Below are 43871 nucleotides of genomic sequence, written 5' to 3'. Positions count from 1 at the left end.
GCCGGCTCGTCGTGCGCCCGGCCCACCGCGTGCGCGCCCGGCTCGGCGACCCGCGGCACGCGCGGCCAGAACAGGGCCCGCGACCGCCGGCCCGCGACGAGCAGCAGCAGCGGCAGCAGCGTGAACGCCGCCAGGTACGCGGCGGCGATGCCGAGGGCGCCCACGGGGCCCAGCGACCGGTTGGACGCGAGGTCCGAGAGCAGCAGGCAGAGCAGCCCGGCGACCACGGTGCCCGCGCTGGCGGTGATCGGCTCCAGGCTGCGGCGCAGCGCGCGGCGCATGGCGGCGGCCGGCGCCTCCACCGTCCGCAGCTCCTCCCGGTACCGGGCCACGATCAGCAGCGCGTAGTCCACGGACGCGCCGACCACGAGGATCGACAGGATGCCCTGCGCCTGGCCGTTGAGCGTCAGCGCCCCGGCGTCGGCGAGGTGGTAGACGGCGAGCGCGGCGGCGCACAGCGCGAACACCGCCGTGAAGATCACGGCGAGCGGCAGGAACGGGGACCGGTAGACCAGCACGAGGATGACCAGCACGGCCCCGAGCGCGACGAGCAGCAGCACGCCGTCGATCCCGCCGAACGCGTTGGTCAGGTCCGCGACGAACCCGCCGGGCCCCGTGACCCAGGCGCGCAGGCCCGCCTCGCCCGAGGAGTCGGCGGTCGCGCCGAGCTCGTCGGCGAGGGTGTCCCGCACGGCCTGCACGGCCGCGCCGACGACGCTCTCGTCGTCGGCGAGCGAGGCGTCGGCCTGGTCGGCGTCCAGGGACAGCGGCACCAGCAGCGCCTCCCCGTCCTGGGACGGCACGACGACGGGGTCGCCCGTGAGCACGTCGCCGAGCGTCGCGGGGTCGCCCGCCGCCGGGTCCGCGCCCGGCAGCGCCACGTCCGCGAGCCCGTCGACGACCGGCTGGACCGTCGCGATCGCGGACGGGTCCAGCGGCCCGCCGTCCTCGGCCTCGAGCACCACCAGCACGGGCAGCGACTCGGACTCCGTGAACGCGGCCGACGCCTCCGCGGCGCGCGTCGACTCCGCCGACGAGGGCAGGAACGCCGCCGCGTCGTTCGTCTGCACCTGCGAGAGCTGCCCCTGGGCCATGCCCCCGAGCGAGCCCACTGCCAACCACCCCGCGGCGACCGCCAGCACAGCCAGTCCCCGCCCGATCCCCCGCGCCCGATCCCTCAGCATGCTGAGCACTATGCGGGATGCGCCGCGTTCCGGCAACATGAGCCCGGGGCAACCGCCCAGCAGGAGGAGAGGGAGCAGTGGAGCGCGACGCCGGAGGGCCGCAGGAGCACCCGCGGTGGCAGGCGATGGCAGCACCGGAGCCGAGCGGCTGGCCGGTCGGCCGGCTGCTCTCCGCCGCCGCGCGCCGGGTCGAGCGCGACTGGAACGCGCACCTCGCGTCCTGGGACCTCAACCACGCGAGCCAGCCCGTCCTGGTGATCCTGCTCCGCGGCCCCCGCACGCAGGCGGAGCTCGCGGCGATGTGCGACGTCACCGAGCAGACGATGAGCCGGGTGCTGGCGCGGCTGGAGCGGTCCGGCTACGTCACCCGGACAGCGCACGCCACCGACCGGCGCAAGCACCAGATCTCGGCCACCGACGCCGGGCGCGCGGCCGTCCTCGCGGCCTCCGACCCGGTCGCCGCCGAGGCGATGGTCACCGACGGGCTGACGCCGGAGCAGGTCGACCAGCTGCGGGCCCTGCTGCTCCTGGTCGCCCGGCGCTGACGACCCCTCAGCGCCCGGGCACCGTCCCGTCGCGCTCGAGTCGTCGCAGGTCCACCGCGACGCGGCCCGCCCAGGCGTCCACCTCGTCGAAGTCGCGGAAGTCGCCCGCCTCGGCCTCGATCATCGCGACCAGCGCCCGCTCGGCCAGCCCGAGCTCCTCGCGCGCCAGCCGCCCGCCGAACGACACGACGTCCCGCGCGGCCACCCGCCGGGCCACCACCCGCACGTCGTCGGGCTCGGCCGCGGGCAGCGGCGGCTCGCCGACCCGCCCGGACCAGAACAGCCACGTCGGCCGGTCCGCGAGCTGCGCGCCCTGCCGGTCGACCAGCTCCCGGAGCGCCGCCGCGAGCCGGCCCACGTACACCGCCGAGCCGAGCACCACCGCGTCGTACTCGTCGACGGAGCCGACGTCGTCGGGCTCGACCTCCGCCACGTCGTGTCCCGCGGCCCGGAGCACCTCCGCCACCTCGGCGCCGATCTCCCGCGTGCTGCCGTGCCGCGACGCCACCGTCACCAGGACCCGCATGGTCGCCTCCCCCGCGCCCCGTGGGGCGGCCCCGCGCCGCGCCCGTGCTCCCAGCGTCACCCGGACGGAGCAACGGTCACCAGGGACCTCGGTCCCGCGACGCCCCGCCGGGTCCTGGCCGGGCGCGGCACCGGGGTCCCGACCGGGCGACGGCGACGCCCCGCGCGCCGGTAGACTCCCGGGTCATGGCCCGTGAGAAGAACCCGACCGCCGGCGCGGCCGCGAAGCCCGCGAAGGTGAAGAAGACCCGGTGGTACCACCAGGTCTGGCAGGCGTACCAGATGACGCGGGAGCAGGACCCCGCGGTCACCTGGCTGATCCTCGGGGTGTTCGTCGGGATCATCGCGCTCGGCCAGGTGCTGGCGCTGTTCTTCCTCACCTGGTGGTACCTGCTGCTGCTGAGCATCCCGTTCGCGCTGCTCGCGGCCATGTTCACCCTGACCCGCCGCGCCGAGCGCGCCGCGTACGGTCGGATCGAGGGCCAGCCCGGCGCCGCGCTGTCGGCGCTCGGCACCATCCGCCGCGGCTGGACGTTCGCGCAGGAGCCCGTCGCGGTCGCCCCGCGCACCCAGGACCTCGTCTACCGCGGCGTCGGCCGCCCGGGCATCGTGCTGGTCGGCGAGGGCCCCGCGAACCGCATCGGCAAGCTGCTCGAGTCCGAGCGCAAGCGCACCGCCCGCGTGCTGCAGGGCGTGCCGATCACGCTGATCGAGGTCGGCCGCGAGGAGGGCCAGGTGCCCCTGCCGCAGCTCGCGCGCAAGGTCCAGCGCCTCAAGCCGCAGCTCACCAAGGCCGAGGTCGGCGAGGTCGTCAAGCGGCTCCAGGCGCTCGGTGCGGTCAAGATGCCGGTGCCGAAGGGCGTCGACCCGATGCGCGTCCGCCCCGACCGCAAGGGCATGCGCGGCCGCTGACCCGCACGCACGCACGCGCCCGCACCCCGTCCGGGGGTGCGGGCGCGTCCTGCTTCTCCTGCGGCGCCCCCGCCCACGCCCACCCACGCCCGCCTCGCCGAGATGGCAGCTCTCGGCTGTGCGCCGGCGTATCGGGACAGCCGAGAGCTGCCATCTCGGCGAACGCCGCCCGGAGGCGTGGGCAGGGGCGCGGCGTGGCGGGCAGTGGCGTGGAGCGGTCGCGCTGCCGGTCAGCGGCGGACGATCGCGGTGCCCGCGGAGCGGTCGTGCAGGCCGCGGCCGTCGGCGTCCCAGACCACCGCGGGGATGACCAGGCAGAGCAGCACCGTGCGCACGAGGGCCAGGAGCAGGTTCGGCGGCGCGTCCGGGCCCGCGTCGGCGGGGCGCGCGTCGGGCCGGGCCACGAGGGCCGGCGGCCGCACCCGCCGCACGCGGATGCCGAGCAGCCGGTGCCCGAGCGTGCCGCCGACCGTCCCGACGAGCAGCACGTTCTCGACGGCGAAGACCGCCAGCGTCCCGAGCTGCTGCGCGTCGGCGGGCAGGAAGACGTTCGCGATCGCGAGGCAGGCGAACCAGTCGATCAGCAGCGCGATCAGCCGGCGGCCCAGCGGCGCGAGCGACCCGCTGCCCGTGGCGGGCAGACCCAGCCGGGAGCCGCTCGGCGCGTTCCCGTCCCCCACGGGCGGCCCCTCGAGCCACGAACCGACGTCCTCGCGATCGACCATGCGTCAACGGTAACCGCCCGTCGTGCGGCCCCGGACCGGGGACGTCACGTGCCCGCAACACGGATCGGGGGTGACGTAACACGGCGGAAACAATCGGTACACCGGCGGGAAACTGGGCACCCCTAGCCTCGTCGGAGCCCGGTGAGGGCACGTCAACCCGAGGAGCAGCGGATGTTCAGCACGCCAGAGGAAGTCCTGGCCTTCATCAAGAACGAGGACGTCAAGTTCGTCGACGTCCGGTTCTGCGACCTGCCCGGCGTGATGCAGCACTTCAACGTGCCGGCCGCGACCGTGGACGAGAACTTCTTCGTCGAGGGCCAGATGTTCGACGGGTCGTCGATCCGCGGCTTCCAGGCGATCAACGAGTCGGACATGAAGCTGCTCCCGGACGTGACGACGGCGTTCGTCGACCCGTTCCGCACGGAGAAGACCCTCTGCCTGAACTTCCACATCGTCGACCCGTACACCGACGAGCCCTACACCCGCGACCCCCGCCAGGTCGCCGCCAAGGCCGAGGCGTACCTGCGCTCGACCGGCATCGCGGACACGGCGTTCTTCGCCCCCGAGGCCGAGTTCTACATCTTCGACGACGTGCGCTTCGAGACGAAGCAGAACGCGGCGTTCTACTCGATCGACTCCATCGAGGCCGCCTGGAACACGGGCCGCGTCGAGGAGGGTGGCAACCTCGGCCACAAGACCCCCTACAAGGGCGGCTACTTCCCCGTCCCGCCGGTCGACCACTTCGCCGACCTGCGCGACAAGATCTCGCTCCAGCTGGACGCCCTCGGCCTCAAGGTCGAGCGGGCGCACCACGAGGTCGGCACCGCCGGCCAGGCGGAGATCAACTACCGCTTCGACACGCTCGCCAAGTCGGCCGACAAGGTGCAGCTGTTCAAGTACGTCGTGAAGAACGTCGCGCACGCCGACGGCCGCACCGCGACCTTCATGCCGAAGCCGCTGTTCGGCGACAACGGCTCGGGCATGCACGTGCACCAGTCCCTGTGGAAGGACGGCAAGCCGCTGTTCTTCGACGAGAAGGGCTACGGCGGCCTGTCCGACCTCGCCCGCTGGTACATCGGCGGCCTGCTGAAGCACGCGCCGGCGCTGCTGGCGTTCACCAACCCGACGGTGAACTCCTACCACCGCCTCGTCCCGGGCTTCGAGGCCCCGGTCAACCTGGTGTACTCGGCCCGCAACCGCTCCGCGTGCATCCGCATCCCGGTGACCGGCTCGAACCCGAAGGCCAAGCGCATCGAGTTCCGCGTGCCGGACCCGTCGTCGAACCCGTACCTGTGCTTCGCGGCCATGCTGATGGCGGGCCTCGACGGCATCCAGAACCGGATCGAGCCGCCGGAGCCGGTCGACAAGGACCTGTACGAGCTGCCCCCGGAGGAGCACGCGCTCATCCAGCAGGTCCCGGGCTCGCTCGGCGAGGTGCTCGACAACCTCGAGGCCGACCACGACTGGCTGACCGCCGGCAACGTGTTCACCCCGGACCTGATCCAGACCTGGATCGACTACAAGCGGTCCGCGGAGATCGACCCGATCCGGCTGCGCCCGCACCCGCACGAGTTCGAGCTCTACTACGACGTGTAAGCGTCAGGGTTCGAGGCTGCTCCCTTGAGCGCCTGACCTGCACGAACGGCAGCCCCGTCACCCTCGTGGTGGCGGGGCTGCCACTTTTTCTGCCACAACCGCGTGCGCCAATTGCCGCGATGTCCCGGCTCCCAACCGTGCCCGGCATGCACACGCGCACCACGCCCCTGCCCCCGGTGGACCTGGCCGACCCGATCTGGACGGTCGAGCACGTCGCCCTGGCGTTCCGAGTCGGGATCCGAGCCCCCCCGCTCGCTGATCGCCCGCCCGGATTTCCCGGCCGCGTTCCGGCTCTCGGAGGGCCGCACGGCGCGGCTGTACTGGCGCCGGGAGCGGGTGCTCGACTTCGTCGACGCCGTCGCCACGGCCACCCCCCTGCAGGCGACCCCGGCGCCCGTGGCACCCCGACGGGCGGCCACCGCGGGCGAGCCGGCACCCGCCGCCGCGGCCGCCGACCCGGACCTCCCGCGGTACGCCGGAACCGACGACGACGCCCTGGCCGCCGGGTCGCGCGATGACGACCCATCGTCCATGGCGGGCAGCGCCGACCGGGACGCCCGGCCCAGCGCCGTCCGCAGGCGGCTCTCCTGGACGTCGACGACCACGGTGTGCGCCGCCGAGCCTGGTCGGGCCCGCGCTGAAGCTCGCGAGTTTCGTGTCGGGCCTCAGCTCGAGGCGGTTCACCGCGTGCCGGGCGTCGGCCATCGGCTCGTTGAGCGCGCTCGAACCCGCCTGCACCGCGGCGCTCGCTTCCCGCAGATCAGGCCCGCGAACGCCGATGAGGCGGGTGACGATCTACTGTCCCCGGTTCGCAGACGGCAGCCCAGGGGCGGGTGCGAAGGGAGCGATGCACCGTGTTCATGGTCGAGGTCGTGATCTGGATCGCCGGCCTGAGCCTCCTGCTGTACGGGGCGTTCCTCATCTACGCGACGGTCGTCCTGCACACGTCGCCCACGTGGGATGCCGTGCTGGCCGAGGCGGCGCGGGTGGCGGAGCGCTCGCTCGGGATCGCCGAGGGCGACTACTCCACGGGCGAGGCCTCGGCGGTCGCTGAGCTCCGCCGCTCGAACCGGGCTCCCGCCTTGCCGGCGCCCGAGCGGCCGGACGACCTCGACCTCATGTGCGCGGTGCTCAACGTGCCACGTACGGAGGAGCTCGAGGTCGAGATCGCCCAGGAGCGTGACGCTCAGCTGGACGCGGCCGTCGACCGTCATCTGCGCTACTTCGCTCGCGTGCGGCCGCTTCGCTGGCGCGTCCGGATGTGGCACCTCGCCGGTGCGGTCACCACCGCCCTGCGCACGATCCGGGCCGTGCGCTGGCTGGCACCCCGCGCCCGCTTCCTGGTCAGCGAGGGGAACCAGGCGATCGGCCGGCTCACCGCGGTCGCGTCGATCGGAGCCCTCGTCGTCATCCCGTTGCTGGCCGACCCGCTGTCCGGGTCGGGCGCCACCAGCATGCTCGCCGTGTTCGGGCTCGCCACCGCGATCGCCACCATGGCAGGCGTCTTCGTGCCGGTCGTCGCCTCCGTTCGCCGCCTGCAGGCGGTGCTGCGCAAGCCCGTGCGCTTCTGGGTCGCAAGCCTCGCCGTGCTCGCAGTGCCCGTCGTCCTGCTGCGCATCGTCAACTCCCCCATGTACACGCGCTGGCAGCAGGCACAGCTCTCAAGGCTCGACGGGATCGACTTCGAGACGGGCGCCCCGCGAGTTGTCGCGTGGGCCGCGTTCGTGGCAGCGCTGCTTTGGGCCGCGTGGCGCGCCGCGCGATGGGTGCGTGTGCGCTCGGTCCGGCGCAGCGAGCGAGTCGCTGCGGTCGCGTCAGCGTCAGCACTGGTCACCATGGCCGCCCTCGCTGTCTTCGCGTCGGTCGGCGCCACCGCCTACGCACAGGCGTCGGCCCTCATGCTCGCAGCCACCGTCACGCTGGGCTCCCTCGCGTGGTGCGTCGTCGCCACGCTTGAGTGGGCGGTCCGGCTGCGACGACTCACGCGCGCAGGCATCCGCGTGCGGCGCGGTTGGTTTCGGTGGTGGGCGCTGCCGGTGTGGGCCGCGGCCGCTCTTCTTCTCGGTCCGATCGTGACCGCGCTCGCCGAGATCGACGCATCAGGCACGCGGCCCGCGGTCCAAGCCGTCCTCGCCATCGCCACCGTGCTGGCGGCCGTGTGGCTCGTCCTGGGGCTGCCGGCCGCCACCGCGATCGGACTGACCGTGACCGCCCGGTACGTGCTCCGTGTTGATCGCGAGCACCGGGCCGCACAGGCGAACGCAGCCGTCGCCGACGACCGGGAGCTCGGGCACGAGAACGACTGCTAAGGCCTGACTTGTCCGCGAACGGACGTCCCACCCCGGCGCGGCTCTTCCTCCCCGGACTCGCTGTCCGTCGGCACCGACCCTGTGCCCGCCGTGACCGCCGGCGCCGACGACGCAGTGCGGCTGCGGTGCGCCACGGTCGGCTTCACGATCGACCCCGGTTCCGCCCGCAGGAACCAGGGTCTACCGCATCCAGCACGCGAGCCGCGACGTCCGGCGGGACGTCAACGAACCGCGACCCCGAAGGGAACCCGGCGTCAGCGAACGGCGCGAGCAGCGCCTCCACCTCAGATCTGGAACCCACCACACCCCCTGACCCCGCTCGAGTCATACCCAAGCATCGATCGCCAGACAAGACCCCCCTGACCGCCCGCCCCGTCGCCGAACGGGTGAGCGCACCCGCTTCCGGGTCAAGACGGCACGCACGAACGACAGACTGCGGCCGTGACACCCACACCACCTCCGACACGCTCTGGACTCGACCGGCTTCGCCTCTGGCTGCTCGTGCTCTGCGCTGTGGCGATCCTCGCCATGGCGGTACTGCTGACAACAGTCGTCCAGGACGTGTGGCAGCGGTCAGGCGCAATCGCCGGATGCCTCGTAGCCGCAGCCATCCTCACCAGTCTCTTCTTCCCAGCGCCCCTCGCGTGGCTGCGCGTCACCCGGTTGATCGCCGGGGCGGTCCTGACCGTATGCGGGGCGCTGCTCACGCTCATGCTGGGCTACGCCGTCGAACACCCGTCATCAGACGACCCGTTCCTCGGCGGGCTGATGATGGCCACCCTCCTGGCCTTCCTCGCAACGCTCGCGACCGACCTGAGGATGCACGTCTTGGAGAGTCGCGCTGCGAAGGACCTCGAACGCGACGCGGTCGAGCGGCACGATGCCCTGCTCGCCGTCCTTGCGGCACAGGACCGCACCCACGCGCGCGTCGCCCCAGCGCGCGCGATGAGCAGCGTGCTCATCACTGCCGCGGTCGGTGTGTTCGCCGGCATGGCGCTGGCCCGAAAGCGCAACTAGCGACCACTGCGGCAGGTCTGGCATCGCGTGTGGCCCGCCGATTCGGCGGCCTCCGTGGCCACGCACGATGCTGCGAGTCAGCACGCGGAGCACCCCCGACGCCGACCTCACCCTGTCGGAGGGCCGTGGTTCCCTGATCCCATGGCCGACAGCCCCGAAGTCACCATCCCGGCACCGGACGCCCCGGGGCTCACGCGCGAACTCACCGAAGCGCTCGCACGAGCCGCGCTCTCCGCGATTCCCGTCGTCGGCGGCGCCGCGGTGGAACTCCTCAACCTCGCCGTGACTCGCGGCAGGACGGCCCGCATGCAGCGCTGGGCCGAAGACATCACCGACGCGCTCAACCGCCACGGCCTCGCGCTCGAAGAGCTGTCCGACCGACCCGGCTTTCTCGACACGATCGGGCCAGCGACCCGCGCAGCCGTCGAGACAGCCAGCCCCCTCAAGATCGAGGCGCTTCGCAACGCCGTGCTCAACGCGACGATCTCCCCGGACCTCGAGGCCGACCGCCACGCCGTCCTCATGGACATCCTCGCAGCGTTGACCCCCACCCACATCAAGCTGCTGAAGCTGTTCGGCGACCCAGTCGCCTGGTTCACGAACGCCGGCCTCGAACCGCCGCGCCTGTACGCCGGAAGCCAGCACGCCGTCATCGAGATCGCCTACCCCGACCTCGCCCAAGACACCACCCTCCTGGACCGAGTCGTCGGCGACCTCGACCGCGAGGGCCTGTCTTCAATCGCGCTGCGCACGACCATGACCGGCGACGGCATCCTGTCCGCGCGCACCCGCCCCCTCGGAGCCGAGCTCCTCGCCTTCATCACCGAGCCACCGCACTGACCCGGTGACCGAGGTGCTGAACTCACGCGAGTGGGCGATCCTCACACTCCTCGCCGCATGTGCGGTCGTCGTCCTCGCCACCCCGAGCGCCCGCAAGGCGCTACTGCGAAGCGAGGTGCCCCGCGGGATGCGGGTGATCGTCGTCCCGGTCATCGCGCTCGCCGCCTGGGTGACCGCCCTCGTCGCTGGGGCATCGCGTCTTGGGCTCTGGAACTCCGGGCTCACCAAGGACACCATCGTCTGGTTCGTCGTCACGGCACTCGGCACGGTCTTCGCGCCACTGGACGCCGCGAAGACCGACCGCTACTTCCTCACCGCGGCACGGCAAGCAGTCGCCGCATCGGTGTTCCTCCAGTACGCGATGAACCTGTACACGTTCTCTTACCCGGCCGAAGTCGCGCTTCAGCTGGGACTCGTCGCTCTCGCCTGCCTGCTCGCCCTCGCCGAACGCGACCAGCGCCACAAGACAGCACACAAGCCCCTGCTCGCCATCAACGCCCTCCTCGGCATCGCACTCATCCTCCTGACCGCCCGCCAGCTCGCCGCAAACTGGAACACACTCGACGCACGCCAGATGCTGCTCGGACTCGCCCTGTCCATCTGGCTGCCCCTCGGCGTGCTGCCCTTCGTCTGGCTCCTGGCGCTGTACATGTCCTACGAGGCCCTCATCAAGTTCCTGCGCAAGCCGATCTTCGGGAACCCAGCGCCGCTCAAGACGCGAGTGCTGACGCTCGCCGCCCTCGGCCCAGACCTGCGGACCGCGCACGACCTGACCAAAGACCACGACACCATCCGCACCCTCGCCGAGACCCGCACCCGCCAGGAGACCTTCGAGGCCGTGCGCGTCTACCGCGCGAAGCGAGACCGGCGCCGCGCCCAGCCAGCTCTCGCCGCCCAACGCCTGCGACGCTTCGCCGGCGTCGCCGGCCACGACCTCAACGGCCGTCAGCTCGACCAGCGCGAGATGAAGGAGACCCGCGAGTCCCTACGCTGGCTCGCGACCTGCCACATGGGACATCACAGCAACCGAGGCCGCTACAGGGCGGACCTTCTCGACATCCTCGGCGACTTCGCAAGGAAGGGACTCCCCGAGGACCACGGCATCCAGATGACTGTCGCCCACGACGGGCAGTCCTGGCACGCCTGGCGCCGCACCCCGAGCGGACTCATCCTCGGCGTCGCCGCCCTCAACGAACCCGCCGACCACTGGTACTACGCAGGAACGCAACCACCAAACGCTCCCCCGCCACAAGACCCCGGCTGGGAACGCAGCGCTTCGAGCTCCCCCGACTGGCGACGTTAGCGAGGCCACTCCGAGCGCCAAGAGGAATCGAGACCGTCGTGTATCCCGACGTGGATGTTCCCGCGCGCTAGCCCCGCGAGCTCGGCCGACGGTGACCACATGGAACACGGATCATCAAGCCCGGCGAACTCCGACTCGCGACGCGGGCGAGGGTGTCGGGCCGTGGGAGGCGATGGATCATCGTCGACGGCGGGATGCCGCTGCCGCGCTTCTGCAATGACACAACGGAGGCCCAGGAGAACTCATGGCCCACCGTTCCGTCACCTCCCGACAACGGACGCGGAGACGCCGCCAGCCGGGTGAAATCGGGACCAATCACGTCGCGATGACACATCGATGCGGCCTCGTGCAGGAACCTTGCCTCAGGCACGAGCGCTCCCTCGACCGACGGGGCCGCACCCGTCGACCTCGGAGGACTCGTGGACATCGTCGTCGCACTGTCCGGCGCCATCGCCGTAGGTAAGAGCACCGTCGCATCGAAGCTCGTCGACCGGTGGGGTGGGACCGTCGTCAAGACCCGCGACGCCCTCGTCGACCTCGCGAGCAAGCGAGGCGTCGACCTGACCGACCGCCGCGCGATGCAGGCGTTCGGCGACGTTCTCGATCGGGAGACCGCGGGGCGCTGGGTCAGCGATGCCGCGCACGCACATGACGCTGACGACTCTCGTCTCCTCATCGTCGACGCCGTGCGGATCCGCGAGCAGATCGACGAGCTGAGGGTGTCGTTCGGGCGTCGGCTCGTTCACGTACACCTCGTTGCCGCCGACCGCTCGGTCCTGGCAGAGCGGTACCGGGAGCGACGTCGCGACTCTGTGGCTGAGCTGGCGTCGTACGAGATGCTCGCCGAGAACTCCACCCAGGCGAACATCGACGAGCTCGGCAAGATCGCTGACGTCGTACTGGACACCCACCGCAACACGATTGAGGACATCGTCATCCGGTGCGCGGCCCGGCTGGGTCTGCTTCCCGCCCTAACCGCCCCGCTGGTCGACGTCGTCGTCGGAGGCCAGTTCGGTTCCGAAGGCAAGGGGAACATCGCCTACCACCTCGCGCCCGAGTACGGCGTCCTCGTGCGAGTCGGCGGACCGAACGCGGGACACAAGGTCCGCCACGACGGCGCTGTCCTGACCCACCGGACCCTCCCATCAGGATCGCGCGCGAACCCACAAGCGCCGCTGGTGGTCGGACCCGGCGGAATCGTGAACCCGCTTGTCCTGCTCAACGAGATAGCCGAGACCGGAGTCGACCCCGCGCGCGTGAAGATCGACCCGCAAGTCATGGTGATCAACCAAGATGACATCGAGCGCGAGGCCGGGCTCGTCGGAGCGATCGCGTCAACCGGGCAAGGCGTCGGCGCTGCCGCAGCCAGGCGCATCCTCGGCCGCGACGGCTCGACGAAGCTCGCGCGCGACCACCCGGAGCTCCAGCCATTCCTCGCCGAGACCGGCGAACTCCTCAACGACGCCTTCGCGGCTGGTCACTACGTACTTGTCGAGGGCACCCAGGGCACCGGGCTGAGCGTCTTCCACGGCCAGTACCCCCACGTGACGAGCCGCGACACCACCATCGCGGGCACCCTTTCCGAAGCGGGCATCGGGCCTCGCCGCGTGCGCCGAGCCATCGTGACGATCCGCACCTACCCGATTCGCGTCGCTGGCAACTCGGGAGACATAGGACACGGCCGGGAGTTGCAGTGGTCCGAGATCGAGCAGCGCTCCAGGCACGAAGCCGGCGACATCCAGGACGTCAGCTCCGTGACCAAGAGAGTCCGCCGGGTTGCGGAGTTTGACTGGGAATTGCTCAGGCGTTCGGCCGAACTGAACTCGGCGACCGACATCGCACTGACATTTGCCGACTACCTCGACCGCAACAACAAGAATGCCTATCGCTACGAGCAGCTCACAGGCGCCACCATTGAGTTCGTCGAGGAAGTCGAAAGCGTCACGGGAGCCGCTGTGTCACTCATCGCTACGTCCTTCCTCGAGCGCGGCATCATCGACCGCCGCACCTGGCGCGGCGCTCGACCCACCCGGCTCCCGACCGCGGAGGCGTAGGACATGGACCGCGAGCACTTTATTGACCTGTACCCCCGGCTGTTCCACATGGCCGTCGACGGCGCCTGGCCTTCCATCCAGGACCGCGGCCTGCTCAGCACTGCCGCCCTCGTCGACCTCTACGACCCACCGCCGGCCGTCCGCGCACAGATCCTCAACGGCGTCCGTCGCACCAGCGTGGCACTACAGCACGACGGGCTGCCCGAGATCCTCGTCCGCGACCAGCGCCCCCTGAAGTTCATCGACCAGTGCCTGCTTCCTGGCACGACACTGCAGGAGTTCCTCGATGCGCTGAACGGAAGAGTCTTCTTCTGGGTCTCTTCGGAGCGATTGCGTCGCCTCATGGGCGCAACCGCCTACAAGAGGCACCCGCAGACCGTGCTGGAGGTCGACACCGCAAAGCTGCTGGCCGCGCACCCGCAGGTCGACCTGGCCCCGTACAACACCGGGTCCGTTCACGTGCCGAACATGCCAGCACGCGGACCCGAGACGTTCGTTCGCCTCGAGGGCTACCCCTACGAGCAGATGGCGAAGCGGCGCGGGCGCAGCGACGCGGTCGTCGAGCTGACCGTTCCCTACGCTTCCCCGAACGTCGTCGACGCTGTCATCACCGTCACGCGCTGGGTGCATGGCGAGCCGACGTCTCAGCTCTTCCCGCAGCGATGAGCCGTGCCCGTCAGGCGACATCTATCCGCTCACCGGCACCCTTGGCGGACGCCGTGGATCATGTGACAAGGTGACGACGTGGGGCACCAGGGCACGCGACGTCGACGGTCTGCAGTCATCCAGGACACCCTGCAGATCGATCTCCCGATCCACCGCGCGCGCACTTCGACGCGCACGCGCACGCGGCTTCCGCCGCTGTCGGACATCACCGATCTGGTCCTCGACTTTCACCGGGCCTTCGGCCTGCCACGCAATCCCGATCCCTCTCTCGACGTCAGTCCTGACATCGCGGCGCTGCGGCTGCGGTTGCTGGCCGAGGAGGTACAGGAACTCCGCGACGCACTCGACGACAGCGACCTCGTGGCGATCGCCGACGCACTCGCCGACATCACCTACGTGGTCTTCGGAACGGCCGTGACCTACGGCATCGACCTCGATGCCGTCGTACGGGAGGTACATCGCGCGAACATGAGCAAGCTCGACGACCGCGGCCGGCCGCTACTCCGCCACGACGGCAAGGTCCTGAAGTCCGCGCGCTATACACCACCGGACGTCTCCACCGTGCTCGCGGTACAGCCACGCCTCTTCTGACCGGCGCGCCCGCGTCTCGTGCTGCTCCGGCCTCCTATCGTGGGCCGCGCCGCCGTGTCGACGGCGGCCTCGGAGTCGGAGGGTGATGTGAAGCTCAAGCAAGAGGCGCGGGTACTCAAGCTCAAGGCGCTCTCCTCGCTCACGGTCGCCACGACGGCCTTCAACTCGCCCCGCAACGAGGGTCGAGTCACCCAAGTCCTCCTGAGCCTCCAGCACGCGTTCGAGATGCTGCTCAAGGCAGCGCTCGTCCAGCACAACGTTCCAGTCTTCGACCGCAAGCTCGGTCGCTCCATCGGATTCGAGAAGTGCCTCGGCCTCGCCGCCGCCGACACCCGGATCAAGCTGTCGGACAACGACGCCGGAACGCTTCGGGCCATCGACGCCATGCGCGACGACGAGCAGCACTGGTTCAACGAGGTCAGCGAACAGCTTCTCTACCTGCATGCCCGAGCAGCGGTCACCCTGTTTGACGAGCTCCTGACGCGTGTGTTCTCCGAGCGACTCGCCGACCATCTGCCGGTCCGCGTGCTACCCATCTCCGTGGCCCCTCCCCGGGACCTGGACGTCCTCATCGACGACGAGTTCACCCAGATCGCCGAGCTGCTCAAGCCCGGCCGGCGCGCCCGACACGACGCTCGCGCCCGCATCCGGACCTTGCTCGCGATGGAGGCGCACGTCGGCGCTGCGGCCCAGGTCTCCGCGAAGGACGTCGACCGCGTCGAACGAGGCATCAAGGCTGGGCGCGAACGCACCGAGGTGTTCCCCCGCCTGAGCGATGTCTCCGCGCAGATCGACGGCACCGGCGCCACGATCACGGTGCGCTTCAGCAAGACCGAGGGGGCCCCAGTGCGATACGTCGTCGACGAGAGCGTGCCCGCGGCCGCCATCCGCGAGGTGGACCTGGACCGGAAGTTCTACCTCTCGGCGACCGAACTCGCGAAGCGGGTTGGCATCTCGACCTCCCGCGCGACTGCGCTCCGTCGGCACCTGGGCATCGACGGCAACCCCCGAGCCCATTACGTCTTCGTGCTCGGATCGCAGCGCATCGGCCGCTACTCCGACGCCGCCGTCGACTCGATGCAGAAGGCCCTCACGACGCTGGACATGGACCGGGTTTGGGACGGACACAAGCCACGCGGCCAGAGCCAGAGCCCGCGGATCTGCAAGGTCGACGGGTGTGCCGGCACGTCCCCCGCGGCTGCCTGACCGCGCGACGCGTCACGCACGACCATCCAGCGCGAGCGCAGGGATTCCCTTGATTTTCCCTGATACCCCTGCGTTCCCTGCTGTTCCTTGCCGTTCCCCACGGCTCCCTGACCAGTTCGTTAGCAGTTCCCTGCACCCCTGACAAACACGCAGGCGGACACTCGACCTCTTCCCTGACACGGAAGAGGTCGCTGATTCGATGGGTCTGCTGCACGAGTAGGTGACAGGGTTTCTCAGGCGGCGAGTGCGCCCTGAGTGGTCATGATCGTCTCGTACTCGATGGGTGTCAGTCGTCCGAGGCGGGCCTGACGTCGTCGGCGGTGGTGGTAGGTCCGTTCGATCCAGGTGATGATCGCCAGACGCAGCTCTTCGCGGGTGGCCCAGCGCCGTCGGTCCAGGACGTTCTTCTGCAGCAGTGAGAAGAAGCTCTCCATCGCGGCGTTATCCCCGGCGGAGGCGACCTGACCCATCGACCCGGCGAGGTCGTGACGGGCCAGGACGCGGGCCACCTTCCTGCTTCGGAACTGGCTGCCCCGGTCGGAGTGCACCACGCACCCGGCCACCGCGCCACGTCGTTGCACGGCACTGACCAGTGCGTCCACCGCGATCTGGGACGTCATCCGGTCGCTGATCGAGTACCCGACGATCCGGTCGGAGAACATGTCCTTGATCGCGCAGAGATAGATCTTGCCCTCGGACGTGGGGTGCTCGGTGATGTCCCAGAGCCACAGCCGGCTCGGTTCGTCCGCCCGGAACTGGCGCAGCACGAGGTCCTCATGGGCCGGCGGACCGGCCTTCTTCCCGTTCTTCGAGCGCTTCTTGCCGAACACCGACCACCACTGGTCGTCCCGGCAGATCCGCCCGACCGTGCGGTCGCAGGCGACCAGACCGGCGCGGGCGGCCTCGTCGGCCAGCAGCCGGTGCCCGAACTCCGGGTCGTCGCGGTGGGCGTCGAACAACGCGTTCGCGAAGTGCGCCCGGGCGATCTCGCGCGCGCCGACGGGCTCAGCGAGCCACCGGTAGTAGGGCTGTCTGGCGAGCTTAAGAACCCGACACGTCGCCACGACGGGGATCCCGTCGACGGCGAGCTCACTCACGAGCGGGTAGAGCCTTTTCCCGGCAGGTGCGCCTGGGACAGATACGCGGCTGCGCGGCGCAGGACCTCGTTCTCCTGCTCCAGCAGACGGATGCGCCGGTTCGCCTCTCGCAGCTCGGCAGATTCGGTCCGGGTCACCCCGGGACGGTTGCCGTCCGCGACGTCGGCATCACGCAGCCAGTTCCGCAGACACGACTCGGCGATGCCGAAGTCGGCCGCGATCTGCTTGATCGGAGCGTCCCCGCGGCGAGCCACGGCCACGGCCACGGCCACGGCCACGGCCACGGCATCGTCGCGGAACTCCTTGGGATAGTGCCTGGGCACGGTGCACATCCTTCCAGCGGCGCCTACCGGCACCACACGTGGGTGTCACCTGCTCGTGCAGCAGACCCTTCCCAGCCGGGTGCTCTTGACGCCGCAGCACACCCCTCCCTCGGTGGTGGCTACCCGTCACTGAGCGGCGTACCGACGACCACCGGCCGACATCCGCGTGCTGGTCGGCCGAACTGCTCGCACGCCTAGGTCGCAGCCGTCAGGCCGACGTAGCCGGAGGCGACCCCTCGCTCTGCTCGCAGGTCACAGAGCCGACTCGGCGTACGCGGTCAGTCGACTGAACTCCGACCGTCGGCGCTTCCACCACCACGGAGCGCTCTCGGGTTCGCGCTGTCCGCAGACGGTCAGCACGAGGTGCTCACGAGGTCGTGAGATCGCCACGAAGAAGGTCTCGTCCACGTCCTCACCGAAGTACAGCTCCCGCTCCACACCCAGCACAACGACCGCGTCGTACTCGAGCCCCTTCGACTTGTGCACGGTGAGGATCCGAACAGCACCGGTGCCGACGAACTCCCGCAGCGCCGCGGCGACGTCGCCCGTGGCCTCAACGAGTTCCTCGAGGCTTGCGACTACCTGCTCGACGATCTCCTCCAGACGCTCCGCCTGCTGGTAGGCGGGAGCCATCGATGCCAACACTGACACCCCGACCACCTGCCTGAGCTCACCGACGAGATCACGCACCGACTGCTCGCCGATTAGCTGCAACTTCTCGCGGCTGCTCTCCACGCTCTCGCGCAACGCGAGAAAGCGTCCTTGCTCGTCAGCCTGGTTGGTCGCACCACTACGGGCGACGTCCATCAGCCGCGTGTAGGCGTCCGCTTCCTGGTCGCCGCACACCACGGCGAGGTAGTCGCAGATCAGGCCGGCAATGGGCTCCCCTGGCAGGTCCTGCGAGTCTGCCTCCAGCCGGAACGGAATCTGCAGTTCGCGCAACCGTTTGCACAGTTGGGGCGTGTACAGCGGGAGCGAGCTACGCACCAGCACGGCGATCTCCTCCGGGGAGATCCCGTCGTCGTCGATCCACTCCTGGATCTGGTCTGCCACCCACGCCGCTTCGTCGGTGTCGTCCACGAACCGCTGCACCTGGACGCTACCCGCGTCTCCTAGCAGCTGGTCGGCGCCGATCGCGGACTCGGGCTCCAGGTCGAGGATCATGGTGTTCTGCATCCGGCGCAGGCGCGGCTTGGCCCGGTAGTTCTGCAGCAGCGGGATAGGCGTCGCGTCGAACGTCTCCTTGTAGGCACTCATCACTCGCGGTAGAGCTCCCGCCCACATCATGATGCGCTGCTTCGCGTCCCCGACCGCGATCAGCCCGTCGGTCCGCGTGCCGAACGCAGCCAGGAGCAACGCGTACTGATCCTGGGTGCAGTCCTGGAACTCGTCGAGGAACACGAACTCGTAGGTCTGATCGATCGCGTTGCGCGCGATCACGCTGCCTTTCAGGATCTTGGTCGCCAGGGGGGCCATCTGAGCGAACGTGATCTGCGAGCCCGCGATGGCGGTGGTGCCGACGGTGTAGTCGGGATCGAGAGCGTCGGCGCCGGTCAACACGGGCCGGAACGTGTCGATCACGCGCTTGGCGAACGCATGGAAGGTGTGGCTGTCCAGGCGCGACGCCAGCGCCGGCGAGCACCGTCGGCGCACGCGCTGTTCAAGGTTGCGGGCCGCGTCCACCTTGAAGGAGATGGCCAGGATGCGCTTGGGGTACCGGCACACTTCGGTGGTCAGGAGGAAGTCAGCGCGCTGTGCCAGCAGCTCGGTCTTGCCCGATCCCGGCCCCGCGATGATCAGCAGGTTGCCTTCCTGGCTGGTGGCAGCCGTGCGCGCCCCGGGCTCGAGATCGATGCCTGCGGCCGGCTGCCAGTCGGCGGGGCTGGTCATGTCGCTCGTCCCTCGACGAGTTGCTTGACTCTCTGGCTCAGGCGCGCCAGCTCGGGCGGCATCGCCTCCTTGAGGCGGGTGCTACTCCCGAGGACGGCCAACGCCTCGAGGTGGTTCGCGGGCTTGCTGCCCACCTTGAACAGCCGGTTGTACGGGTGGAACAGCCCCCGCTCGTCCTCCGTGTACGCACCGGCATCGCCGTGAGTGCCGAGCACCGCGACTACGGTCTTCTTCTCCAGCAGCTCGGCTTCCCGCTGCTGCTCGTCGAAGTCCTCATCCGCTGCGTCGATGTCGGTGTGGCCCACGCTCTCGTCGACCTCTCCCTGGCCGTCCAACTCCTCGTCGCCGTCAGGTGCCTCTTCGTGCGCGTCCTCTTGCGAGGGCATGGGGTACGCCTCGGGCAGGGCCTGGAGCATGGAGAAGTCCAGGTCGAGCGGCGAGGAGAAGAACACGTCGTGGCCCTCGAGCATCTGGATCCACTTCAGACCGGTCGCGCACCGTGTCGTCCCCGAACGCGGCAGGGCCGCGACGTCAGCGCTGTTGAAGGCCAGGCCCTCACGCCTGTGCTCCAGGAGTTGGTTGGCGGCGTAGCGGATCTGCCCCCACCCGCCGTGGTAGCGGCCGAGGTCCAGGTCCAGCAGGGTCACGTGCGGGATGTTCAGGCCGTTCAGGAGGCTCCAGAAGTGGTTGACGTGCCGCCCACCCAGTGGGACCACGGAGACCGCAGCGGCGTCAGCACCCAAGTCTTGCGCCCGCAGGACAGCGGGCAGGACGATCTCCTCGCTGTCACCCTCGCCCAGCACGACGAGCTGGGAGAAGTACAGCTCGGGGTAGGCATGCAGCGCCTCGCGGACGAACTTGTGCGCCGTGTCCGCCTTGGCGGGCATGTGGACGTGCTCGACGTGCGTGCAACGCTCGTCGTCGAGGCGTAGGTAGCGCACCTGCTCTGGTTGGACTCGGCGCATCAGCGACGGCGAGTGGGTGGCCACGACGGCCTGTGCGTCGCTGCCCTTGACCACTTCCTGCAACTCGTCCAGCACCCGTCCGAGGTAGTGCGGCGACAGGCTGTTCTCCGGTTCTTCCACCGCGAACAGAGTGAACACCGCCGGCTGCAGGACGTTCGCGCGGAAGCCGATGTCCTTGCCAGCCAGTACCTCGCGGCCGACCGCGTGCACGGCCAGTGCGAGCGAGATGTAGAGCAGCGACTGCTGACCGTCGCTCAGACGTGTGAAGCTCACCTCCGGTTCACTCGGCCCCGGAGAGAACTCCAGGCTGACCTGGCTGAGGACGCGCTCGAGCTCCCCGCTCATGAACGACAGATTCGTGCTCGACAAGAACGCGTCCTTGTGCAGCTGAGTCCAGGCGTGCTTGAGCTTCGTGTTGACGGTCACGACCCCAGGGTTGTCGGCGAGTTCCTCGCTCAGCTTCCTGGCGTGATCGAGGGCGACCTCGCGCGACTTGTCCCATTCCGCGGAGCGCAGCAACCGGCCCAGCAGCGTGCTCGCAGCGTAGGAGACGTGATCGCCCGGGTCGCGGCGCGCCGGGACGTAGTGCACCTGGATGGCACGCCGGTCGTGCGGGTTCACCAACGACTTGTGCGTCGGATCTCCGTCCTGGTCGGCGGCCAGGACGTGGAACAGGTTGGCAGTCACCTCTCCCTCCTCGTCCAGGTCGGCCTCCAGCCGGATGCGCAGCTCGGGAGGACCATCTGGACTGGTCATTCGCATGACGCGTAGGAACGGGGGCACCGTGGAGTGCTTCGTCGCACCATCGGCAAGCTCGGGCAGAGTGAAGTGCGCCTCGATCCACAACTGGCGGGCCGCGCCGGCACCTGCAGCGTCCGAGGCGGGGACGTGGAAGTCGGAGGCCACGACCTTGCGTAGCGACGGGTCGATGGAGAACATGCGGGCAAGCCCGTGCAGGAATGCGGTCTTGCCGCTGCCGTTGGGTCCGATCAGGCAGGTCAGGTCGGTCAGTTCCAGTTCCACCGGGTCTGGACCCAGAGAACGGAACCCGCATGCCCGCACACGCTCAAGCTGCACCTTCGCCCCCCCCATTTTGCACCCCATGGGGACGCGAGCAGCGCCCCGGAGCCTTGGGCAACATTCAACAGGAGGGCCCCTCAAAATCGGACTTTCGACGCACTAGCGGGCGTGTGAGCATCACCCGAAAGGCTGGCATTCGCTCGACTGCGGCTCGCCGGGCCGTCCACCGGCGGGTCCGCGCTCGCCATCACTACTGTGTGGAGCGTGGTCGTCCCGGAGCCCCAGGTGTTCGACGTGCACCTCGCCGAGCACTCCGAGAGCCTCGTCGCCCAGCTCGCGTCCTGGCTCCACGCTGCGCCCGACGACCCGTTCGCTCCAGACCTGATCCTCGTGCCGACGCGGGGCGTGGAGCGCTGGCTGACCCAACGACTTGCCCATCATCTGGGCACGGGTGCCGGGCACGACGGTGTGTGCGCGAACGTGCAGTTCGACTCCCCTGCCGCCGTCACGGCGGGTGTCGTCGCCGCCGTCTCCGGGATCGCACCGCAGGACGACCCGTGGTCTCCCGGTCGCCTGACCTGGACAGTCCTCGACGTGCTCGACCGCACCGACGACCCCGTGCTGGATCCGGTGCGCAGGCACCTTGGTGAGCCCGGCGACGCACTACGGCAAGGGCGCCGAGTCCGAACCGCGCAACGGCTGTCTCGGCTGCTGCTCGACTACGACGCACAGCGACCTGCGATGACCGCGGCGTGGTCCGCGGGTGATGAGAGCGACGGTGTCGGGGCGCCGCTGTCGCCGGACCTTGCGTGGCAGGCGGCCTTGTGGCGGGAGGTGACCGGACGCAGCGAGGTTCCCCCGCCCTCACTGCGGCTCCAAGGCGCCGTCAACCGGCTGGTATCGGACCCGCATGCCGTGGACCTTCCCGCGCGGGTGTCGGTCTTCGGTGTGAGCAGGCTTCCCCTGGATCAGATGCATGCGCTGGCAGCGCTCGCCGCGAGCCGAAGCGTCCACTTGTGGTTGCCGGTCCCCTCGCTGACGCTGTGGCGAGCGGCAGCTGACCTGCCCGCCGCGGCGGGGCGCGCCGGCCTGCCGGACCTCGGCCGGGAGCGGCTGTTGTCGTCGATGGCGGGCGACTGCGTAGAGCTCGCCACCCAGATCGTCCCGCTGACCCGGACGCTGGACACCTCTCCGAAACCCCCACCGACGACACAGACCACGCTCGCCGCCCTGCAGGCGCACATCCGCTCCGACGCCACCACCCCCGTCTGGACTGCCGGAGCCGGCGACCGCAGCATCGAGGTGCATGCCTGCCACGGCGCAGCCCGCCAAGTCGAGGTCCTGCGCGAAGTCGTCGTGGGGCTCCTAGCCCAAGACGACACCCTGCGGCCCCGCGACGTCCTGGTGATGTGTCCGGACGTCGAGCGGTTCGCCCCACTGCTGTCCGCCGTGTTCGGTGCGGCGGACAGCGACGACGCCCACGCGTGGGTGCACCCGGGACGGCAGCTGCGGGTCCAGGTAGCGGACCGTGCACCGGGTGGTGCGAACGCACTGCTGGCCTTCGTCAGCTCCCTGCTCTCCCTTGCGGGAGGCCGTCAGACGGCGGCCGAAGTGCTGGACCTCCTCGAGCAGCAGCCAGTGAGCCGACGATTCGAGCTCAACCACGGCGACCTGCAGATCCTGCGTGGTTGGGTGCAGAATGCGGGCATCAGCTGGGGCGCGGACCTCACTGCCCGCAGCCGGTACGGAGTGCGGTTCGCCCAAGGGACGTGGCACGTCGGCCTCGACCGGCTCGCACTGGGTGTCGCCATGGCGGACGACGGCGCTCGCGCGATTCCCACACCCGCACGACGTCACGCGGCCACGGTTCCCGCCGACGGTCTCGTCGCCGCCTGCGACATCGCCAGCACAGAGATCGACCTGCTCGGCCGGTTCACTGAAGCGGTGCAGCGGATCCTGGACTGCGTCGCGGACCTCGACGGCAACCAGCCCGTCAGCGCCTGGATAGACGCGCTCGAGGGTGCGCTCGACGCGCTGACGTTCCTCGACCCAGAAGATCGATGGATGCAGCTCGAGGCCGCTCGTGTGCTGTCCACGATCCGGCAGGACAGTGCCGGGCCCGACCCCGCTGTTGCTCGTCACGACATCCAGGCGCTCCTCGGCCCGCACCTGTCCGGCCGGCCGACCCGGGCCGGATTCCGCACCGGTGCCCTGACGGTGTGCTCGCTGGAGCCGATGCGTCAGGTCCCGCACCGGGTCGTGGTCCTGCTCGGCATGGATGACCAGCAGTTCCCCCGCGCCCGGCACCTGGACGGCGACGACATCCTGCGCCGCGACCCTCAGGTCGGCGAACGCGACGACTACCGCGACGAACGCCGGCTCTTTCTCGATGCGGTCCTGTCCGCGTCCGACCACTTGGCCATTCTGTACACCGGGCGGCACGAGCGCACCGGTGCCGCGATGCCGCCCGCCGTGCCGGTCGCCGAGCTCCTGGACGCAATCGACGACGCCGTCCAGCTTCCCGAGGGTCCGGCCGCGACCAGCCTGGTCGTTCACCATCCGCTGCAGCCCACCGACGTCCGGAACTTCAACCCGGGCATGCTGGGACGGCCCGGCGCATTCAGCTTCGACCGGCTCGACCTGGCCGCGGCCCAGGCTGGACAGCAACCACGCCGCGCCGCCGCACCCTTCCTACCCGACCCGCTGCCAGCCACGGACCCGGTCCTCGACCTGGACCTGCTGATCCAGATCGTGACCCGACCCGTCGCCTCGTTCCTGCGGCGCCGGCTTGGACTGGTACTGCTCGGCGAGGATCCCGAGATCCCCGACTCTCTGCCCATCGAAGTCGACGGCCTCGCGCAGTGGAACATCGGGCAACGCCTGCTCGAGGCGGCCCTGGCCGGTGTGGACCCCGCCGTGGCGGCCGAGGTCGAACGCGCACGCGGGCATCTGCCTCCTGGACACCTCGCCGACGACGTCATGAGCGCCGTCACCCAGGGATACGCCCCGATCCTCGACGCGGCCCGCACTCAGTGGCGTCACGCGCCGGCGAGCTTGGCGATCCGGGTCGACCTGCCCGGTCGCGGAGTCCTGACCGGCTCGGTCGAGAACGTGCACGACGACCGGATCCTGACCGTTGTCTACTCCAGGTTGCGAGCCCGGCAGCGACTGACCGCATGGGTCAAGCTCCTGGCGGCCGCCGCCTCGACCCAGGACCCGATGGAGGCCGTCACGATCGGACGTCCGCTTCAGGGCTCAGGCGCCGCCGTGTCGACGCTGAACGCGCCCGACCCCGTGACAGCTGCTCGGCTGCTCGGCGAGCTGGTCGACCTGGCGGGCGCCGCCCTGCGCGAACCGCTGCCCCTAGCGGTCGAGACGTCCGCTGAGTATGCGCGACGACGTCTCGCCGGCGACGACGTGCCCGACGCGATGTCGGGTGCCAGCAGTCTCTGGTGGGACTTCGACGGCCGCACCGTGCGAGGCGAAGGACTGGAACCGGCGCACGAACTGGTATTCGGGGCCGGGTCGAAGCTGCGCGACATCGCCACCGAACGTGCCGAACCGGACGGTCTGGCCGCTGAGCACACCCGGTTTGGCGAGCTCGCGGTGCGCATCTGGCAGCCGCTGCAGACCGCCGAAACGAGTCGCCGTTCGCGGTCCGCACCGGCAGCGGGGGCACGCCCATGACACCCACCGAGGGCGTCGAGTCGTTCGACGTGTGCGGTCCGCTGCCCCAGGGCACGCTCGTGCTCGAGGCCAGCGCCGGGACCGGGAAGACCACAACCATCGCCTCGCTCACCGCCCGGTACATCGCCGAGGGTCTCGCGACGATGCCCGAGCTGATGCTGATCACGTTCGGGCGCGCCGCCACCGCCGAGCTGCGGTCCCGAGTGCGCGAGCGTCTCGTCGAGGTCGAGCGAGCGCTGCGGTCGACCGCCATCAGCGACGACCCGGTGGTCACGATGCTGGGCGACGTCGACGACACCGAACGGGCTCTGCGAGCCAGGCGCCTTCGATCCGCGCTCGCGCAGTTCGACGACGCGACCATCGTGACCACCCACGGCTTCTGCCAGCGCGTCCGCACCCTGTTGGGGACCGTCGGCGACCTCGACGTCGACTCGCGTCTCGAACCTGACTCAAGCGAGGTGCACCAGCAGGTCATCGACGACTTCTACGTCGCGAAGTACGCCCCCGTCACGACGCACGACTTCCCACCCGCGCAGATGCGTGCGGTCGCGACCGCGGCGCTGAACGATCCCGTGGCCGACCTGCGCCCCATCGGAGCACCTGAGCCGGTCGCCACGCGCGTCCGGATGGCGCAGCGTGCCCGGACCGAGGTCGCACGACGTCGGCGCCAGGCCCAGGTCATCGACTACAACGACCTGCTCGTCCAGCTGCGCGACGCCCTGCACCACCCAGACCTCGGGGCGCTGGCCGCCGAGCGTGTCCGTGGCGCGTACCGGGTCGTGATGGTCGACGAGTTCCAGGACACCGACCCGGTGCAGTGGGACATCCTGCGCACGGCGTTCGCCGGCGCGCGCACCCTGATACTGATCGGTGACCCGAAACAGGCCATCTACGCCTTCCGTGGCGGTGACGTCACGACATACCTCGCAGCGGTACGCAGCGCCCCCCGCCAGACGCTGCACCGCAACTGGCGCACCGATGAACCCGTCCTGGCCGGACTCGACCAGGTCCTGCTCGGCGCGGCCCTCGGACACCCGCAGATCGCCGTCCGACCGGTCCAAGCGATGCGGGCGGCCCATCAGCTCACAGGTGCACCACCCGTCGTCCTGCGATCACTGACCAGGGAGGTGTCCGGCGGCAGCCCGGCCAAGCTGCCCTCGATCGGTGAGGTCCGACGGGTGCTGTACCGCGACGTCGCCGACCAGGTCGTCCAACGGCTGAACACCACCACGATCCGTACCACCGGAGACAGCCACCGCCCGACCCGGGCCGGGGACATCGCGATCGTGGTACGACGCAACGCGGACGCCTCCGGTGTGCTGGCTGCGCTGCACGCCGCGGGCGTGCCTGCGGTCATGTCCACCTCGGAGAACGTGTTCGAGACCTCGGCCGCCCGGGACTGGGTGACGTTGCTCAGCGCCCTGACCCGCACCGACCCGGGACTGGTCGCGACCGCGGCACTGACCCCGATGCTCGGGTGGGACGCGAGCACGTTGGGGAACGCGAGCGACCTGCAACTCGACGATCTGCAGGACCGGTTCGCCCGCTGGGCCGCCGTGCTGCACGGGGGTGGGGTCGCTGCCCTGATGCAGGCGCTTGCCGATGACGGCTTGCGTGAACGGCTGCTGTCCCGCGTCGACGGTGAGCGGTACCTGACCGACCTACGCCATGTAGCAGAGATCCTGCATGCCACCGCACGAGCCGACCGGCTCGCCCCAACGGGTCTGTTGCGGTGGCTGCGTGGCAAGGTCCAGGGAAGCGGCACCGGCGAGGAGTCCGAACGGCGCTTGGAGACCGACTCCGCCGCGGCGCAGGTCATGACCGTCCACGCCGCCAAGGGCCTGCAGTTCCCGCTGGTGATGGTCCCGTTCCTGTCCGACAGGTACATCGACGGCAAGGTGCAGATCCACCGATACCACGACGGCGATCAGCGATGCCTGCACATCGGGGGACGTGGCAGCCCGGGGTACGGAGACGCGGCAGCTGCGGCCCTCGAGGAGGAAGCCGGTGAGCTCCTACGGCTGGCGTACGTCGCGCTCACCCGGGCGCGCAGCCACGTCACGCTGTGGTGGTCGCCCAGCACCTCCTCGGCGTCCGGTCCGTTGTCCCGCCTGCTGCTAGCCGGACGGCAGCCGGACGGCAGCCTCGAGGCGAAGGTGCCCACACATGCGGACCCGACCGTAAAGTCACGCTTCGACGCACTCGCCGCGGCCAGCGGAGGCACCCTGGTGCACCAGGTCGTCACCCAGGTCCCCGACCAGACAACCTGGGCGCCGCCCGAGGTCCCCCAGCCCGCGCTGACCACCGCCACCTTGACCCGACGCCCGGACACCGCCTGGCGTCGCACGTCCTACACCGGGCTCACCGCGCAGACCGCGACCCCGCACGCAGGACTCAGCGGCGAACCTGAGCAGGCCGGCATGACGGACGAACCTGACGACCAGCACGCCACGACTGCTCCGGTACCACCCGACGCGCACAGCCCGGCCTCGCCCATGGCCGACCTGCCCAGCGGCACCGCGTTCGGCACCCTGGTGCACTCCGTCCTGGAGACCATCGACACCGACGCCCCCGACCTGCTCGCCGAGCTCACTGCGCGGTGCGAGCAGACCGGACTGACCCCCGCGCTGCGCATCGAACCCGCAGCGCTCGCCAGGTCGCTGGTCCCCGCGTTGACCACGCCGCTGGGCCCGATCGCGGAGAACCTGGCACTTCTCGACGTCCCACCGGCCGACCGGCTCGCCGAGCTCGAGTTCGAGCTCCCGCTCGCCGGCGGCGACACCCCAGACCCCGACACCGCGGCCGCAACCCTGGCGAAGATCGCGGACCTGCTCGACGAGCATCTGGCGTCCGACGACCCGTTCGCCGACTACGGGACCCACCTGCGCACCCACCTGACCCCGCACGCGGTGCACGCCCCCCTGGTCGGGTACCTGACCGGGAGCATCGACGCGGTGCTGCGCGTACGTGACCACACCGGCACACCCCGCTACCTGGTCGTGGACTACAAGACGAACCGGCTCGCGCTCCGCGACGAACCCCTGACCCTGGCGCACTACCAACCCGGAGCCCTGATCGCGGCGATGTACGAGCACCACTACCCGCTGCAGCTCCTGCTGTACGCCGTCGCCCTGCACCGCTACCTGCGATGGCGCCAACGCGGTTACGACCCCTGCACCCACCTGGCCGGTGGCGCCTACCTGTTCGTGCGCGGCATGCCCGGACCGGACGCCACGACCCATCCCGCCACCGGGCACGCTCTGCCCGCACCATCGGGCGTCGTCGCCTGGCGGCCACCGACCGAGCTCGTCCTGGCGCTGTCCGACCTGCTCGCGGGAGTCAGCTCATGACCGCTCCTCGACCGGCGGACCCGCGCGTCCCCCAGCGCACCGGCGACCGACTCGACCCGTTCATCGACGCCGGCGTCCTGGAGTCCGGCGACGTGCACGTCGCCCGCCGGCTGTCCGCGGCCGCGGGCGAGACCTCAGAGGACGTCCTGCTGGCCGTCGCCCTGACGGTGCGAGCCGCCCGCACCGGGTCGGTGTGCATCAACCTGGACGACGCGGCCGACACTCACGCCGATCGTGACCCAGCCGACGGTGACGATCGCGCCGGGTTACCCCCCCTCCCCTGGCCGGACCCCGCCAGCTGGCACGCCGCGGTGCGCAGGTCGGTCCTGATCGCCGACGGACCATCCGGGAACTCGAACCGGCCCGTGCGGTGGGTCGACGGACGGGTCTACCTCGACCGGTACTGGCGCGACGAGCTCCTGATCCGCGAGCGTGTCCATGCACGCACCACGGCACCGGCGGAGGTCGACACCACCGTCCTCGAAGCAGCAGCCGCACGCCTGCTCCCCGAAGCGCACGAGGAGCAGCAACGGCTCGCGGTCCGCACCGCCGGCGCCCGCCGACTGACCGTCATCACCGGCGGACCTGGGACCGGTAAGACCACGACGGTCACCCGGCTCCTCGCCGCCTTGCACGACACGCTAGGGCCTGACCTGCAGGTTGCGCTGGCAGCCCCCACTGGGAAGGCAGCCGCACGACTGCACGAGTCGATCTCCCAGGAGGCCCAGCGCCTACCACCCGGCGACCGCACCCCACTGACGGACCTCACCGCCAGCACCCTGCACCGCCTGCTCGGCGCGCGACCCGGCCGCCCGTTCCGGCACGACGGCACCCACCCGCTCCCCCACGACGTGGTCATCGTCGACGAGGCCTCGATGGTGTCGCTGCCGCTGATGGCCCGGCTCTTCGACGCCGTGCGACCGGACGCCCGGCTGATCCTGGTGGGCGACCCCGACCAGCTCGCGTCCGTCGAGGCCGGCGCAGTCTTGGCGGACCTCGTCGCGTCTCTGCCCGGTGGACTGGTCCGGCTGGAGCACAACTACCGATTCGGCACCGAGCTTGGGCAGCTCGCCGACGCCGTCCGCACCGGCGACGGTGAACACGCGCTCGCCCTGTTGCGCGCCGGCGGACCGACCGTCCGGTTCACCGAGCTCCCGGGGCAGTGGGCTGGACCGGCAGACCTTCATGACGTGGCCGACGACGTTCGGCACGCCGGGCAGTTGATGATGGCCGCGGCAACCGCCGGGGACGCCACCGCCGCGCTGCAAGCGCTCAACGAGCATCGCCTGCTCCTGGCACACCGTGAGGGTCGAGCGGGGATCGCACGGTTCGGCGACCTCGCCCGCGAGTGGATCGGCGCCGGCTCGGCTTCCCCCGGTGAACGCTGGCCGGTCGGTCTGCCACTGATCGTGAACGCGAACGACCCTGCCACGCGCCTGTCGAACGGAGACACCGGCGTCGTGGTGAGCGCCCCGCAGTCATCGATGAACGCCACCGCCGCAGCGTTCGGTGACCCGACCCAGCCGCGACTCGTCCGGCTGCACCGGCTTCCCGCGGTCAGCCCGGTGCACGCGATGACGATCCACCGGTCCCAAGGCAGCCAGTTCAGCAAGGTGACCGTTGTCCTGCCGCCGGCGACCTCGCCGCTACTGACACGTGAACTGCTGTACACGGCCATCACCCGGGCCCGCGACGGGTTGCACGTCCTCGCCGCGCCCGAGTCCGTGCTGATGGCGTGCCGGCGCCCGGTCCGTCGCGCGTCCGGCCTTCGGCACCCTCTAGGTGCTCAAGTCCACGACATGCTTCATTCGCCGAGCTAGAGATCGCGACGCCGTGACGCCCCCGGTCGAGGTTCCGGTCCGTCTCCGGAGGCCGGACCGCTGGGTCGCACACGCGCGCCCGGCTCCGGCGTCGACCTCAGCCGGTTCGCCCGGCGCGTGGGGAGGCGGACCAGGCCTGTGCCCGGCGAGGTGAGCGATGTCGTGGTAAAAGGAGCGGGCAGTGCTCCACCACATCCGCGTCACCGGGCGGGCGAGGCGGTTCGACGACGTCGGCGAGTACGCCGACATCGTCTCCGCTCCGATCCCGACGGCGCGAACCTCTCGTGCCGGGTGCCGGGTGCCGGGTGCACCACCGTCGTCGCGCTCCGCGCAGACCTCGGCGTCGACCTCGCCGAGCTGCAGGCCGTCGCGGAGTGCCTCGGAGACGCGTTGAGCGGCCGTTAGCCACGCGGTCCTGCCGTAGCCGTCGCCCCCGCGAACCCGGGGTGAGGTCAGCAGCGCGGTGTCCTCACGAGTCAAACCTCCCGGCATGACGGGCTACCGCAGGACGACTGCCATAACACCTGCCACATCAGGGGCGACCGTGCCGCATCCACCCTGCACATCAGGCGCACAAGACCGGAAGGCGAGCACTCTTCTGACCAGCGCCGTGCTAGCCGCGTACGAGTTGCTCCCCGAGCTTGAACATCGTTCACCGGAGAGGGCGCCCCTCGGGCTCTCGGCAGACTATTCTCAGGCTGTGAACTCGTCGGCCAGCGCCACGCAGCCTCCACAGAACGCACCAACTGCGTCTCGCGATGAGTTGGATTTCAGACTGCGCCAGTGGATCAACGGCCTCCACATCGAGCACATCGCGCATAGTCGCGCTGCCGCGGCTCTACACCGTCGGCACTGGGGACTGGGCGTCACCGCGACGATCGTCGCGGCTGGTGTTGGCACCAGCGCGTTCGCTGGGTTGCAGGACACGCCGCGCGGCTGGGCCCTCTGGCTTGTTAGCGCCGCCTCCATCGGGACCGCTGCGCTCACCGCACTGGTCGCGTTCATGGACTACTCCGCGCGGTCCGCTCGACACACGGCGTCAGCGTTGCAGTTCGGATCACTCCGCAGGAGGGCGGAACTGCTCTCCGCATCGGCAAAGCCACACTCAGAACTGCTTGTCGCGATGTCAGAAATCAACAAATCGTGGGAGCAGGTGGCGGAGTCATCGCCGCAATACCCGCCACGCCTACACGAGTGGGCGCGCGCTAAAGTGCCACGAGCTCAGCGCACCTGAGTTAGCAAGAGGGGAGGCCCCGAGGAATGCGGACCGACCTGCCGGCCGCCCGTACCAACCACATCCCTCGTAGCCACCGACGCGAGTAGGACGTCACGACGAGCGATAAGACCGCCCCGCGACCTCGAGTAGAGGACGGGCGCTTCGCGCGTGGCCGAGACAACGTCGGTCCAGTCGCGTCACGACTCACGGCCAAAGGTCTTCGGCTCCGACAAAGGTGGCAGAATCTTCCGAGACGAAGGCGACGGGAAGCGAAGCCACCCAATCGACGTCCCCTTTCCACTCCGCGACCTGCTCCAGGAGCTTCTCCCTTCGCCACGGTGCGGCCAGGATCAAGAAGCGGACGTCCGCCGCACCAAACGGCCAGCCCCAGTCGTCGCCGCCAACGATCTTCGGGATTCGCCACTCGCGTTCGTGGAGCCACTCCGACGAGCCGCGTACCTCTCCAGACAAGAAGTTCTCCGGCGTGATCGCGCCGTCCCATCCCGGCCACAGGCGCACACCTCGCGAGCGCATCGGTTCTGGGATGGGCGCCGTGCGCCATGCGTCCCATTCGTCGCCACGGACGTAGTGGACCGGACCTCCGCCGTCGTCCCAGACGCGCTGCTTGTCGAACGCGAGACCAACCTGGTCGTAACGAGACGACAGCCCGCGCAAGGCCCGACGCGTGGTCTGAGTGAACGACACGACAGGCCAGGTCGTGTCGAAGGGCATGCCCCAACGCAGACGTCGCTGGTGGAGCACACTGGCGAGTCGCTGAATCGCGTCCAACCTCTGGATGTCCTCTTGCAGCCCCGGTGACGGCGTTCCCCAGCGTCGCGTCATGTGGAGCAGGACGTCTGGCAGATCCGGGCTCTGGTTCACGCGGAGCGAGCGCTGCGCCATCGGGCCAGTCTGCCTGGCGTGACCATCGCTTGGGCGGCCAACACCGTTGTGTCGCGGTGAGACGACGAGCAGACTTGCCACAACGCGTGCCACTGGAGAGGTCGCGATGACGCATCCACCCTGCACATCAGACGCACATGCTCCGACGAGCCGGCGGGCCGAGAAGGTGCTGAACAGCGAGAACGCCTACGGCTCGTCCATCGACCGGGCTTTACTACGACGTCTGATCGGCTGCTCCCGGTCAGTGCGCATGCGAGGGGCGTCTCCCGTCAGGGAGGCGCCCCTCGTGGCGTCTCCGACCCCGCCGACACCCCCGCTGACGCCGCTGACACCCCCGCCGACACCCCGCTGACACCCCCGCCGGCGCCCACGTCGACCCGGCGCCGGGCTCGTGCCGACACGCGCTGGCGCCCCCGCGCCGTCTCGCATCGCGGGATCCGCCCCGGGCGCGCACTGGCGGATCCCCGCGTCCCCGGACGCCCCCGCCCTGGTGCGGCGCGGGCGCGCGGCGCCGGCCAGGTGGCGTAACTGCCTGGTTACCTCCGCGGACCGCGCCCGTTACCGACCGCTCCCTAACTTTCTCGACATCCCCGGCGCCGGCACCAGGCCGGCGGGGCGGACGAGGAGGTGGACGGGTGCAGCGGATCACGGTCGCGGCGGTGGCGATGCGCGCGGTGCACGACAAGGCGGCGAACCTCGCCTCGATGCTGGCGACGGTCGCGTCGTGCGCGGAGCAGGGCGCGGACCTGGTGGTGTTCCCGGAGCAGTGCCTGCAGGGCTACCTGCCCAGCCTGACCGACTACGCCCTGTCGCACGTGACGTACCAGGTCGAGCACGCGGAGCCGGTCGCCACCGGCCCGAGCGTGCGGGCGCTGGCCGACGCGGCCGCCCGGCACGGCGTGCACGTGGTGTTCGGCATGACCGAGCGCGACGAGGTCCGCGCCGAGGTCCTCTACAACACGGCGGTGCTGGTCGGGCCGGACGGGGTCGTGGGGTCGTACCGGAAGGTGCACCAGCCCGGCGACGAGAAGCACCTGTACCACCCGGGTGACGGCTTCACCGTGCTCGAGACGCCGCTCGGGCGGATCGGGATGCTCATCTGCTACGACCTGTGCTTCCCGGAGTCGACCCGCAGCCTGGCCCTGTCGGGGGCGGACCTGCTGGTGCTCCCGACCGCGTGGGGCGTGGACGACCCGGCGGCGCCGGTGCACGAGGACCGCATGGTCGGCGCGTTCGACCTGTTCACCCGGGTGCGGGCGCTGGAGAACCAGACCTGGTTCGTCGGCGCGAACCTGGTCGGCCGGCTCGGCGGCTTCACCTACCCGGGCGGCAGCCGCGTCGTCGGGCCGGACGGCGTCGTCCGCGCCGACACCGGTGCGACCGAGGGCGTCGCGTTCGCGACGGTCGACCGCGCCGAGACCGTGCGCGCCCGCACGGTCGGCTACCTCGGCTACTCGTTCCTCAAGGACCACCGCGATCTGGCGCCGGCCGAGGTCCGGCGCCCGGAAGGAGGGCAGGCGGCATGACGCACGCGATCGAGGCCCGCGGCATCGGCAAGCACTACGACGTCCCCGGCGGCGAGATCGAGGTCCTGCGGGGCATCGACTTCCACGCCGACCCCGGGGAGCTCGTGTCCTTCGTCGGGCCGTCGGGCTGCGGCAAGAGCACGCTGTTCAACATCATGACCGGGCTGCTGCAGCCCACCTACGGCGAGGTCTGGGTGAAGGGCCGGCAGACCACCGGCACCGCGACCCCGGAGATCGGGTACGTCCTGCAGAAGGACCTGCTGCTCCCATGGCGGACGATCCTGCAGAACGTCGTCCTCGGGCTCGAGGTCCGCAAGGTCCCCCGGCGCGAGGCGCGCGAGCGCGCGGCCCGGCTGTTCGAGGTCTACAACCTGACCGGCTACGAGGACCGGCTGCCGTCGCAGATCTCCGGCGGCATGCGCCAGCGGGCCGCGCTCATGCGGACGATGGTCATGGACCCCGAGGTCGTCCTGATGGACGAGGCGTACAAGGCGCTCGACTACCCGCTGAAGATCGAGCTCGAGAGCGAGCTGCTCGCGACCGTCCGCCGGTCGGGCAAGGCGGTCGTGTTCGTCACGCACGACATCGAGGAGGCGGTCACGCTCTCCGACCGGGTGTACGTGCTCAAGGCGCACCCCGGCCAGGTCGTCGAGGAGATCCGCGTCGACCTGGGCACCGACAGCCTGCGCATCGAGGAGCGCCGCCTGGCGCCCCGGTTCAACGAGTACTACGAGCGGATCTGGCGCTCGATCGGCACCCGCCCGGTCGACGCGGGGAGGGCGGCCTGATGGCGACCGCGATCGAGACCACGGCCCCCGCGCGGGCCACAACCGCGGCTCCGGCCCGGTCGCGCCGGCGGCTCGGGTCCCGGCGCACCCTGCTCGTCGTCCTGCAGGTGGCGACCGTGGTCGTCCTGCTGGGCGCGTGGGAGCTGGGCGCGCGGGCCGGCACGGTCAACACCTTCCTGTTCTCCAGCCCGTCGCAGGTGCTGGACTCGCTGTCCCGGCGGGCCGCCTCCGGCGACCTGGCGGTGGACGTCCGCACCACGGTCACGGAGGTCGCCCTCGGGTTCCTCGTCGGTGCGGTGGGCGGCTCGGTCCTCGGCCTGGCGCTCTGGTACTCGCGGTTCGTCGCGGACTACACGGCGCCGTTCATCGCCGCGATCGGCGCGATCCCGGTCCTGGCGATCGCCCCGATGACGATCATCTGGTTCGGCACCGGGCTGATGTCCAAGATCATGATCGTCGGCTTCTCCTGCGTCGTCGTCTCCCTGACCTCCTCGTACCGGGGGGCGCAGCGCGCCGACCCGGACCAGATCGACCTCATGCGGTCGTTCGGCGCCTCGACCGGGCAGATCTTCACCAAGGTCGTCGCCCCCGGCGCCCTGCCCTGGATCGTCTCCGGGCTCAAGCTCAACGTCGGCTTCGCCGTCGTCGGCGCCATCGTCGGGGAGTACATCTCCTCGGACGCCGGGGTGGGTCACATGATCCTGCTCGGCTCGTCCAACTTCACGGTCGGCCTCGTGCTCGCCGGACTGGTCGTCGTCATGGCGATCGTGCTCGTCCTCACCTTCCTCATGAACCTCCTCGAGCGCTTCCTGCTCTCCTGGGAAAGGACCACCAAGTGACGACCTCCCGCCGCCCCCTCGGCGCCCTCGCCCTCGCCGCCGCCGCGTCGCTCGCCCTGTCGGCGTGCGCCGGCGCCTCCTCGGCCGCGCCTGCCGCCACCTCCGGCGAGGGCCTGACCACCGTCCGCATCAACCAGGCCTTCCAGTCCCTGCTGTACCTGCCGCTGTACGTGGCGGAGGACCAGGGCTTCTTCGAGGAGGAGGGCGTCGACGTCCAGATCAGCACCGGCGGCGGCGGGACGCAGTCCTGGTCCGCGGTGCTGGGCGGGTCCGCGGAGTTCTCGATCCAGGACCCGGTGTTCGTCCCCAAGACCCACGAGTCCGGGGGCGACGGCGTGGTCGTCGCCGGCATCCAGGACGCCCCGACCGTCTTCATCATCGGGTCGGACGACGCGGACGTGCAGGGCGACCTCTCGCTGCTCGAGGGCAAGAAGGTCGTCGTCAGCCCCGAGCCCGACACGACGTGGGCGTTCATGACGCACCTGATCGAGGAGAACGACCTGCAGGACGTCGAGCTGGTCAACGTCGCGATCGGCAACGAGCTCGCGGCCGTGTCCAGCGGCCAGGCCGACTACGCCCTCGCCGTGGAGCCGCAGATCACCCAGGGCGAGGTCGAGAACGGGCTGCACGTCGTGTACTCGTTCTCCGCCGACCCGAGCTGGTACCCGTTCGCGTTCTCCAGCCTCACGGGCCTGCCGTCCTGGATCGAGGCGAACCCCGAGGCGGCCCAGGGCGTGGTCACCGCGTTCCAGAAGGCGTCCGACGCCATCTACGCCGATCCCGAGGCGGCGATCGCCACCGCCCAGGCGTACTTCCCGGACCTCGACCCGGAGGTCGTCGCCACCGCCGTGGAGCGCGAGATCGACGCGCTCGGCTACCCGAAGGACGTCCTGGTCAGCCAGGACGCCTGGGACCGGAACCTCGAGATCGCCGCGATGACCGGGAACGTCGCGGAGTACCCGAGCGAGGCGACGTCCTACGAGAACAACGTGGACACGGAGCTGGCCGAGCGGGCCAGGGCCGAGGCCGACGGCGAGTGACGCGCGCGCCGCGCCGGCCCGCAGCCGCGGGCCGGCGCGGCGCCCGGTTCGAGGAGAGGTGAGGGACGACGTGGACGAGGACCAGATGCCCGCCGGCTGGCGCGAGGGCGCGGCGCGGGTGTGCGCCGTCGCCGAGACGAGCGACGCGGCGCCGGCCGCGCTGTTCACCGCGCTGCGCGACCGGGACGCCCGGTGACCGCCGGGCTGCTGGGCGACGTCGCGCTCGCCCAGCGCGCGCTGGCCGCCGGCGAGGTGACGAGCCGGGACCTGGTCGAGGCGGCGCTGACGGCGGCCGAGGCGGTCGGCGACCTCGCCGCGTTCGCCTCGCTGCACCCCGCGAGCGCCCGGCGCGCCGCCCGCGAGCTGGACGACCAGCGCGCCGCCGGCGCCCCGCTGGGACCGCTGGCCGGCATCCCCGTCGTGCTCAAGGACAACGTCGCCGAGTCCGGTGTCCCGAACCGCGCCGCCTCCCTCCTGCTCCCCGACGAGCCGGCGGCGGTCGACGCGACCGTGACCGCCCGGCTCCGGCACGCGGGGGCGGTGGTGATCGGCCGGACCAACATGCACGAGCTCGCCTGGGGCGGCACCACCGACAACCCGCACCTGGGCACCTGCCGGAACCCGTTCGACCCGGGGCGCATCCCCGCCGGCTCCAGCGGGGGCACCGCGGCGGCGGTCGCCGCGGGCGTGGTGCCCGTCGGCATCGGCACCGACACGGGCGGGTCGATCCGCCTGCCCGCCTCGGTCACGAACTTGACCGGTCTGCGTCCGTCCCTCGGCCGCGTGCCGACCACCGGCGTCATCCCGCTCGCCTGGACGCTCGACACGGTCGGCCCGATCGGCCGGTCCGCCGCGGAGTGCCGGCTGGTGCTCGACGCCACGGCCGGCCCGGACGGCAGCGACGACGGGTGCGTGTCCCGGCCGGACACGCTGCGCCACCTCCTGCACCGCGCCGACCCCTGGGCCGGGCTGCGGGTGGGCGTCGTGGACGGCTTCACGCTGGACGGCGTGCAGCCGGACGTCGCCGCCGCGGTCGCCCGGCTGCTCGACGACGCGGCCGGGTGGGGCGCGCGGCCCGTCGACGTCGCGCTGCCGCGCCTCGACGAGCTGGTCGACGCCCTCGTCGTGCTGAACGCCGCCGAGGCGTCCGCGGTGCACGCGGCCGCGCTGCGCGCCCACCCCGAGCGCCTCGGCACCGACGTCCGGGTGCTGCTCGAGGCGGGTGCCCGGTTCACCGCGGTCGAGTACCTGCAGGCGCAGCGCCTGCGCACCCTCGCCCGCGACGCGCTCGCCCGGACGTGGGAGCAGGTCGACGTCCTGCTGGTCCCGACCCTCCCGTTCACGGCCCCGCGCCTCGGCGAGCGCGACATCGAGCTCGCCGGCCGGACCCAGGACGTCCTCGTGGCGAACATGCGGTACACCGCCCTCGCCAGCCTCACCGGCGCGCCCGCGGTGTCCTTCCCGTGCGGGCTCGACCGCCTCGGGCTGCCGATCGGCGCGCAGCTGGTGGGCCCCGCGTGGTCGGACCGCGCCCTGCTGCACCTCGTCGCCGACGTGCAGCACCGGACCGGGCACCACCGCGCGCGGCCCGCCCGGCGCGCGGCATGAGCCCGGCCGCCGGGCGCGCCGGCGGCGCCGCCACGGTCCTGCTGCTGTCGCTCGTCCTGCGCGCGCCGGTGGTCGCGCCCGCCCCCGTCCTCGCGGTCGCCCAGGACGACCTGGGGGTGAGCGCCGCCGTCGCGGCGCTGCTGGTCACGGTCCCGGTGCTCTGCTTCGGCCTGCTCGCGGCGCCGGCCGGCTGGGTCGTCGGGCGGCTGGGCACCCGCGCCGCGACGCTGACCTCGCTCGGCGGCATCGCCGCGGCCCTCGTGCTGCGGGTGTCCGCCGGCCCGGCGGGGGCGGTCCTCGGCACGGTGCTGCTCGGCGCGGCGATCACGGTCGCCAACGTCGTGCTCCCCGTCCTCGCGAGCGCCGGCGACCGGCGGCACGCCGAGCGCCTGACCACGCGCTACACGGTCGGGATGAACCTGGCGTCGCTCGTCGCCACGGTCGTGACGGCGCCGCTGGCGTCCGCGGTCGGCTGGCGGGTGGCCGTGACGGCACCCTGGCTGCTCGCGTGCGTCGTCGGCGCGGTGGCCACGGCGCGCTCCGGGTCGGCCGTCGCGGGGACGGGCGGACGGGCGGGGGTCCCGGGCGGCGGCCCGGCCCACGGTGGCCGCCGTCCGTGGCGGCACCTCGTCCCCGTGCTGCTGGCGACGGCGTTCGCCGGGCAGACGCTGTCGTACTACGGCATCACGGCCTGGCTGCCCACCCAGCTCGACGACCTCATGGGCCTGGGACTCGTCCTGGCCGGGAGCAGCGCCGCCGTGTTCCAGCTGACCGGCGCCCTCGGGCCGCTGCTCATGGCACCCGTCCTGCGCACCGGCCGGATCGCCACCGGGTTCGCCGCGACCACCGCCCTGTGGCTGACGTTCCCGCTGGGGATGCTGCTCGCGCCCGGCGCCTGGTGGCTGTGGGCCCTCGCCGCCGGGGCGGCGCAGGGCGCCACCTTCACCCTGGTGCTCACCGGCGTGAACCGCTGGGCCCGGTCCCCCGCCGAGGCCCGTCGCGCGGCGGCGCTGGTGCAGGGCGGCGGCTACGCGGTGGGCGCCTGCGGCCCGGTGCTGCTCGGGACCGTCCACTCCGTCTCCGGCGGCTGGACCGCGCCGATGCTGGTGGTGGTGGTCGCCGCGCTCGGCCTCGGCGCCGCCGGGATGTCGTCCACGTCGAGCCGGCGCGCCGACTCCACCGAGGAGAGCCCCGTGCTGGAGCCGGCCCGCCCGTAGTCGTTGAGCAGGAAGATCCGGTCGTGCCGGTAGTACCCCGTCGCGACCTCGATCACCCGGCCCTCCGGGCCGAGGACCCGCCGGTGCTGCACCATCACCGGCGCGCCCGCGGCGACGTCGAGCGCCTCGGCGACCGCCGGGTCGGCCGTCGTCGCCCCGGTGCGGACCTGCGCGACGCCGATCTGGACCCCGTGCTGCTCGAGGTAGGCGAACGTCCCGCCGCCCTCGGTCGGGGTGACGTCCGCGGGCCGGGTCAGGCCCAGATCGGCCGGGAGGTACGAGGACCACAGGACGATCGGCTCCGGCGTCTGGGTCAGCCGCTCCCACAGCACCACGTCGTCGCCCGGCGCCAGCCCGAGCTCGGTCGCGACGGCCGGCGACGCGGGCACCGTCTCCCACGCCAGGTGGCGGTAGAACACCCGGGCGGCCGCCGGATCGGTGCCCTCCTCGGCGATGGCCCGCAGGTGGTTGAGCTCGTGCACCAGCACCTCCGTGCGGGCGCGGGTGCCGATCCCCTGGTCGCGGCGGATCAGCCCCTCGGCCACCAGCAGGGCCAGCGCCTCGCGCACCACGTTCCGCCCGACCGCGAACTCGGCCGCGATGCGGTCCTCCGGGGGCAGCCCGGTCTCGTGGAACGCGCCGCCGACGATCCGCGCGCGGAGCACGTCGCGCACGAGGCGTGCCCGGTGTGCACGCCGCGTCAGGTAGCCGGCCATGCGGGCATGCTCCCACGCCACCGGACGGTCCGGCCGCCAGGGAGGGACTGCCAGGACCTCGCACGATCGGCCGCGGCGGGGTTGACTGGGCGGGCGACCGGCGGCCGAGGACGACCCCGCCGGCGCCGACCCACCGTCCCGCGCACCCCTGGGAGTCCTGTGCTCACCGTCAACGCCTACGCCGCCCCCTCCGCGACCGAGCCGCTCGTCCCCGTGACGATCGAGCGCCGCGACGTGGGGCCGAAGGACGTGCTGATCGAGATCCGCTACGCCGGCGTCTGCCACTCCGACATCCACACCGTCCGGGGCGACTGGGGCCCCATCACCTACCCGCAGGTCGTCGGGCACGAGATCGTCGGCGTGGTCGCCGAGGTCGGCGCCGAGGTCACCCGGCACGCCGTCGGCGACCGGGTCGGCGTCGGCTGCATGGTCAACTCCTGCCGGGAGTGCGAGAACTGCCGCGCCGGCCTCGAGCAGTACTGCCTCGGGGGCAACACCCAGACCTACGCGTCCGTCGACCGCGACGGCACCATCACGCAGGGCGGGTACTCGACCTACGTGGTCGTCGACGAGGACTTCGTCCTCCGCGTGCCGGAGGCCATCCCGTTCGACAAGGCCGCCCCGCTGCTGTGCGCCGGGGTGACCACGTACTCCCCGCTCGCCCACTGGGGCGCCGGCCCGGGCAAGAAGGTCGCGGTCGTCGGCATGGGCGGCCTCGGCCACATGGCCGTCAAGCTCGCGCACGCCATGGGCGCCGAGGTCACCGTCCTGTCCCGCACGCTGAGCAAGAAGGCCGACGGCCTCGAGCTCGGTGCGGACCACTACTTCGCGACCGAGGACCCGGCGACGTTCGCCGAGCTCGCGAACACCTTCGACCTCATCGTCAACACCGTGTCCGCGGTCGTCGACCTCGGCGCCTACCTGTCGCTGCTCAGGCTCGACGGCACCCTCGTGAACGTCGGCGCGCCCGGCGAGCCGCTGCCCGTCCAGGTGTTCTCCCTGTTCGGCAACCGCCGCTCGTTCGCCGGGTCGAGCATCGGCAGCATCGCCGAGACGCAGGAGATGCTCGACTTCTGCGCCGAGCACGGCATCGCGCCCGAGACCGAGCTGATCGCGGCCGACGAGGTCAACGAGGCGTACGAGCGCGTGCTGCGCTCGGACGTCCGGTACCGGTTCGTCATCGACGTCGCGACGATGGCCTGAGCGCTCCCGCGCCCACCGCGAGCCCCCTCCCGCACGGTGCGGGAGGGGGCTCGTGCGGTTCCGGACCCGGGTGCGAACCGGCCCCACGGCCGGGCCCGCCGCCGTAGAGTCCCCGGTCATGGGGGCGGACCGCATGGCCGAGGTGCAGCTCGACGACGTCGCGGAGCCGGTGCCGGAGCCGGTCGCGCCGTCGCGCACCGCCACCCGCGCCCGCGCGCTGCTGCGCCGCTGGTGGCCGGCTCCGGTGGCGGTGGTCCTGGCGCTGGTCGCGGCCCAGGCGGTCACCGACCGCCGGGACGAGGCCGCGGCGGAGCGCCTCCGCGCGACGCCGGGAGTCCTGGCCGAGACCGTCACCGCGCCCCTGGAGGCGACGCCGTGGGGCACCGGCGACGCCATGGGGCTGCTGATGTCCGGGACCCGCACCGCGGACGGGCTGATCGCGGGCGTGCTGACGCCGGGCACCGGCGAGCCCGCCGCCGTCGTGGCGCTCGACGCGGTCACCGGCGAGGAGCGGTGGCGCGCCGAGATCGGGGTGCTGCCGACCGAGGACGGGTACACGCGGAGCGCGTCCTGCACCTCGGGCTCCGACGCCCCCGCGAAGACGCTGTGGTGCGCCGTCACCGACGGTCCGGCGGAGGACGCGGGCCCGGTCACGACGCGGCTGGTCGCGGACGCCGACGCGCTGTACGCGGCCCGCGGCGACACGCTGGTGGCCGTGCCGACGACGGGCGCGCTGCGCCTGCTCGGGGCCCGGTCGAGCTGATCGCGCTCGCGTTCCCCGGGGACGACGTGCCGGCCCCGGTGCTGGCGGAGGTCGTGGCGCTCGCCGGGTCCGACCGGGTCCGGGTGGTCGACGTGGTGCTGGTCCGGCCCGCCGAGGACGGGATCGAGGTCGTCGAGGTCGACGATCTGGACGGGCCCGCCGCCGACGGGCTCGCCGACCTCGCAGACCTGGTCGGCCGCGGGCTCGCCGGCGAGCACAACCTCGGCCTCGTCGCCGAGTCCCTGCTGCCGGGCGCGAGCGCGCTGGTGCTCGTCGTCGAGCACCTCTGGGCCGCCGCGCTGGCCGGGGCCGCCCGGGAGGCCGGCGCGGTCGTGGCGCTCACCGAGCTCGTGCCCGCCGAGGTCGTCAACGCCCTCGCGGCGTCCTGACCCGCCGGCCCGTCGTCCCGTCGTCCTCACCATTTCCTGGAGGAACCGCCGTGCCCCTGCTCATGCCCCGCTTCGGCCGCCCCGGACTGATCGGAACCGCTGCCCGCACCGCCGTCATCGCCGGCACCGCCAGCGCCACCGCCGGCGCCGTCCGCCGCCACCAGTACACCCGCGCCGAGCAGTCGTTCGAGCAGCAGCAGCTCGCCGAGGCCGAGCAGCAGCGGCGCGTCGAGGACGCGGCCCGCGACGCCGCCCGGCAGGCCGGACCGCCGCCGGAGCCGGCCGACGACGGAGGGCTGGTCGAGCAGCAACAACGCAGCGGGTCAGTACACCAAGCGCCAGGTCGCCGAGGCCAGGATGCGCAGACGTCCGGTCGGGGCCGAAGCCTGCCGACCGCGACGACTGAGATGCACGTGCGTGACGGGCATCGCCATGCCGGGCGACCCGATCGCGCTCCCGGTCCGAGGTCCCCGCACGGGCCCGCGATCTCGGTGACGCCGGCGTCACCGGCGGCCGCGCCACAGGACGAAGGGGTGATCTGACCCTGCACCGCGAGCGAAGTCCGGTCGAGCGACCAGCGAGCGAAAGGTCGACCGCGCCCTCGCTCAGTTGCCTTGTGGCGGCGCTCAGGTGGCGGGACGCTTGCCACAGGACGTGCCACAGGAGGGGCCCCGATGACGCATCCAGGATGCACATCACACGCACGCTCGCGAACGCACCCGCAGGCCAGCGGCGCTCTGGCCAGCGACTACGCCCGCGGCTCGACCGTCGATCAGGCTCTACTACGACGTGTAGGCGTCAGGTCTCGAGGCTGCTCCCTTGAGCGCCTGACCTGCACGAACGGCACCCCCGTCACCCTCGTGGTGGCGGGGGTGCCGCGTTCTGCGCGACTGCCCGGGTCGCTCAGGGGCGTCGCGGGGCCCGGGCCGGCCGGAAGCCGGTCACCACCAGCCGCAGGCCGAGCGAGAGCTCCCACACGAAGACCGGCGCCACGGCGACCGCGGACAGCACCGACACTTGCTCGTGGAGGCCGAAGGCGGTCGCCAGGTCGGACGCGAGCAGCAGCGGGGCGCCGGCCAGCCCGGTCAGCGGGATCCACCGGGGGACGAGGCCCGAGCGCAGCAGGAGCGGCGCCAGCAGGCACGCGTTGACCGCCGCCATCACGCCCGGGCCGAGCAGGAACGTCCAGTCGCGCACGGCGACGAGGCCGTGCGCGACCGCCACGCGGGCCGCCGGGTCGAGGTCCGCCGCGGTGTCCTGGCGCAGGGTCACGACCGCGAGGAGGCTGACGACTCCCACCAGGATGACGGCCGCCTCGACCAGCCGGGACGCCAGGAACCCGAGGGCGAGCTGCTCGCCCCAGGACCTCAGGGCCCCGTGCAGCACCACCGCGGTCCCGACGCACGCCAGCGCGTTGACCAGGTCGAGCAGGGCGCCCGCGGTGACGGAGGGGTCCGACCCGGCGCCCAGCACGAAGGCGGGGTCGTCCAGCAGCGGGCTCAGCAGCGGCAGGGCGGCGATCGAGCTCACGAACGTGAGCAGGTAGAGCCCGCCCGCCAGCCGGGCGGCGCCCCGGCTCGGCAGCACGGTGCCGGCGGTAGGCGGGGGCTGGGTCACGGTCGTCGGCATGGTGCTCCTCGGTGCGCTCCTCGGCGGCCGTGGCGCCGCCGTCGACCGCACGGTAGGAGCGCGCACGGTGAGCCCGGATCACCACGTCTGGTGAGATCGCGGGTGAGGTGGCCGCGGTCAGGGCAGCCGGGCTCCCCCGCGCAGCAGCCCGAGCTCGGCCGCCCGGCGGACCGCTGCGCGCCGGCCCTGGACGCCGAGCTTGGCGTACACGTGGCGCGTGTGCGTCCGCACGGTGTTGAGCGAGAGCCCGAGGTGGCCGGCGATGGCCGGTCCGTCGAGGTCGCCGGCCAGGAGCCGGAGCACGTCGCGCTCCCGCGGCGTGAGCGGCGGCACCGCCGCCGGGTCGACCGTCGGCCGCGCCACGGCGGGTCCGCCGGCGGCGGCGCACCCGCGCACGCGCAGGCGATCG

The 43871-nt window shown here is 71.6% G+C and carries 35 protein-coding genes and 1 pseudogene; 25 read left to right on the top strand and 11 right to left on the bottom strand.

Going from position 1 to position 43871, the window contains the following annotated elements; genetic code table 11:
• On the bottom strand, positions 1 to 1094 hold a 1094-nt coding region (locus FA014_RS02810), incomplete at its 3' end, for an MMPL family transporter (RefSeq protein ID WP_230322818.1).
• 167 nt (positions 1095 to 1261) lie between these two features.
• Here FA014_RS02810 and FA014_RS02805 point away from each other — a divergent pair.
• Positions 1262 to 1729 (top strand): MarR family winged helix-turn-helix transcriptional regulator, encoded by a 468-nt coding sequence (locus FA014_RS02805; RefSeq protein ID WP_230322817.1) that lies wholly within the window; start codon positions 1262 to 1264, stop codon positions 1727 to 1729.
• 7 nt (positions 1730 to 1736) lie between these two features.
• On the opposite strand, the gene FA014_RS02800 is transcribed toward FA014_RS02805, so the two are convergent.
• Positions 1737 to 2255, bottom strand: coding sequence for a flavodoxin domain-containing protein (locus tag FA014_RS02800; RefSeq protein ID WP_154728194.1), 519 nt, complete (start codon positions 2253 to 2255; stop codon positions 1737 to 1739).
• Between the two features lie 185 nt (positions 2256 to 2440).
• Here FA014_RS02800 and FA014_RS02795 point away from each other — a divergent pair, with 185 nt between their 5' ends.
• Entirely contained in the window at positions 2441 to 3166 is a 726-nt protein-coding gene (locus FA014_RS02795) for a DUF4191 domain-containing protein (protein ID WP_154728193.1), read from the top strand.
• A 230-nt stretch (positions 3167 to 3396) separates the two neighbouring features.
• Here FA014_RS02795 and FA014_RS02790 read toward each other — a convergent pair whose 3' ends face one another.
• On the bottom strand, positions 3397 to 3891 hold the full coding sequence (locus FA014_RS02790; protein ID WP_154728192.1) for an RDD family protein: 495 nt from the start codon (positions 3889 to 3891) through the stop codon (positions 3397 to 3399).
• A gap of 171 nt (positions 3892 to 4062) precedes the next feature.
• Between FA014_RS02790 and glnA the strand changes: the two genes are divergently transcribed.
• The 9 genes from glnA (at position 4063) to FA014_RS02745 (ending at position 15473) form a co-directional block, all read left to right on the top strand.
• The gene (gene glnA / locus FA014_RS02785; RefSeq protein ID WP_154728191.1) at positions 4063 to 5487 is read left to right on the top strand and encodes a type I glutamate--ammonia ligase; all 1425 of its coding nucleotides are present in this window, start codon (positions 4063 to 4065) and stop codon (positions 5485 to 5487) included.
• An 854-nt stretch (positions 5488 to 6341) separates the two neighbouring features.
• Positions 6342 to 7796, top strand: coding sequence for a hypothetical protein (locus tag FA014_RS02780; RefSeq protein WP_154728190.1), 1455 nt, complete (start codon positions 6342 to 6344; stop codon positions 7794 to 7796).
• A 513-nt stretch (positions 7797 to 8309) separates the two neighbouring features.
• A complete protein-coding gene (locus FA014_RS02775) occupies positions 8310 to 8813 on the top strand; it encodes a hypothetical protein (protein ID WP_154728189.1) in 504 nt (167 codons plus the stop codon).
• 141 nt (positions 8814 to 8954) lie between these two features.
• Complete coding sequence (locus FA014_RS02770) at positions 8955 to 9653, top strand: hypothetical protein (RefSeq protein WP_154728188.1); 699 nt, start codon at positions 8955 to 8957, stop codon at positions 9651 to 9653.
• A gap of 4 nt (positions 9654 to 9657) precedes the next feature.
• Positions 9658 to 10956 carry a hypothetical protein gene (locus FA014_RS02765; RefSeq protein ID WP_154728187.1) on the top strand — a complete coding sequence of 433 codons (1299 nt, stop codon included), beginning with the start codon at positions 9658 to 9660 and terminating at the stop codon, positions 10954 to 10956.
• Positions 10957 to 11375: 419 nt separating this feature from the next.
• Positions 11376 to 13010: an adenylosuccinate synthetase gene (locus FA014_RS02760; RefSeq protein ID WP_154728186.1), complete on the top strand. Its 1635-nt coding sequence runs from the start codon at positions 11376 to 11378 to the stop codon at positions 13008 to 13010.
• 3 nt (positions 13011 to 13013) lie between these two features.
• On the top strand, positions 13014 to 13676 hold the full coding sequence (locus FA014_RS02755; RefSeq protein WP_154728185.1) for a DUF7002 family protein: 663 nt from the start codon (positions 13014 to 13016) through the stop codon (positions 13674 to 13676).
• A gap of 78 nt (positions 13677 to 13754) precedes the next feature.
• Complete coding sequence (locus tag FA014_RS02750; RefSeq protein WP_216447936.1) at positions 13755 to 14267, top strand: MazG nucleotide pyrophosphohydrolase domain-containing protein; 513 nt, start codon at positions 13755 to 13757, stop codon at positions 14265 to 14267.
• An 87-nt stretch (positions 14268 to 14354) separates the two neighbouring features.
• Positions 14355 to 15473, top strand: coding sequence for a DUF3644 domain-containing protein (locus FA014_RS02745; RefSeq protein WP_230322816.1), 1119 nt, complete (start codon positions 14355 to 14357; stop codon positions 15471 to 15473).
• Between the two features lie 233 nt (positions 15474 to 15706).
• Here FA014_RS02745 and FA014_RS02740 read toward each other — a convergent pair.
• From FA014_RS02740 to FA014_RS02730, 3 genes are all read right to left on the bottom strand, one after another.
• Positions 15707 to 16893, bottom strand: a protein-coding gene (locus FA014_RS02740; protein WP_230322815.1) for an IS3 family transposase whose coding sequence is annotated in 2 segments (ribosomal slippage) — positions 15707 to 16588 and positions 16591 to 16893 — 1185 coding nt in all. Because the reading frame shifts where the segments join, the coding sequence is not laid out codon by codon here.
• Positions 16894 to 17145: 252 nt separating this feature from the next.
• A complete protein-coding gene (locus FA014_RS02735) occupies positions 17146 to 18783 on the bottom strand; it encodes a UvrD-helicase domain-containing protein (RefSeq protein WP_154728184.1) in 1638 nt (545 codons plus the stop codon).
• The gene (locus tag FA014_RS02730) at positions 18780 to 20840 is read right to left on the bottom strand and encodes an ATP-dependent nuclease (protein ID WP_268865876.1); all 2061 of its coding nucleotides are present in this window, start codon (positions 20838 to 20840) and stop codon (positions 18780 to 18782) included. The genes FA014_RS02735 and FA014_RS02730 overlap by 4 nt, the downstream gene beginning before the upstream one ends.
• Before the next feature lie 192 nt (positions 20841 to 21032).
• Here FA014_RS02730 and recC point away from each other — a divergent pair, with 192 nt between their 5' ends.
• The 4 genes from recC to FA014_RS21055 all read left to right on the top strand — a co-directional run bounded on the left by recC (position 21033) and on the right by FA014_RS21055 (position 30859).
• Positions 21033 to 24455 carry an exodeoxyribonuclease V subunit gamma gene (gene recC, locus FA014_RS02725; RefSeq protein ID WP_230322813.1) on the top strand — a complete coding sequence of 1141 codons (3423 nt, stop codon included), beginning with the start codon at positions 21033 to 21035 and terminating at the stop codon, positions 24453 to 24455.
• Complete coding sequence (locus FA014_RS02720) at positions 24452 to 27805, top strand: UvrD-helicase domain-containing protein (RefSeq protein WP_154728182.1); 3354 nt, start codon at positions 24452 to 24454, stop codon at positions 27803 to 27805. Before recC ends, FA014_RS02720 begins: the two co-directional genes overlap by 4 nt.
• On the top strand, positions 27802 to 29625 hold the full coding sequence (gene recD, locus FA014_RS02715) for an exodeoxyribonuclease V subunit alpha (protein ID WP_154728181.1): 1824 nt from the start codon (positions 27802 to 27804) through the stop codon (positions 29623 to 29625). Before FA014_RS02720 ends, recD begins: the two co-directional genes overlap by 4 nt.
• Positions 29626 to 30115: 490 nt before the next feature.
• On the top strand, positions 30116 to 30859 hold the full coding sequence (locus tag FA014_RS21055) for an SLATT domain-containing protein (RefSeq protein WP_154728180.1): 744 nt from the start codon (positions 30116 to 30118) through the stop codon (positions 30857 to 30859).
• A 186-nt stretch (positions 30860 to 31045) separates the two neighbouring features.
• Here FA014_RS21055 and FA014_RS02705 read toward each other — a convergent pair whose 3' ends face one another.
• Entirely contained in the window at positions 31046 to 31744 is a 699-nt protein-coding gene (locus FA014_RS02705; protein WP_154728179.1) for a hypothetical protein, read from the bottom strand.
• 635 nt (positions 31745 to 32379) lie between these two features.
• Between FA014_RS02705 and FA014_RS02700 the strand changes: the two genes are divergently transcribed.
• The 7 genes and pseudogenes from FA014_RS02700 to FA014_RS20540 form a co-directional block, all read left to right on the top strand.
• Positions 32380 to 33270 carry a carbon-nitrogen hydrolase family protein gene (locus tag FA014_RS02700; protein ID WP_154728178.1) on the top strand — a complete coding sequence of 297 codons (891 nt, stop codon included), beginning with the start codon at positions 32380 to 32382 and terminating at the stop codon, positions 33268 to 33270.
• On the top strand, positions 33267 to 34058 hold the full coding sequence (locus FA014_RS02695; protein ID WP_154728177.1) for an ABC transporter ATP-binding protein: 792 nt from the start codon (positions 33267 to 33269) through the stop codon (positions 34056 to 34058). The genes FA014_RS02700 and FA014_RS02695 overlap by 4 nt, the downstream gene beginning before the upstream one ends.
• Positions 34058 to 34897, top strand: coding sequence for an ABC transporter permease (locus FA014_RS02690; RefSeq protein ID WP_154728176.1), 840 nt, complete (start codon positions 34058 to 34060; stop codon positions 34895 to 34897). The genes FA014_RS02695 and FA014_RS02690 overlap by 1 nt, the downstream gene beginning before the upstream one ends.
• Positions 34894 to 35937: an ABC transporter substrate-binding protein gene (locus FA014_RS02685; protein ID WP_154728175.1), complete on the top strand. Its 1044-nt coding sequence runs from the start codon at positions 34894 to 34896 to the stop codon at positions 35935 to 35937. The genes FA014_RS02690 and FA014_RS02685 overlap by 4 nt, the downstream gene beginning before the upstream one ends.
• Positions 35938 to 35995: 58 nt before the next feature.
• Positions 35996 to 36133, top strand: coding sequence for a hypothetical protein (locus tag FA014_RS19810; RefSeq protein ID WP_195969135.1), 138 nt, complete (start codon positions 35996 to 35998; stop codon positions 36131 to 36133).
• A complete protein-coding gene (locus tag FA014_RS02680; protein ID WP_195969134.1) occupies positions 36130 to 37545 on the top strand; it encodes an amidase in 1416 nt (471 codons plus the stop codon). The genes FA014_RS19810 and FA014_RS02680 overlap by 4 nt, the downstream gene beginning before the upstream one ends.
• Positions 37542 to 38447 (top strand): annotated as a pseudogene (locus FA014_RS20540) (MFS transporter); the annotation flags it as partial. The gene FA014_RS02680 and the pseudogene FA014_RS20540, both read left to right, overlap by 4 nt.
• Positions 38448 to 38572: 125 nt before the next feature.
• Here the strand turns inward: FA014_RS20540 and FA014_RS02670 are convergent.
• Positions 38573 to 39478 carry a GntR family transcriptional regulator gene (locus FA014_RS02670; RefSeq protein ID WP_154728172.1) on the bottom strand — a complete coding sequence of 302 codons (906 nt, stop codon included), beginning with the start codon at positions 39476 to 39478 and terminating at the stop codon, positions 38573 to 38575.
• Positions 39479 to 39637: 159 nt separating this feature from the next.
• On the opposite strand from FA014_RS02670, the gene FA014_RS02665 reads away from it, so the two are divergent.
• The 3 genes from FA014_RS02665 (at position 39638) to FA014_RS02655 (ending at position 41833) form a co-directional block, all read left to right on the top strand.
• A complete protein-coding gene (locus tag FA014_RS02665) occupies positions 39638 to 40681 on the top strand; it encodes an NAD(P)-dependent alcohol dehydrogenase (protein ID WP_154728171.1) in 1044 nt (347 codons plus the stop codon).
• 118 nt (positions 40682 to 40799) lie between these two features.
• Positions 40800 to 41444, top strand: coding sequence for a hypothetical protein (locus FA014_RS02660; RefSeq protein WP_154728170.1), 645 nt, complete (start codon positions 40800 to 40802; stop codon positions 41442 to 41444).
• A 26-nt stretch (positions 41445 to 41470) separates the two neighbouring features.
• On the top strand, positions 41471 to 41833 hold the full coding sequence (locus FA014_RS02655) for a DUF6325 family protein (RefSeq protein ID WP_195969133.1): 363 nt from the start codon (positions 41471 to 41473) through the stop codon (positions 41831 to 41833).
• 26 nt (positions 41834 to 41859) lie between these two features.
• Here FA014_RS02655 and FA014_RS02650 read toward each other — a convergent pair whose 3' ends face one another.
• From FA014_RS02650 to FA014_RS02640, 3 genes are all read right to left on the bottom strand, one after another.
• On the bottom strand, positions 41860 to 42144 hold the full coding sequence (locus FA014_RS02650) for a hypothetical protein (protein WP_154728168.1): 285 nt from the start codon (positions 42142 to 42144) through the stop codon (positions 41860 to 41862).
• Between the two features lie 592 nt (positions 42145 to 42736).
• Positions 42737 to 43462: a DUF4386 domain-containing protein gene (locus tag FA014_RS02645; protein ID WP_154728167.1), complete on the bottom strand. Its 726-nt coding sequence runs from the start codon at positions 43460 to 43462 to the stop codon at positions 42737 to 42739.
• 117 nt (positions 43463 to 43579) lie between these two features.
• On the bottom strand, positions 43580 to 43871 hold a 292-nt coding region (locus tag FA014_RS02640), incomplete at its 5' end, for a helix-turn-helix domain-containing protein (RefSeq protein ID WP_154728166.1).

It is taken from the genome of Cellulomonas hominis (assembly GCF_005239125.1).
Taxonomy (GTDB): Bacteria; Actinomycetota; Actinomycetes; order Actinomycetales; family Cellulomonadaceae; genus Cellulomonas; species Cellulomonas hominis_A.
This window is presented reverse-complemented; position numbering and strand designations above follow the sequence as displayed.

Excerpts from the sequence above, each read along its gene's own strand:
- FA014_RS02720 (WP_154728182.1), top strand. The coding sequence starts at position 24,452 with ATGACACCCACCGAGGGCGTCGAGTCGTTCGACGTGTGCGGTCCGCTG.
- FA014_RS02690 (WP_154728176.1), top strand. The coding sequence starts at position 34,058 with ATGGCGACCGCGATCGAGACCACGGCCCCCGCGCGGGCCACAACCGCG.
- FA014_RS02735 (WP_154728184.1), bottom strand. The coding sequence starts at position 18,783 with ATGACCAGCCCCGCCGACTGGCAGCCGGCCGCAGGCATCGATCTCGAG.
- FA014_RS02670 (WP_154728172.1), bottom strand. The coding sequence starts at position 39,478 with ATGGCCGGCTACCTGACGCGGCGTGCACACCGGGCACGCCTCGTGCGC.
- FA014_RS21055 (WP_154728180.1), top strand. The coding sequence starts at position 30,116 with ATGACGGGCTACCGCAGGACGACTGCCATAACACCTGCCACATCAGGG.
- FA014_RS02800 (WP_154728194.1), bottom strand. The coding sequence starts at position 2,255 with ATGCGGGTCCTGGTGACGGTGGCGTCGCGGCACGGCAGCACGCGGGAG.
- FA014_RS02790 (WP_154728192.1), bottom strand. The coding sequence starts at position 3,891 with ATGGTCGATCGCGAGGACGTCGGTTCGTGGCTCGAGGGGCCGCCCGTG.
- FA014_RS02795 (WP_154728193.1), top strand. The coding sequence starts at position 2,441 with ATGGCCCGTGAGAAGAACCCGACCGCCGGCGCGGCCGCGAAGCCCGCG.
- FA014_RS02705 (WP_154728179.1), bottom strand. The coding sequence starts at position 31,744 with ATGGCGCAGCGCTCGCTCCGCGTGAACCAGAGCCCGGATCTGCCAGAC.
- recD (WP_154728181.1), top strand. The coding sequence starts at position 27,802 with ATGACCGCTCCTCGACCGGCGGACCCGCGCGTCCCCCAGCGCACCGGC.
- glnA (WP_154728191.1), top strand. The coding sequence starts at position 4,063 with ATGTTCAGCACGCCAGAGGAAGTCCTGGCCTTCATCAAGAACGAGGAC.
- FA014_RS02755 (WP_154728185.1), top strand. The coding sequence starts at position 13,014 with ATGGACCGCGAGCACTTTATTGACCTGTACCCCCGGCTGTTCCACATG.
- FA014_RS02730 (WP_268865876.1), bottom strand. The coding sequence starts at position 20,840 with ATGGGGGGGGCGAAGGTGCAGCTTGAGCGTGTGCGGGCATGCGGGTTC.
- FA014_RS02660 (WP_154728170.1), top strand. The coding sequence starts at position 40,800 with ATGGGGGCGGACCGCATGGCCGAGGTGCAGCTCGACGACGTCGCGGAG.
- FA014_RS02645 (WP_154728167.1), bottom strand. The coding sequence starts at position 43,462 with ATGCCGACGACCGTGACCCAGCCCCCGCCTACCGCCGGCACCGTGCTG.
- FA014_RS02695 (WP_154728177.1), top strand. The coding sequence starts at position 33,267 with ATGACGCACGCGATCGAGGCCCGCGGCATCGGCAAGCACTACGACGTC.
- FA014_RS02770 (WP_154728188.1), top strand. The coding sequence starts at position 8,955 with ATGGCCGACAGCCCCGAAGTCACCATCCCGGCACCGGACGCCCCGGGG.